Here is a 54838-nt window from a genome sequence, read left to right as displayed (position 1 = left end):
TTGTGCAGCTCTGGCGTCTGCCTCAGCCTTCTTTTAGCGGCTTCGTTCAGCTTCCGCTTAGCGGCTGCTTCACGCTCACGCGCAGTGGCCTGTTCCGCTTCAATGCGTGCTTCTCAACCGCCTGACGCTGTAGCTCTTTCTTCGTGGTACGTTTGCGTCGCTTCTGCCTTTGCCTCAGCGGCGTCGCGGTCGAACTTTTCACAAGGAGAGGGTGACCGTAGACGGCTTCAATCTGTTTTTTCAGAGACTCTTCAGCGGCGCGTTGCTCAGCCTCGATACGCCGGCGCTCTTCTTCTGCTGCCTTTCAGTTGCGATGCGTTTCTTGCTCGGCTTTCCCATTCAGTCAGTGGGCGGCGGACTTTCATCGCGAAGGGCATCACAGCTCATCGACGAATCGCTTAATTTCTCCCTCAGCAGGCTTCACCCGCTTCTTTCAGCCGCTTCAGATACTGCGTCCCGGCTTTTCAATCGCTGTCTTGCTAAGCGATATCACCTGAGCCGCTAATGAAGCCACCCGGGCGCGGCTCCTTGCAGTGCTGGAGGTCTGGCACCCTATAACCCGCTGGCGAATCTGTCCGCAGTAGGCATCAAGGTCGTTTATAAAGATACAGCGCCGGAGTTTGTCTGTAGGTTTAATCTCAGCACTGCTAAGTCAGTGGTCTCACTTATCGTTCACTCCTGAAATTTTAGGTATGAGCCAGGCCCGGACATTCCTGTCGGGCCAATAGGTGTGTTCCCCAGTTATCTCGGCACCGAAGCAAGCTAGTAAGAATGCACCCCCAAAGCCGCTGTGTCTGAGTAGGCGGTTTCACAGTGCTCACTAATCCCAATAGTCATCTCTTCCATGAGCTGCCACCAGCATCCGCATAGTTTTCGAATGGCTCTGGTCATACCTTCACGCTGCGATCTTTCGGGCGTTGCCCCGGCGTTTCCGGCAGAACGCTTTCCACGCTCGCTTGGTTTGAAATGCACGTTGCCAGCCATACCGCTTGGTCAGATTTCTCCAGCCCTGTTGGGCTAACTGCATCTGCGTTTTTGCCATCCTTCTTCCGTCAGTGGTTACAGTCCCGGGCGCGGAGCATTGCGTCGGCCATTTTGTATGCGAGCATTCGGCGTAGTAATCGAAATCACCAGGCTTCGGCAACCGTCCCATTAAGAGACCCAATTACTGGGCATCAGTTTTATGTGAAGTAATCTCGCAGCGTCATGCCTGGCTCGTTATCGTTCCAGCGCCCATCCTGTGTCTCATGCTGCTCACACGGAAATGCTGCTCCACCTGTTTCTTTACTCACTTCTAACCTCTCCTGCTATAAACCTCAGCCCCATCAACACACCCGTCAACCAGCCAGCCGAAAATGTAATTACCAGTGCTTAATATGGAGCCTCTTAATAAAAAGGCCTAAGCGACCTTTATTCACATAAACCGCATCTGATGAGTAAACTTCAGTATCAATGCTTGCTTTAACGAGGTCATAAACCTTCCTCCTCGCCCCACGTTTTGTTCATTCCACAACTTCATATCAACTGAAGGGGCACCTATGTTGCCCTGTGTTCCATAGAATGCCGACCAGTCAAGGTTTGAACTGTCGCTTTTCCATAGAGCTGCACTGAACGCCCAAGAGGCAATGAATATTGGCGCATCCATGATTGGCTGAAAGTTCCTACGCTCATCCAGCGAACCCAGCTAATTAACAAGCCTGACCTTTTGCCCCAGTCCTGTGCTTATCTATATGCCAGGGTACCTGGCTGCTGTTTGGGCGATCTCTTCTTGTTGCATAGCACGCAGTTCATGCAGCTGACGCGCAGCACCTTCCAGATAAAGCGGGTTAGCTTATGCCGAAGTATTTACAGCGCGGAATACGTCTGGAGGCAGTCCATTTGTGGATTGGAAGGAAGTTGTACAGAAAGCTGCTATCGCGGCGGTCCGCTCAAATCTGGATATGAAGCCCGCTTGCTTGATCTTAGTCACCTCGCACCCTCGACCACTGCATGACAACCCTCTCCTTCATCTAGCAAAGGATTGATGGCCTGATCGAAAGCTGCATTAATCTTTTTAATTCGTCCTCGTGCAAAACCGATCACGAAGCATCGGGAATGTGCCAGGCAGAAGGGCTGCGTCAAGGAAACTATTAACGGCTTGGTTTCAGGACTGAAAGAGCGGCACTCAAACGGTGTATCGAAATCAACACCCCAAGGTTATGTGATTTCGCCAGGCATCAGCGAACTTCGTATCGGAAGCCGTAAGGAAGGCATTATCACGCCACGATAAGACCTCATGCGTATAGCCTGTCTTTAGGCTGTTTGTTTGTGGCTGATGCGCGGCGCTTTGCAAAGCCTTGCTCGGTATAGACACGCTTCACCATCTGAACGGGTCGGCACCCCATTTGCAGGTGAATATTTTTAGCGTACCTCAATAGTGTATTCATGCTCGTTATCTGTGTCCGCCATGACATTTCTGGGCTTTATCGCCAAACAGGTGATGGGCAACGGCCAGCGTTGCAGTTGAATCCTCTTGCCGCCAGAGTAATTAACGACAATGACGTAGTCTCAAGGGATGCGGAATTTTTGACGTAGTCCGCGGTACGCAGTCCTCAATCTCTTTAATCATCGCAGAAATATCGGTAGGACTGATTAGCATTGAGCAGTCATCAGCTTCCTCCTGATTCGCGTATATCTCCGCCAGCCATCATCAGGTTGCCATCGTTATCAGTGAGAGCCTTGTGCGCTAACTCCCATGTGACGCCATATGCCTCAATCAGCAGTTAACCTTTTCATAAAATTCTAGCGCCGTTATCTCGCCGTTATTGATGTCTTTTGAGTTGCGATAGCCGCCTTAAAAATGGTTATCTCTGGTAAGCACCGTGATGTGCTCATGCTCATCACGCAGAGTAGGGAGGTGACAGCCTTCTCGATGCGGGGTTATAGGGTAAAAAAAAACCCGCACTCTGGCGGTGCTTTATGACCATTTCTCCGGGGGTCTCAAGTTGATGCGCGTGGTTTACCGCACATGATAAATGGCATCATCCTTCTTCTTTCAGCAGGAAGAACGATCACGTAACGCTTCGCCTTTAATGCGCTATTTATGCGGAGAAGCTCCAAGTTAAAGTTGTTTCAACGGCTTGTTCACTGGTGATTCTTCTTTCATTTAATCGCATCTATGCTTTTTTAGCCCGGGTCATTTTCCTGCGGGCTTTCGCATTGCTGTTTTTTTGCGCTCTCACCGCAATATCCATATTTTATCTCGCCAGCCATATCAACCTCAAACAGGGGATAGATTTGCCTTTCATTTTCTGGCGACCCACAGCCATAAAACCATATTCCGACTCCGGCTTCGAGTTGACATACCGATTTAGCATGGTGAAACGTACTTCTCCGCCCCGCCAGAATCTGCTTGTGATACTCGGTGTCGGTATCAACAGCCTTGCTCACCATCTACCGGCTTGCGTTTGCACCCGCAGCACAACGTGCGGCTAGGCGTAGGGCGATGCAATGCTTCCGAACTGTTACTGACGTCACTCTGAAGGTGAGCACGGCGCTCACGGCGACGACCAGCTGATGAACCTGCAAATGCTGTTCTGCGTGTCATAAATACCTCCTGAATGAATTTTGGTGATTGGATGACCGGTGCTGATCTCCGGCATTTGCAGAAACCCCATCCGGCGTGTGTGGACACCTTCAGGAGTTCAGCACATCAGCCTGTGCATCCATCCAATCCCAAAACTCACGCTTTGGTATAAATTGGCTTTTCAGCCACGTAGGTGATCCGTCACCGTTGTAAAAGAGCGTGCTATCCGTTTCGTTGTTCGCCAGCGTCCTGCTGATGGGATAAATATACAGATAAAACTGTATTATCGTCAACAGATAAAACTGTAAAAGTTAAAAATAATCTGTACGTGTCTGTTGTCATTACAAATTTAATTTGATTTAGGCGAAAAAAACCGCCTTTCGGCGGTTTCTGGGGGAAGGGTTTTATCTCTTGCGGCGATAGATTCGATGCTCGACCATGGTGCCGATTATTTGATATGACGCTCTGCACTGTTCATTGTGGGGTAATCATTGTTAAGAGGGATTAATTCAAAATGCTGAGTCCCCTCTGAGTCACAAAAGTAGGGCGGTACTTTTTGAATGTCGCTTCATGCTCTCCGTTTTTTGCCACAACAAACTCGCCTGGCACCGGTTCAATCTCTGGATCGACAATAATCACATCACCTTCTTTGAAATCAGGCTCCATAGAATCGCCTGAAATTCGCAAAGCAAAGGTGTATTAGCACCAATCCATGTCAGTCATGACGTATTCAAAGCTGCCATCAAAGGCTTCTATAGGGCTTTTTGTGCGCAAGTGCGCCAGCCTGGACATAGCTGATCAATGGAATCCTCCTTGTATTGACCTCGCTGACTGGAAGGATAACACCACCATTCATAAGCCATGCAGGGTCGCAATTTAAGGCCTCGGCAATGCCAACGATATTACGAGGCTTGAGAGTTTTACCATCTTCAATACTAGCCCAAGACTGTTGTTTGATGCCCGCTTTTTCTGCTGCTTCTGATTGTGTTAGTCGCAGCTCACTTCTTCGTTTTTTACTCGATCTGCAAGGCTCATAAGTTCCTCTCCATTTGTCCTTAATGCTCACAGGCAAACCTGTATTTGACAAACAGAAGTAACTGTTAGAGAATACAGATAAAACTGTGGAGGTGAATGAATGAACACGTTTTCTGAACGCCTCAAACAGAAGCGCCTGGAGTTGAATATGACCCAGACGCAATTAGCTGAAATGGTTGGCATGAAACAGCAATCCATTCAGTCGATTGAAGCTGGCACTACCAAGCGAACCCGCTATCTGTTTGAACTGGCAACCGCGCTTCAGTGAACCTACATGGTTAATGTACGGAAGCAAGCCAAACCAAGCCGCTTAAGGCTTACCGCTCTTCAAAAACGGACATGAAGTCCTACGTCACTGAAAAGTGAAATTCAAACGAAACAACAAAACGTTCGTGGCAATAGCTGCGGCTTTGTCACGTCTAAGCACTTAACCAACAAAAGGAATTTTAAAAATGTTCGATGCAAACTACAGCAAACCAACGGAAAGAGAACTGAACCGAACTGAGAGTGAATTGCTGATGCTTCTCGCTCAGATGAGCAACAGAAAGTTCGCAGAGCTGGCTGATGTTCACGAAAGCAAAATCAGTCGTACTGACTGGCGCTTTATCGCAAAGGTTATCTGTATCGCAGGGATGGCTGCTGAAGTGAGTCCATTAGGAAGGGCGTTGCAGGATTTGTACAAAGCGATTGGATATAAAAAAGTCCCAACTGCGCTAACAGTTGAGACTTCTCAAATAACTTTAGAATTCTAAGCAAATTCTTAGGAGTGATTATGCCAGGAACATTACACCTTGTAAACGATTCACCTTATAGCTTCATAAGAGATGAAATCCTCCGACTTGAGACTAAGCACTCAATTCCAATTGAGGTGGGAGGCCAGTACCAAAGTCAATTAATTCAAAAGGATGGGTTTACATATTGTCGAACCCTTACATGCCGGGCCTACTGAAGGTTGGGATGACAACCATATCGCCAGAAGTCAGAGCCAAGGAGTTGTCCTCCGGTACTGGCGTCCCGGCGAAATTTAATGTTGAGGCATCTTATTTTTCCGATGACCCGCGTGGCGATGAAGCTCGAATCCATACCGATTTAGCAAAATACCGCGTTAATAACGGGCGGGAGTTCTTTCAGTGCTCAGTTGCTACGGCTAATGAGGTGTGTCGCGCCTATTGCTTATGTGAGTCGCGATCTTCACTGGAAGAGCTGGCAAATGAATACGTTGCGATATGCGTTGATAAGCCAATAAAAGTCGAACTGCATCAATGGTTTGAAGAGTTCAATATTCCTTCCATAGGATGCAAGGCAAACGTTGCCAGGATTATTTTTGAGCTTGGCTGCATGAGACTGGATGAAATTAACAATGATGGAATATCCCTGTTAATCGAGGATGGTCAGTTGTGCGGAGTCATGACAGAAGCTCATCAAAACTTCCTGGCATACCTAGAGGAATGCCACGACAGAGATAAAGCTACGGGCATCTATGGCCCACTAGAACCGGTGGGCTTCTAAATGAATAACATTCAAAGAATAGATTTTGTAAATAAAACCGTTCTACCAGACAAGTCAGGAGGTCACATGGCCGACCTGTCCAATGGGTACACCAAGGTCGCCAATGAGATTCAGAAGCTCAAACCGCGCCTGAGATTATCAGGCCGCGAGTGGCAATGTTTTGAAGCGGTGATATGGCTCACCTACGGATGGAATAAAAAACAGGACAGGGTGACGAATACAGTGATTGCTGAGCTTACAGGCTTGAGTGACACGCACGTATCGGACGCTATCAAATCACTGGCAGAGAGAAAAATCATCTTCAGTCAGAAGCAGGGAATGATGAAATTAGTAGGTGTAAATACTGAGATTTCAGCCTGGATTTTGAATAAACCGGAATCGGGAAGAGAATTCCCGAAAACGGGAAAATCCTTCCCGAAAGCGGGTAAAAGCTTCCCGGAAACGGTAGACACCCAATACAAGAACAAGAACAGTAATAAAAACACTACGTCTGAGAATTCTAACGAATCCTCAGACTCGCCTCTTAAGAAGCTTCCTTTAATTCGTTCTGATGCAGCAATTCAGTCACCCAAGGGCGATAAGTGGGGAACGGCTGATGATCTGAAGGCAGCCGAATGGATATTCAGCAAAATACAAATCGTCGCACCAACTGCACAGCAACCTAACTGGCCCTCCTGGTCAAACGATATTCGCCTGATGCGCAATGCACTGGAAGTAACCCATCACGACATCTGCGAATTATTCAAGTGGGCCAACGCCGATCACTTCTGGCAAACCAATATCATGAGCCCTGCAAAGCTTCGCGAGAAGTGGGACACCCTCAAGGCTCAGATGAATCAACCTGGTCGCAAGCAATTACCAGCTCAGGCGCAGCAGCCAGCTATGCACTGGAATGACCGCAAGGCATGGGAGAACGAATTCTTATGAGAAATCTTGTAGCAGCAATTCAGAATCGTGATGCCGGTGCACTGGCTCGCATAGCAGGTGATGGCCCTCAGCCGGTTGATCGCGGCGTGCATGAAGACGTTGAACGACTGGTTGACGCGCTGTTCTCAAACCTCAAGCAGGTGTTCCCTGCATCGGTGAGTACTGCATGGCGCAATCCAAACGACGAAGCAGCCGCAAAGCGTCAGTGGATTGCAGCATTCGCTGAGAACGGCATCCACAATAAGCAGCAACTGTCGGCAGGCATGAAGTTGGCTCGTGCAAGTGGGTCACCATTCCTTCCATCACCGGGGCAGTTCATCGAATGGTGCAAAGAGGGTGAGCATCGCTCGGCTGGCCTGCCAAGCGATGAGCAGCTTTACGAAATGTTCCGCCTGTACTGCCGAGACCGGGGAATTTACGACAGCAGCGAAGAATACCCATGGGAAAGCCCGGCCTGTTTCCACATGGTTACGGCGGTCTACAACCAGATGCGGTCTTTCAACCTGTCAGATGCTGAGTGCCGCAAGCGCCTGGCTGATGAGCAGCGGAAGATGTCGCGCCGCATTGAGTCTGGCGAAATCATTCCGCCACCGCGCAAGCAGATACCGCACCTTCACATCCCGCTTAGTAACGACAAAGGCCTAGACCGTATCGCCGAAATCCGCCGCAAGCATGGGTTGAGGAATTAATCATGAGTGAAAGTATTCGCAGTCGATTCGAGCGTCTTTACCGCAGTATTCATGGCAATAAATTCAGCCTGGTTCGCACACACCTAGGCTATCAGGATGCCGTTGTAGACCGGGCATTCTTCTTCTGGCTTGAGGGCAGGAGAGCGCAGCATGACTCAGGTAACACAGCTAATCATCAAGCCATCAGGAAGCCAGCAAACGCGAAATCTTGTGCTGGCAATCATCGACATCGCCAAGAAGCGAGAAGCGTCAGCGGAAACAATGCGCCACATTCAGGCGCTTGCAGCCGAGGCTATTGCCATGATGGACGACTCACGCCAGCAGTCGGGCAAAGGAACTAAGCGGAGGGGGTTTTGAGATGCCAGTTGTCAAATGGATTCTTTGGCGTCGATGGCAGTTCAGGCGCTGGGTGGCAGGAAGTAAGCCAGAACTCCTAATAATTAACCTTTTGAAAACAAACTTCGGTAGCTGCAAAACCTATCCATTTATCTATCGCGATATGCTTCGCCTCATAGCAAAAGCGCAAACAAGGAGTCGTCAATGAACAAGCTAACCGCTGATAAGTGTCATGAGCTTTTCGTCGAATTTGCTACTCACCGATATGGTGAAGAGTGGATGAAAAAAGATGAAGAAATCGAAGGTAATTATGCTGTTGAGTGTGTGAATGATGAATGGGATGCGTGGCAAGAAGCGTGGCGTCTTCGTGGGCTGCTGGAGCAGGAGCAGCCCACCAATCAGAACGGAGAGCAGTGATATGGATTGGCATACTGCATTAAAAGGCTCAATAGCCTTTGTTTTGGGCGTCCCGGCAATGTTCGCCATTATGTCATTTGTAGTCTGGCAGAACGGATTCAAGATGCTGGGCTGGAAATACATAGCCAGGTTAACGCTGGTTATGGCTACCTTCCCGTGGATATTCGAAGCAATCGACGCATATAAGGCGACCAACTGATGACAAACAACGATGAGCTGGAAAGGCGAAAGTTTGAAGCGTGGCTTAACGAAAATATTCGCGAACATTTAGAAATCCTTCATCTGCCAGCACTTGAACGCAGAAGGATTGAACAAGTTGGTTGGCGAGCATGGAAAGCATCACGCGAGTCCATCGAAATCGAACTTCCTGAATATGCAGATGCTGAAGATAAAGCAGAAATGCTTGAGATGTGTCGGCAGTCTGTGCATTACGCAGGCTTAAAAGTTAAAGGTGAATCATGAGCAACGTCGTTCAGTTCAAGCCTAAGCATCAGCCCCTCAAAGACTCACACTCAGCAATACTGACAGCCCTCAAGATGCTACGTGAAGGCGGACACAGTACGCAGAGCATTGACCTGTTATTGAGTGCTGCCGCTGACAACATTCATGACTATGTGGAGACGAAAGAAGGGAGGTAACAGTGGAGACGAAACGTTATCTACTGAGAAGCAGCGACATCCGACGAAACTGCATTGAAGCCATCCAGAAACTACCCGCCAATCCAGAAAAGCCTCTACAAGTAACCATCCAGGAAGACACCCGCAGCCTTGCGCAGAACCGCATGCTTTGGGCTTGCCTGCATGACGTATCAAGTCAGGTGGTCTGGTACGGGAAGAAACTCGACTCCGAGAGCTGGAAACACATCTTCAGCGCCAGCCTCAAAGGGCAAGAGACGGTGCCGGGAATCGACGGTGGCTTTGTGGTGCTGGGGCAGTCAACCAGCAAAATGCGCGTCAGTGAGATGAGAGATTTAATCACATTAATCCATGCCTTCGGTGCAGAGCATAACGTCAGATTCAGCGATGAATCGGCACTGGCTGCTGAGTGGGCAGGAAGATTTGGGAGAGCAGCATGAGAAATACATGGAGCCGCGAGCATCTCGACATTCTGGCTCGCGATTACGCAAACGCATCAACAGAGCTGCTGGCAATCATGTTCGACAAGCCACGGCAACAGGTAACGAACAAGGCCCGCGAGATGGGACTGAAGAAATCACCTGAGTTTTTGGAAGTAGTCCGGGCAGCAACCGGCGCGATGAGGTGGAGAAATCATGCGAGAGTCCACTAATTACGCCAGGCGAAAATCACTCTGGCAGGCATACGAGAATCACGCCATCTACAACGTCAAATCACCCCGCAAGAAACGCAAGCCAATCCCCGCAGCAAGTCAGGTGTCTACATTCGATTATGTAGGCAGCTTATTGCAGGCTAAATGGAATCGACTGAGGACGGCCCGATGAAAATAATCTGGAATGCGTTGTTGCACCTGTCTGCCTACGCTGCGCAAAAGCTTTACGGAGAGCGGGTAGCACAAGTGGATGTCTGGCTTGAAAGTGGCAAGCAACTAATGCTGATGGACCGTGATGAATCAGAGAAGTTAGTTCGCGTTTCTCGGCAGTTGCGGGATGAGTGGACAGAGCAGGAAAAGGAAGATTTACGCCTGGCTATTCATAGGATTCGCGAGCACGAAAAGGAGCAACCCAATGCGTGAACGCTGCTGCCGCTGCCACACTATCCTGACAAGCGAAGACAAGTATCACTACGGCGCTAACTGCGAATCCTGCGAGGTTGATTACCGCTATGAAGAAGCCGAAAGAAACCAGCTCATTAAATCAGCCCACTGGCGCTGGCGTGCATTCTGCTTTGCCGTGCGCTACCTGTGGTGTGGTGCTGGAGCGACAAGAGAATTGCTCATGCGATCTTTGCGACGAGTGCGCGGCGTATTACGAAATGACAGACCCGCACGCAAACATGTGGAGTGATGACGATGAATGACGCCGACTGGATAGCAGTCTTTGTAATCAGCATTGTCATTGCAGGAATTATGCGAAGGAGGAAGTGATGCGCAAGGTAAGGCGACGGTGCAAAAACCCGGACTGCCGCGAATGGTTCAATCCAGCCTTTCAGAATCAAACGTGGTGCTCACCAGAATGCGGAAATGTAATTGCACTAGCCAAAAGAGAGAAAGACCGACAGAAAGCGATACAGGAAGCAGAGCGACGAAGAAAGAACGAAGCACAGCAGGAAAGACGAAGCACCAAAATCCGCAAGTTAGCAGTACAACCTCTCAGTTACTTCCATAAACAAGCCCAGTCAGCCTTCAATGAGTTCATCCGCACCCGTGATATGGGTAACAGCTGCATCAGCTGTGGACGCAATACTGGCGCCAAGATGAATGCGGGGCACTACCGGACGGTTGGAGCAAGCAAAGAAACCCGTTACGACGAATCCAACTGCCACCTCCAGTGTGAGCATTGCAATTCGTATCTCTCGGGAAACATCGGCGAATACAAACCCCGACTCATCGAGAAGATTGGTCAGGAAGCTTTCGATCGCCTGATGGGTCCACATGAGCTGAAAAAGTGGACGCGGGAAGAGTTGCAGGAGCTGGCAGCACATTACCGGCAGAAAACCAGAGAGCTAAACAAACAACGTCAGGAGGCTGCATGACAGTAGATTTCACTATTCATTTGCTAGCGGCGATAGGCCTTTTTGCCTCGGTTCTGTTCGGTTTCGTATGGATGTGCATGGCAACGAGGGTTTTCTGGATTTATTCCAACTGGTGCCTTCGAAAAGCATTAAAGGCGAGAAGGCTTGCTAGAAAAATTAGCAGAGAAATTAAATGACCTGGCTAACCAAATTAATCGATCGCTTCAAACCATTCCACCTTGTTATCCAGCCCACGCACGTTCAGTCATGGGATGCAAATCCGAAGCGGAGGAAGAAATGAGTTTAGAAGCAACAGCAAAATATCATTACGCGAAGACACAGAATTTTAGCGGCATGGCCCCGCAGACTTCTCCAGATGCACTTACAGGCACTGACTATATCGCAGCAATGGGAATGACCATGTCTCGCGCCGTCATGGGCTATTGCGCTTTCATGGGAAAGATTGGGATAAGTGAGAACGACGCCGCCCGCGCCGTCTCGCTCTTAACTGAATATGCATTACAAACCTGCGATAAGGTTGCAGCCTTACGCAAACTCGATACAGATATTAAGCCAGCGGTTATGCAAACGCTCGCAACTTATGCCTACATGGATTACTGCCGGAGTGCTGCCAGCAAGAAGCCATGTGATTGCTGCCATGCCACTGGGTTTATTGACGCTGACGTATTCACCACTAAGTCAACAATGGTTCGCCTTCCAGAATGGGCGCGAGATGCAACGCCAACGAAAACTATGGAGAGGCAGCGGGAGGTGAAGGAGGTTGTCAGAGTCCTGTGCCCGGAATGCAAAGGAAAATGCGTTGTCTCGACGGCCTGTCGTGACTGTAACGGCCGAGGCAGGGCTGTCTTGCGCAAAGAAACGCAGAATCAGGGAGTGCCTGTCATGGGTGATTGCAAGCAGTGTGGAGGTAGAGGATTTGAGCGCATCCCATCCACCGAAGCCTACCGTGCCATTACCAGCATGACAGACGTGATTAGCCTGGCTACATGGGAAAAGAGCGGAAAGGCATTCTACGAACAACTGATCGGCAAGCTGGAGATTGAGGAGTCGTGGGCAAACGCCGCCCTAAATAAAGTCACTGCATAGCACAATAGGAAATAGCTCATTAATTTATCGTGGGCTATTTACTTTTCCGGAAGTCAGGGATATGATTCCCAACAGTTGAAGTTGCGCGCTGTTGTTTAACGCGCTAAAAACTCAGTTGCATAAATGTGGATGCCAAATGGCCTCGTAGCCTTACCAGCTGGCGAGGCTTTTTTAATGGCTTCACCTCAAGAATTCTCAAATTAAGGCAATTTTGCGATTGCCAGCGATAACAAATTCAAAGGTCAGCTACAGAACTGGATTGTATAAACAAAAATGTTCATCTTCCTGTTGACGATATAAACAAAAATGTTTATATTTATTTCAACTTAAACAGACAGGAGGAGAAGTGAAGCAAAGCGAGTTCAGACGTTGGCTTGCTGGTCAGGGAGCGGAGTTTAAAGATGGAACAAACCATCTGAAAATCTTCCTCAACGGCAGGCAAACAATAATGCCGAGGCATCCGGGGAAAGAAATACCGGAGCCGCTGAGAAAAGCGATTCTCAAGCAACTCGGATTGAAATGAAAACCAGCCCTTCGGGGCTGTTACTCGCAGAGGTTCACTTAATCATTTATGCGATATCCAGTAACGTTCGACTGTGATGAAACGGGGTGTGCAGTATTTTTTCCTGACATCCCTGAAGCGATGACCGGTGGCGATACCAGAGAGGAAGCGTTAGCACTGGCGCAGGATGCTCTGGTAACGGCGTTTGATTTCTACTTTGAAGATCGCCGGGAAGTGCCGCCGCCATCATCGGAGGGTGAGGCATTTATTGAAGTGCCTGCCAGTGTGGCCGCTAAGTTACTTTTGCTTAATGCTGTAGTTCAGGCAGGAGTTACTAACGCCGAACTGGCGCGAATGATTGAAACGCGACCACAGGAAGTAACACGCATTCTCGATCTGCACCACTCAACTAAAATCGACACGATTCAAAAGGCGCTTTCTGCGCTGGGTAAGCGGCTTGAAATAGTCGCCGCCTGATAAAATTCAGCACTCAATTTCAAAGGCTCACTTCGGTGGGCCTTTTCTGTTTAGCGACCTCCCGAATCCAAATCGTTTATCCCCTGGCTGTGTAGGGGAGGATCGCTCTTTTCTTCTGGCTACAGACAGCACCGACCGTAATCACGGAGGTGTGTATGAGTATCGATATGAGCAAACTGGCATCAGGCGCGGCATACGGCGCATCTGCCGGGACAATTGCTAATGGTCTGTTGACCAGGCTAAGTCCCGATGAATGGAGTGCTGTAGGCGTGCTGGCCGGTATTCTGGTCGCGCTATTCACGCTCGGCATCAACTGGTATTACAAACGAAAAGCTACTCTGGCACAGATTAAGGCTCTACAACGCTGGCCTACCACGCCCGACCTCACCGAGGAATAACCATGGCAATGTCAAACTCACTGCGCAACAAACTGATTGCTGCGGCAGGCGGCGGAGCCATGCTTATCGCTACGATATTCCTTGGTGGAAAGGATGGGGTAGAGGGAAGGATATACGAGCCTTACAAAGATGTGGCAGGAGTCTGGACTGTCTGTGATGGGCATACTGGCACCGATATTGTGAAGGGCAAGACATATACCGACCGCGAATGTGATCGCCTGATGTGGAACGACCTGCAGCCCGTGAAAAAAGCGGTAGATGGAATGGTAAAAGTTCCTCTGGGCGAATATCAGCGGGCGGCACTCTACAGCTTCACATATAACGTTGGCACGTCTGCGTTCTCAAAATCAACGCTCCTGAAAAAGCTTAACGCTGGTGATGTGGATGGTGCCTGTGAAGAGTTGCGTCGCTGGATTTACGCAGGCGGCCAGAAATGGCGCGGACTGATGAACCGTCGAGATATGGAACGCACCATGTGCCTGGCGGAGAGTGTTGATGATCTGGCTGGCAAATAACTGGCGTGTTCTGCTGTGGTTCCTGCTTTGCCTCGGCATTGCGGCGTTTGCTTCGGTAGCTAACTACTACCACAGCAAATACGAATCAGCATCCAGCCTGGCGGAAACGCGACAGGAAACAATCAATGATATGCAGCGCCGCCAGCAAAGCGTTGCCGCGCTCGATGCCAAATATACACAGGAGCTAGCTGATGCTAAAGCCACTATCGACCAGCTGCATGATGATGTTGCTACTGGCAAGCGTCGGTTGCAGCTCAACGCAACCTGCACGAAGCAACCCACCGGCCCCTCCGGCATGGATGATGCAGCCAGCGCCCGACTTACTGACGCCGCTCAACGGGATTATTTCACCCTCTCAGAGCGAATCGAAACAGCCGGAAAGCAAATAGCCGGTTTGCAGCAGTACATCATTGAGCAATGCCTGAAATAAAAATATTACTTGACGGCACTTTGCAAATTACAAAGTCCGTTTAATACGCCTCGCATTCGCGGGGCTTTTTATGTCCGCAGTAAAGCGCGCCATGCCCGGCGCATTCAAATAACACAGAGCCTTCTGGAAACAAGCCTCGGAGAAACGCCGTTATAGGTGGTGACCTTCTCTGTGGGCGTCGTTTCTGGGCAACGAGGCTTGCTTCCAAAAGGAATACATGATGAGCAATATCATTCCGATGAGTTTTGACGATCACCAGTTCCCGTTTACAGCTAATGGCTGGCTTAATGCTACCGATGCAGCAAAACATCATAATAAGCGTGCCCTGGACTGGCTCAGGCTGGATTCAACGAAAGATTACGCAAGAGAAATTGGCGAAGAGCTTGAGATATCAGCGACTAATGATAAAGGTGAGATTTCTCACCTTTTAGTAGATGTCCGTTCTGGTCGAAAAGGTGGTACCTGGATTCATCCTGAGCTGATCATTGAATTTGCCCGCTGGCTTTCCCCGAAATTTGCGCGTGCATGTGATCGTCACATCAAGAATTTACTTCTGAGCAAAAACTTCCAGCTTACAGAAGAACAGATTGTTGGCCTGATGGTTTATCAGCAGCCCACGTCATGGGAGAAACGATTCAAAGAGCCTTTCTATCAGTCACTGGCGAAGATGTCCGGTCTCCCATACTTCGGTCACGTTGGTGGATGTCCTGCGCTGTTCGGGCAAATAACCGCCCGGTGGGTATATGGAGTGGCATTGCCGGACTTTGTTTATCAGTCAGCAAAAGAGGCTGCAGGCGAAAGCGGTGAGAAAATTCACCAGCACCTTAAACCTGATGCGATGACTAAGGTTGAGCTGCAGTTGATAGCAGTAACGAATATCGCTAACTGCAGCATCGACACGAAGGATTTCGAGGCCTGTTGCATGTCCGCATTTCCGGTTAAAGGGCAGATGAAGCTGCTTTATGCTGCGGCGTAACCAACTTCACTCACATCTGAGTGATGTAACCGAGAGCCTCTTTCACAACGGCTCTCTCTTCACTCTGAACTCAATTACCTTCAGCCTTGCATATTGCGAGGCTATTTAGGCCCTCAGCGGGCTTTTAAATCACAACGGCCACACGGATTGCTTCTCATAAGGAAGCGATGTTTACCCTCCATACTCTTAAGGATGATAAATGAAAAAGTTAATCTTAATGTTGGCCTGTGCGTTTTCTGTTTCTGCCATGGCGGAGACTTATACGACCTATAAACCCATTCCGGAAATTACCACCGGATACGCTAACAGTGTTGTGCAATACAACCCTGGTGAAGGCGCATCTGGTATCGGTGTTGTGACTGAGAACATTCTGGGCGCGCCAGATGATCCCAACACAGGCTCTAATGCTCCCTTCAAGTTCCTGTCTTTAGGTAAGGGCGGGAATGTGATTGTTGAAATGGGCGTTGCCCTTCAGGCTGACGGCACTTCAGCCAAAGAGCTTTATGTGTTTGAGTCCCGCACATATGAGACCTTCGACGTCTATATTTCAAATGACCAGACTTCCTGGACGAAACTGGCAGTTTCCGGTTCGGCTATTCAGGATGGAGCAGGTTCATGGGTTGGCTTCAATCTGGATGGGCAGGTTCCGGTAGGTCAGTCTTACCGCTATGTACGCATTGTCGATACTGGAAATCAAGGCAGTGCCTTAGCAGGAACCTATGGTTCTGACATTGATGCGGTCATTTCTACTGCGGCTTTGCCTTCCCAGGCCAGCTATAAATACATCGATACCGATTCCCGCAATGGGAAGGTCTATGACCTTTATCAAAATGTAGGAACGGGCGCTATCGGCGTGAAAATCATCGATAAGGACAACAAGGTTACCTACATCCCGTTCTCCACGGACGGTAGCCTTGATGCTGTAGCATTATCCCTGCAGGGCGATTTCAATTGTGACGACGAGAAGGACATCAACGTGCTTGCCACACGTAAAGCTGACAGCGTCCAACTGAACATCATCAAGCAGCAAGATGGCACAGCTATCAAAACTATCGACAACAGCGTGACCAAATAATCATCACAAGGCGCATTTACGAGTGCGCCTGATGATGAAATCAAAAAACACCCTCTGAAGATGGAAATCCGGAATCTTCAGAGGGGATGCAAGGCATCATTCGGTACCTATTGAAAGTTACCAGAATGCACAGCTTAGTATTTTGATTGAGAGCAAGGGATAACGGTTAGCCACGCTGTGAAGCGTTGCGAAGCTAAAGGGGAAATTCTGAAAAGACCCCGGCGCTTTTATAAGTGACCTTTTATGCGGCAGTGGTTAATCTGAAAATTCCAAAAGAGGAGAAAAAAATGTTTGACTATACAGGTTTCAAAAAAGATCCGAGTAATAATGGCTGGGTGAAGGGTTGGATCGTTTTTGATAATGACAGAACTGCTTTTGAGACAATTTTCAAAACAGAAGAAGAAGCTAGAAAAAAAACTGAAGAACTTGGCAAGCCTTACGCCTATTCTTATGGTTCGCATAGAGCCAATTCTGATGATTACATTCTTGACGACTACCAAGCGTAAAAAGCCCAAAATGCAACATGCCGCCTCCGGGCGGTTTTTTATTGCCATTACAAAGCTCATCAATCGGTGGGCAACGATTAGGAGCGGTAAAAACACTGCAAGGCCCATTCATGGATCGTTATGTGCAATGGCTCATGAAATACCGCGTCAGTACTTTTAATGAAATGAATCATAGATTCAATGCTGCTATCCGTTTCAATGAAAGCAACAGATACAGGGTCGTCATCATCTGCCAAAATGTGTTCAAGCATGACCATTTGTTTGCCTTGGTAAATGACGTCTGAAATTGTCAGTTCATATGATCCGCTTAAGTCGCACCTAATTTTAAAGTTACCTTTAACCTCAATTGTCAAAGGGTAAAAATAAAGCGAATCATCTTTATCCAGACGCCGTTCCCAGTCGTAGCTATTACTCATAACCAATATGACTTCTTTTTCTGAAGAGAATTTAAATGGCACTCACCGACAAACAAGAAATGTTCTGTCGCGAGTACCTCATCGATTTGAACGCCACGCAAGCGGCTATTCGGGCGGGGTACAGCGAAAAGACAGCTAATCGCACCGCATCCGAAAACCTGTCAAAACCTGACATTCAAAACAGAATTGCCGATTTAAAATCACAACGCAATGAGCAAGTTAACATTGATGCGAGCTACGTACTGCGCCGATTGGTTGAGATAGACCAAATGGATGTGCTTGATATCGTTCGAGACGACTTATCACTTAAGCCTGTTACTGATTGGCCTGCATCGTGGCGGCGATACATTTCCGGGTTCGATCTAGCAGAGATGTTCGAATACACCGGCGAAGATGGCGGAAAAGAACTGGCTGGCATACTCAAGAAGATTAAGTGGCCGGATAAGGTAAAAAACCTTGAGCTGCTTGGTAAGCACATCAGCGTCATGGCGTTCAAAGAGCAGGCTGCACACGAGCACACTGGCAAGAACGGCGGCCCAATTGAAGTGGCAACGCTGACCAAAGACGAATACAAAGCTGCGCGACGGGAGATGCTGGAGGATGACGACTGCTGAGCAGAAGAACTATGCGCGTCGATTAGAGTGTGAAGAGGATGGGCTGTATTACGCTCGTTACTTCTTCAAGCAGCGCACCGGCGGCAAGATGATTGTCGCGCCACACCACAAAGTTATTCAGCAAACGCTTGATCGCGTAATCGACGGCGAAATAAACCGTCTGATAATCAACGTTCCGCCTGGCTACACCAAAACCGAGCTGGCTACCATCAACATGATGGGCAGGGGGCTGGCACTAAATAACCGCTCCCGCTTCATGCATCTGTCGTACTCGCACAACCTGGCGCTGCTCAACTCATCTACCGCACGCGGCATGATTAAGTCGAAGGCTTACCAAAGCATGTGGCCGATGGAGCTACGCGATGATGCTGATAGCAAGGCTATGTGGTGGAATGAGTTTGGCGGCGGTGTGTACGCATCATCCGCTGCTGGTCAGGTTACGGGATTTCGTGCCGGGCATATGGAGTCAGGCTGGCAGGGCGCGCTGATTATTGATGATCCGGTCAAGCCGGACGACGCCTACAGCGAAACCGTTCGTGACGGTGTGAACAACCGCTTTAACGAAACTATCAAATCACGACTGGCGATTGAAACAACGCCGATGATAGTGATTATGCAGCGTATCCACTACCACGACCTGAGCGGCTATTTGCTGCGGGGTGGCAGTGGTGAGAAGTGGCACCATCTGAATCTTCCTGTCCTGATTGATAACAGCCAAGGTTACTCTGAGCAGTACCCGGACAACACCCACGCTATGCCGATTGATCACGGCCTGCCTGATGGCTGGTTGTGGCCTTTCAAGCACAACGAATCGCACCGGGTATCACTGTTCTCTCATCGCCGCACTGCTGAAGCGCAGTACATGCAAAACCCTCGCAGGTTTAACGCTGAGGGTGCGCTTTGGACTGAGGATATGATTGCCGCTGCACGATCACTCAATATCAGCGAGACGCTTTCGAGAACGGTTATCGCAATCGACCCGCAGGCAACTAACAGTGCAGAAAGCGATGAAACAGGCATTGTGGCCGCAAGTGCGTATGGTATGGGTGAACGCAAGCAATACTCAGCTGATGGTGATTACAGTGGAAAATACTCTCCCAATGGCTGGGCAACACGCGCCATGGACGCTTACCAGCAGCATGATGCCGATGCCATAGTGATTGAAACCAACCAGGGCGGCGACATGGCCGAAGAAACGCTGCGCAATGCAGGCTTCCGTGACCGCATCATTCGCGTACATGCCAGCAAGGGTAAGTTTGCCCGCGCCGAACCAATATCGGCCCTCTACGCTCAGGGCCGTGTCGCGCATCGCGGCAATCTCTATCAACTGGAAAATCAGCAGATGGAATACGTTCCAACCACTGCAAAGAAATCGCCTGACCGTCTTGATGCGCTTGTCTGGGCGATGACCGAATTAAGCGGTCAGACACCTGGCGCAATCTTCTTCTAAGGAGCTCATCAGTGAGTGAACAAAGCAACGAGGTATCATTCCTCGTTAATGCCCTTGCTGATGCAATAGGGCGGCAGCGCATGCTGTACGCTGGTCAGCCGGGCAATACCAAGCGAACGAAGCTTTGGGATGAGTTTGGTTATCCAAACGACCTTGAGTTTGATCGCTATTACCGTGCCTATGAGCGCAACGCAGTTGGCTATGCCGCCGTGCATAAGCTGCTTGATTCCTGCTGGGTTGATAATCCCGTCATCATTGATGGTGATGAAGACAGGGAGGCAACCGAAACAACCGAATGGGAAAAACGCGTCACCAAATTGCTGAAGCGTCACTGGCCCAAAATCAAAGACGCCGACCGCCGCAACCTGATTGGGCGCTATTCCGCAATCCTGATTCAGTTCAGGGATAGCAGAGACTGGAGCCAGCCGGTTGATCGCACAGTAGTAAGCGGTCTCGCGGATAAGGCAATCGTGAAGCTTATCCCCGCATGGGAATCCCAGGTTAAGCCTGGCAACTTTGATACCGACACACTATCCGAAACCTACGGACAGCCAGTGTCCTACAACTTCAACGAGCAGCCTGTTGGGGATGATGGCACATACGGGCCGGTTCGTGGTGTTACGGTGCATCCTGATCGCGTAATCATCCTGTGTGAAGGCTCGGAAGACGAAAACATGCTGGCTGGCGTGCCTTATCTGCGCGCCGGTTACAATAAGCTTCTCGACCTTGAGAAAGTGTCAGGTGGTAGCGCAGAGGGCTTCCTGAAGAATGCGAGCCGCCAGTTAGGCATTGCCTTCGACAAAGATACCGATATGGCAACACTTAAGGCACAGGCCGTCGCAGCCGGATTTAAAGACCTCGGTGACGCGCTGAACGATAAGATTGCCCGAATGAACCGTGGAACGGATGCAGCACTGGTTATGCAGGCTGGTTCGCCGTCAGTGCTTTCAGTTGCCGCTGCCGACCCGCAGCCAACGTGGGAAGTGACTGCTAATGAGTTCGCAGCCTCGATTCAGTGTCCGTTCACCATTCTGTTCGGCCAGCAAACCGGTCGCCTCGCTTCTGATGAGGACAAAACAGACTGGGCGAAGCGTTGTAACGGGCGTCGCTGGGGATTCATGACTTCGGTGATTAAATCGCTTCTGGAACGATTCTGGACGCTTGGCGTTATTGACGAGCCAGCATCTGGCGAGGTGTCTCTCGCTTGGGCCGATTTACTCGCACCAAGCGAGAAAGAGAAGATCGCTAACATGCAGGCACTGGCAACTGTTGCGAAGGACACGCAGTCAGCCTTTGGCACCCCGGCGGTTACAGAAAATGAAATCCGTGCAGCAGGTGAGCTGGAGCCAATTCCAGAAGCTGAGCCGCCAGAAGTGCCACCCGGAGACCCATTAAGTGACGACCCAGAAGCTAATCCGGACTCCGGTAATACCGCGCAATAAAGCTGACCCAACGCAATCATCCCGACCTGTTAACCGGATGTTCCGCGACATAGAAAACCGCTACTACCAGATTAAGGTGGCTTTAAAGCAGCTATTCGATGCGCGCCTAACCGGGCAGGAAAAGGTTAGTAACCAGAAAACGCATGCCGTCCACGGCAATGTGATTTATCAGGTGAATGCCGGAACTTATATCTATGACATGACGGCATCACAGCTTGCTGACCTGCTACAGCGCGTACAAATCATCCTTGATGATTACCTGCTGGAAGGTGGAAGCAATAACCTGTGGGCGCTGAGCTATGTTTCTGATGAGTATGAGCGAGGCACACAGCAGGCATTCACAAACCTGTCGGTGCAGTCGCCCATCTATGAGCAGCAGACCACGCTGGCGCAGTTGCTTGGCAGTCCGGCGTACCAGAATCAAATCGCAGCAGCTTACGTTTCTACCTACAGCGACTGGCTTCTGGAGTCCGACCGGGCACGTGGTGACCTGGCTAATGTGATTTCCGATGCGATAGGCCGGGGAATTAATCCGCGAGAAACCGCGCGTATCGTCAGTCAGCGCCTTGATGTTTCGATGGCGCGGGCCAAGAACATGGCGCAGACCGAGCAGGTTGGCGCACTGCGAAAGGCCCAATTGCAGGAAGTGGACTGGTCAAGAGAAAGGCTGGGGCTTAACACTGCCGTTCTGTGGCTGTCTGCTCTCAAGCCAACGACGAGATCGTGGCATGCAGCGAGGCATGGAAAGACTTACACCACAGAAGAGGTGGAGGCGTTCTATGCAGTCAACGGTAACCGCTATCACTGCTATTGCGCAAACATCCCAGTGATTCTGGATGAGGATGGAAAGGTAATTAATCCGGGGTTGGTAGATAAGCTAACCAAAGAGCGCCAGCAATGGTCAGGCATCGAACAGAAGAGAGGTCGCACATAGCGGCCTTTTTTATTGCACGAAACTAAGCAATGAGGAACAGCCGTGAAACTTTCGAGTATTCATGTAAAAAGCCTCGCCATCAACGCTGCCAACATCTCAACCGAAACCATTGACGGTGACGAGCATATCGTTATCCGCGGCGTCGTGCCGGTCGTGGATGACGTTGTTATGAATGGCGGCCTGTATCCGGCGGCAGAAATTAACAAAGCATTTCAGACGCTCGAAGGCAATCAAATGCCGTTCGGTCATCCGAAAATCGGCGGCGAGTTCGTCAGCGCCAACAACCCTCGCGCGGTAAATAAGTTTCACATCGGCGCATGGGCGGAAAATGTCCGCAAAGACGGCGATCGCGTCGTCATGGACATGAAGATCAACAAGCGTTACGCATCGGCCACCGATAACGGCAAGCGTGTTCTTGAGCGCATCGAAGAAATGCAGGGCAACGCCGAAACCGATCCAATCCACGTTTCTACCGGGCTGTTGTTAAGCCGCGAGCAGAACAAGGGTAAGTCAAAAGGGAAGAACTATTCATGGGTGGCGCGCAACATGCGCTTTGACCATGTGGCGATTCTGCTTGATGAGCCTGGCGCGGCCACTCCTGACGATGGCGTCGGCATCTTCGTGAACGCAGATAACTCCACTGAAGAAGTCGAAACCGAAACAGTAGACCTGACCTCAGCATCCAACTGCACGCAGGAAGGTCTGATCAACAAAACGAAGTTCTTCTTCACCAACGCCTCCAATTTCTCCTTTGACGACATTCAGCGAGCCATTTGCACAAAGCTGCGCGACGGCAAGGGAAGCGATTACTACGCCTGGCCGGAAACGGTATGGCCGGAAAAGTTCATCTATCGCGAAGGCGAAAAGATGTTCCAGCAGAAGTACCTGATCGGCGATGACGGCACCGCTGAATTCGTCGGCGAACCACAAGAAGTCGTGCGCAAACCTACTGAGTACGAAATTAAAACCAACGGAGAAAGTAATCCGATGAAAGAAATGATTATCAATGCGCTGCAAGCCGCTGGTAAGCCGACCGAAGGCAAAACCGAAGCAGAATTGCTCGATGCGTATAACCAGATGACTGCCGAGAAGGCGGGAACCAAAAACGAAACGCCTGAAGAGAAGGCCGCTCGCGAGAAGAAAGAGGCTGACGACAAGAAAGCCAAAGAAACCGCCACCAACTCTGAAGAAATGCCAGCCTGGGCAAAACTGCTCACCGATCAGGTTTCTGCGCTGAACACTCAGTTCAATGCCAATTCTGACAAAGAAAAGGGCGAGAAGCGCGCTGCTGTAAAAGCGAAATTCGGTCTTGAAGAAGCAGCCGTTAACGCACTGGAAGGTGCAGCACTGGATGGCCTTTACGCGCAGTGCCAGACCTCTACCGGCCTGAATGGTTCTTTCCGCCAGGCTAACTCAAACCAATCTTTCAGCGAAATGCCGGAGTAAGAAATGGCTAAAGACGGAAAACACGTAATTCACGCCGGTGGTGTGTATCCCAATCCACTACTCAACCGTGAAGGCGGCGCTGCAGCCGTGACTGCACCCGGCACAATCGGCTTTTTCAGCGCAACTGACAAATTCACCGCATCGGTTGATGGTGCTGAATCATCAATCCTGTATGTAGCGAACAAAGACTACCTGCGATGCCTGAGCGTGGATGACAACATTGCCGCTAACGAGTTGGTGGTTGGCATTCATCCTTTGTCTGGCATGTTCCTGAACGTGCGCGCCGCTGCTGGTACTTACACCAAAGGGCAGCCCGTTACCGTGGCTGACGGACAAATCACGGCAGTAGCAGATGGCGCTGCTGTTTTTGCTTATGTCGAAGAAGATGTTGCTGTCACTGCGGTGGCGGGTGATCTGATTCGCGTTGTGTTCAAGTAAGGAGCACCTGAATGTTTGTATTTTCCCGTTCTATTGGCGAGCGAACCGGCAACCTAGAAGTCAACCAGTGGCAGTTCAATAACCTGCAGCGTGAGCGTGATGCTTCCGCGCAATCAATGGCTGACTTCCTTGCCCGCACACGCTTTGGTGAGCATGGCTCACTGGATGCAGTTAATGCTGTGGATGATATCCGCCGCCTTTACCGCGCATACGACACCACTGTTACGCAGCAGTTTGAGCCGAACACCGAGTTCACCCTGCTGAATGACCTGATGCCATTGTCCCGCTCAGTGCGCCTGGAGCAGTCTCGTTATGACTATGCGCGTACCGGTGGTCGTGGCTGGGCGCATACTTCAATGTCCGGCCAGATTGGCGCGGCACTGGATGCCAAGTCCTACACCTTCGACGGCACGATGGTTCCGATCCATGATTCGGGCTTCAAGTTCGAATGGCGTGATCCGATTTTCAACAGCCCTTCAGCATTGGCAGTCTCAGGCTGATGCGCAGCGCGGATCTGTTGATGATGTGCGACGTCAGTATGTGAACTACATCTTCAACGGCTTCAAAGACAAAGCCGGTAACTGGGCTGTGTTCGACGGCCTGACCTGGAAAGGCCTGCGTGATGATGAGCGCGTGATGCAGATCGATTTGGGCTCAACCGGCCTGAATATTGATTTCAGTTCTGCCTCTGTTTCATCTGCTGACATCCGCAACGGCGCTATCGCGCTGCGTGACCAGATGCGCCGCATTAACAACCAGTATGCAGATCAGACCTGGTACGTATCAGGGGACATCATCTCTAACCTTGAACGCTTCTTCTCTGATAACTACCAGAGCGGCACCATCCTGGCTGAATTGCTGAAACTCACCGGCATCTCCGCAATTAAAGAAGACAGCCAGCTAACCGGTAACGAAATTGTCATCGTTCCGCTGACCGCGCAGGTTATCGCACCAATCGTTGGTCAGGCTGTTGGCACCGTTGCAGAGCCGCGTCCGCACTACAACAGCGATTACATCTGGCGCACATGGGGTGCAATGGGCCTGATGGTCAAGCAGGACATCAACAGCAAATACTCTGTTATCCACGCCTCAAGCTAAGGAGCAATTATGGCACTGGTAGAAATCACGTCAGGTAGTCTGCATGCCGGTGCCAACCTCCGTAAGCTGGAGGTTGGTGAGATTGTTGAAATTGACGATGCGACCGCAAAACGATGGGTCGATACCGGCAAGGCGAAAGAAACCGACAAGAAGAAGGGCACCAAGCTGACCTCCTTTGAGGTGGCAACGCCGTCATCAGGTGACACGTCGGCACTGCAGGAAAAACTCGATGATGCGAACGCGCAGATTAAGACACTGAAAGATGCCGCTGAAACGAAAGAAAAAGAGCACGCAACTGCTCTGGAATCTGAAACCAAGCGTGCTGATGCTGCCGAAGCGAAGGTTGCTGAGTTAACAAAGGCCGAAACAGCTAAGGATAAGTAACTATGGCAGCCCAAATCACGCTGGATGACGTTAAGCCCCTGATGGCTGAATTGGGCTTCACGGTTCCTGATGCTGTCCTTCAGTTGCTCATCGAACAGGTTAACCTCGCGTCTGCCTGCATGGACGGGGTGGGCTACTCCGAAAGCCTGCAAAAGCTGATGCTCATCTATGCAGCTGCGCGACTGGCCGCCCTGTCCGGTGCCCGCAAAATCTCCTCTCAGTCTGCTCCGTCTGGCGCGTCACGGTCATTCACCTACGACAGTGCCGGTACCGACTATCTGTACAAGCAGTTGCTGGCGTGGGACCCGAATGGTTGCCTGAGTGGATTACCTTTGTCAGGTGTTTCGGTCGGATTCTTTGATGTGGTCGGAGGGTGTTGATGGAATGGGTTAGTTCATCTCATCAGCTGCCCAGGCCATTCGAGCGTGTATGGGTGAAGACTTCAAACGGGCGGCAGACAACCGGCTATGTGAACAGCAGCGGTGAGTGGGTGATTAACTGCCCGCGCATTGCTGCTGAGAAGCCCACTGTAATCAGCTGGAGGAAATGACATGTCATCTTTAGCCAGTTGGTCATACACGGCTCAGGCGACCATCTGGAAGCCTTTGGGGCTGGATGAGTACGGCGACTCTCTTGGCTGGTCTGAACCACTGGTGATTTCCTGCGACTATCAGGGTGGGCTGAGCAAGCGGTTAGGGGCGATAGGCGGCGAGAAGGTGGTAAAGAACACCATATGGACGGAGTACGCACTGGCAGATACTGGTGATTACATCTTGATTGGTGCTTCGAGCAATCCTGACCCGATAGCAGCGGGCGCTGATGAGGTGATGCAGGCAATTCGCTATGCAGACACCTTTGAGCGTTTGACTGATGATTATGCAATTCTGACCGGGAGCTAATATGGGAGTAAAAGTCCGCGGCATCCGTCAGGCTCAGCAGAACCTCAATGCACTGATTGGCGACATTCAGGGCAGGAAGGCTGTCAGGGCTATTCAGAGCGCATTAATCATTGGCTCATCACAGGCTGCGCTGTACACACCTATCGATACATCCACGCTCATCAACAGCCAGTATCGAGAGCTCGACATCAAAGGTGCGAGGTTAACCGGACGGGTTGGCTACTCGGCTAATTATGCGGTTTATGTTCACGATCCGAATGTGCCGCAGACATTCCGCCGGGCGACAGCCCAGAAGGAGTTTTTGACCAAAGGTTTCGAGGATACTCGCGACCTCATCGACCGAACCATTAAAAAGGAGATGAGCTTGTGAATCCTCCGATGCATCAGCGCGTTAAAAATCTTCTTATCGGTGCCGGGCTGACTTCCGGATACACGGTTCAGTCCCTAATTTGGACTGATACAGGTGACCTGAAGCAGCGGTTCATCGTGTTCAGGCCTAACGGCGGCTCTCCGGTCGACAGAGATATCGGCTCTGACCATTACGTGCTTGTTGACCTGATCACCGGCAAGTCCGCAGGCGACTACGCAAAGTCAGAGTCTGACGTGCAGACCATCATCGACTACGTGCAGCAAAACCCTATCAGCGACCCCTGCGTCGGCCAAATCACCAATATGGGTGGCATACCATCACCAATCCCCACGGCAGAGGGGCGTATGGTCTGGCGCCTGCAATTTGCCTGTTCTTACGGCGAAAGTTAATCAAAAGAGGAATTACCCATGGCAGCAAATTGCCCAACGGACAACACAAAGTTGTTTGGCCGCGCCATTGTGCTCGAAGTAGCTAATGGTTGCGCCGATGCAGTACCGCAGGAGTCAGAGTGGAAGGCTCTGGCTGCAGGCACCAGTAAAGGCTTCGACTTCTCGCCCAATAGCGTGACGTCAGATGCCGATGACACAAAAGGCTACGTAGAGAACATCGTTACCAATGCTGACTTCACTATCTCATTTGAAGGTGAGGTGCGCCGTAACGATAAGCTCGACCAATATGGTGTTGGTCGCCTGATTAAGTATTTCAACACTGAGATTCAGGCAGCACGCCAGCCTACTCTCTGGGTTCGCATGGAGTTCGGCCCGGTCACTTTCATCGGCTACATGCTGATCAACGCATTGAGCTCTGATGGCGGCACTAACGACATCATCACTTTCTCCACCGAGTTTAAGGTGGCGGCAGCCGATACCATCCAGGTGGTCGATACAGATGACAGCGTTCCTGCCACAGGCGTTACCGTGACTCCAGCGACTACCTCGGTCGTAGTTGGTGCAACTCGCCAGCTCACCGGCACAGTGTTGCCAGCTGATGCAACTGACGGGTCCGGCACATGGACAACCTCAGATGCAACGAAAGCAACCGTCAGCAGCACCGGCCTGGTTACTGGTGTGGGCGCCGGCACAGCGACGATCACCTTCAAGTCGAACGACGGCAATTTCACAGGTACCACAACTGTAACGGTTACTGCTTCGTAACCATTCCAAATGGGCTGAAGAAGTCAGCCCATTGATAATGTTTATGGAGATCATATGACGCCGTATAAAGAGATTGGTGAGTGCCTTATCACGGCTGGTGAAGATGAATACTTCTTCCGCCCGTCCTTTTCAGCAATGAGCCGAATCGGGGAGCCGCAGGAGATTGTTCAGACCTTTGCCGATCTGCACCACGATGAGCTTACACCACTAATAGAGCGAGCCAATGGCGCATATGGACACGTTCCAGCCTGGTTAATCGAGCACATTCGCAACTGCAATTACGGCAAGAGGGCGGTTATGGCTGCCATGACTGTGATGCAGGCATGCTGTGAAGATGATTTGTCCAATCTTATCGGTGATTTCCGTCCGGCCAGAACCAAAGGCAGGCCATTTAAGCGACGCATGGGCCTGATGGGTGACTTTGAGCTGCTGTTAATCGCTCGGTCACTCATAACACATGGCATCATCGGTAAAGCAAAGGTTCGCCAGTTACAGCGCCATGAAAGCGGCAAGGTGACGACAGAGTTTAATGCCTTCGATTACATTAACGCCGCCAGAAACCACTTTGGCGTCAGTCGTGATGAGGCAGCACAGTTAAGTATGACTGAATTTCAAATGCTGCTTGCGGCGAAATATCCTGACCAGAAAGGCTTCACGAAAGAAGAGTATGACGCGGTGGCTGATGACTACCTGGCTAAAAAGGCGAAGAGGCTGGCAAAGGCTAGCTAGCTTGGCCTGGTCTTAACTTGCTTCCCTTTGCATAAGATTGCCTTTAGGATAATTCCTACTTTTACTTGTGGGGATATGGATGTGAAGAAAATTATTACTGCTTCGATTGTGGCTGTTTTATTGACTGGCTGCGCTTCTTCAGGAAACAGAACACTTGAAAATGAAAACCAAATAACTATTCAATCAAAAATACAGAAAGGCGTGACCAATAAATCTCAGGTTCAATCTAACTTTGGTGATCCGATGGGTGTTACGTTTACTGATGGTGGCAATGAAGTTTGGACATACTCTCTCGCTAACGTAAAACTCAATGGAACAACATTTATTCCATTCTATGGATTGTTCCATAACGGTTCAAAAGCCCACGTTAAGCAGTTGGTTATACTTTTCAAAAATGACATTGTAGAAAAATACACATTGTCAGAGTCCAACACTGAAACAAAATCAGGATGGGCAGACTAAAACCCTAAAATTCAATAAACCTCGCCCCGGCGGGGTTTTTTTATGCCTGGAGAACATTAATGGCAGGTCAGGAGAACGTTGGAAGCATTGTTTATGATGTCGAGATAGACACGGCGCAGATGCTGACTGCGAACCAAAAAGCTTCTCAGGCATTAAGCAGCATGGGGAAGGCGGCAGACAGTGCCAGTAAGTCCTTCTCATCACTCGACACTCAATTAACCAGCACTGCCCGCTCTGTCAATGAAGCTTCCAATGCATCGGGGAAATTCCGAAGCAGCTTTCAGCAGGCTGGTTATCAAATCCAGGATTTCATCGTTCAGGTTCAGGGTGGACAGTCTGCACTGGTTGCATTTAGCCAGCAAGGGTCTCAATTGGCTGGCGCATTTGGTCCCGGCGGAGCGGTTTTAGGTGCTGTTATATCTTTAAGCACTGTGCTGGCAGGGATTTTAATGACTTCCCTCAATGGTGCGGGAAGTCAGATGGATAATCTGCGCTCCGCCGCGGAAGATCTGAATAAAATAGTTGTAATAAACAGCCAGGGTGTTGCTGCTTTATCTAACGACTATGCCAGGCTGGCAGCGTCTAACGCTGCTTTAGCTACTCAACTTCGTGATGCAGCAGTGGCGAAATACGCCGCAGAAATTGAAAATGCCAGAAAAGAGATAAGCAATATAGCATCTGAGCAAACATCCTGGTGGAGAAGCTTAAGCGGTGGTGTAGCAAGCGTAAATGCTGCGGGCAATGCTTTAGAAGCACTTGGCATATCTACAAATAATTTTAGTGAGGCAATTAGCCAGGCTGAATCACGCGGCTTATCGTTTCGCTCAAGCACTCAAACATTGCTATCAACTGTCGACATGATGGCTAGCAAGTTTGATATTTCCGAGCAGTCGGCATTTATGCTGGTTAAGCAGCTAAATGACCTATCTAAAAACCCCACGCCAGAGAATGTGACCAGTATATCTCAGGCATTGGCAGGTATGACCAGTTCAACAGATTCCGGTCGAGTTGCTCTGGCTAACTTCCGCGACGAAATAACAAAAGCTGGAGCATCTGTAGCTGAGGCACAACAGCGCATCAAAGACATGGAGGCATCCCTTAACAGCCTCCAGACGGCTGCTCAGCAATCAAATTTTGAAGGAATAAGTAAGCAGCTTAATCAGCAGCTAATCGCTTACAAGCAAGGGAAGCAGGCTGCAATTGAATACAGCATTAGCCAGCAAGACCTGACAGAAGATCAAAAAGCCCAAGCCATCGCCTTGAGTCGCCAAGTTGCTGCTGCAGAAGAAGCCGACAAGCAACAGAAAATAGCAGAGCAACAGTCAAAAGATCAGCTGCCGCTTTTGATGTGGTTGCTCAGAAAATTGAAAGCCTGCGGGAAAAGTCAGAGCTATCGGCATCTTCCACTGGTCAACTTTCCCGAGAGCAAGCAATTCTCCAGGCTCAGCAATCTCTAGGAAAGTCTGCAACGCAAGAGCAAATCCAACTCGCGGGCGAGTATGCCGCTAAGGCATATGACAATGCCGCAGCCATCAAGGCGCAAACAGAAGCCGAAAAACAAAAGCAACAGGCGCAGAGAAATTACCAAGCGGTAGAAAGCGCGGCCTCTCCGTTATCTCAGCTTGATAACACCTATCAAAAGCAGATGGCTGATTTAGATGCCTATGTAGCTCAATACCCGACAAAAATAGCTCAGGCAGAAGCGGTGAGATCAGCTATTGAGGAGCAGTATCGAACAAACCGAGTTAATGCTATGTGGCAGGAGTGGTCACAACAAAATGCGGCTACAGAAGCTGCAGCGGCTGCCTTTACTGCCTTTGGAAATAATGCTTCAAATGCCCTAACAGGAATAATAACCGGCAGTATGAGTGCAAGTGAGGCTCTACAATCAATTTCCTCCACGGTGCTAAACAGCTTAGTTAACGCTTTCGTTCAGATGGGCGTTGAATGGGTGAAGTCAGCCGTTACAGGCGCTGCTGCTCAAACTACCGCAATTGCCACCACTACCGCAGCCTCAGTTGCTGGTACAGCAACTACTACAGCTGCCAGCACGACAGCGGCAGGAACAACACTTGCTGCATGGACTCCGGCCGCACTCGTTGCATCAGTCGGTTCATTTGGTGGGGCCGCAGCGGTAGGTCTTGCGGCATTACTTGGCGTAATGGCCCTGTCTGGCTCTATTGCTGGTAAGCGTAAGAACGGTGGCTCAGTCTCTGCCGGATCAACCTATCAGGTTGGTGAAGGCGGCATGCCTGAAATCTACCAGGCCAGCAATGGTCGGCAGTACATGATACCGGGCGATAACGGGTCTGTTATCAGCAATAAAGACCTGACATCTGGCTCTTCTGCCGGAGGTGTCGTTATCAACATCCAGAACTACACATCATCAACTGTCGATGCGCAGGCCAGCAACGATGGTAGCGGCATTACGGTTGACGTGATTGTTGCTGACATCAATCAGGGTGGCCCTATCAGCCAGGCAATCACAAATAATCACCAGGCACCACGTAAGGCGCGAGAATAATCATGGCAATTAATTATCCTGACTGGTTACCTCTGGCTCAGAAGGCGAACAAGAACGCCACAACCGACACGGGATTCAGGAGTGACCAGCCTACAGTTGGCGCGCCTATTTTCCAGCGCCTGACAGACGATCTGAAAACGACATTCTCACTGACCTGGCTATTCAGGAGTCGGGCTGAGCACCGCGCTTTCATGCAGTGGCTGAGAAGCCCTAACTACCTTGATAACTGCAATCAGTGGTTCATCATGGGGATTTCAACCGGTGCAGGCGACACCGGGGTAGAGCCACAAGAACTGCATTTCACTGAATATCCAACCTGGAACCAGTCAGGTAATACCTACACATGGACAGGCAATGTCGTTTGTCGTCAGCTGAAAAACTCAGACGACGGTTATGACGATGTGATTGTTGAACTGCCGCCACCGTGGGCTGGCTGGCTGGATATTGTGGTAACTGAAACGTTGCCTAAGGTGCCGTAATGCCAACCTTCCGCGAATATAAAAGCCAGCGTCCGGCGCGAATTTTGTACGAGACGATTACCTTCTCCAATGAGACATTCGGCACTATCAGGCTTGTAGCTGACCAGATATTCCCCAAGACGTTGGGCGGTAATGTTTATACCCCTTGCCGGATGACGATTGTTGAAAGCCAGCAGAGCAGCACGCCAGTTATCACATCTACGGTCAAGTTTGGACGAATGGCGCAGGATTTTAAGCAGCAGTTAAAGCTGTGGAAGGCATACGGCAGGATCACGCCGATACAGGCACTTTGCCAGTATTTTGATGCTGCCGATATGAATACACCGGTCAAGAACTGGACGCTTTATGTCAGCGATGTCAGCCTGGATGCGACAGATGTTAACGTTACGGTCACGCTGAAAAACCCCCTAAACAGCAATGTCGGCATCCTTTACACGCCTGAAGAATTCCCGGGGTTACAGAATGCTTAAATCTGAATTTATCAGCAAAGTTTCCGGCATACCCTGGAAGAACAGAGCATGCACCTTTGAAGCGGCGGACTGCTGGGGTTTGGTTGTGCTGTTCTATCGCTACGTTCTCGGCAAGGAAATCCATCACTCAGCAGGCTATGAATCAGGTGAGGATTTTATTACATGCTTCAAAGACGAGGTGGTTTTTTGGCGGCTGACACCAACGTTCAGTGATGGCTGCATATTCATTGCCTATTACGGCAGCCAGCAGGCTCATGTCGGCCTGATTGTGAATGGCATGGCACTGCACAGCCGGGGCGAAAGCGGGCACGTCCGCGCTGATCCAGTTCGCATGATTCAGAAACTTTATACCAAAGTGGAATTTTATACTTATGCCGATGATAGAGATTCAGCGCGTGCCGGGATTGCCGAAGGAGCGAGTTAAAGCACCTGACAGCATTCCTTTCGTTGACTGGTTAAGCACTCAGACGCTGCATGAAGATGTGCGCATCCACATCAACGGCAAAGAGCTTTCGGATGATGATGAAATCGGCTTCACCCTGAAATCAGACGATCGAATCACCATCTTTGACCAGCCGAAAGGCGGCAGCTTTGTTAAGGGTAGCGCCCTGGTTCTCGGTGCGTTCACGTACAAATCTGACATCAAGATGTTCAGTAAGCTGACATCAAAGCTTTTCTCCCAGCAAAGCGCGACCGGCGTTACGAGCAAGACCTCTTCAAACAACAGCATCAAAGGGCAGACCAATCTTGCGCGTAATGGTGAGGCTAAACCAGACAACTTTGGTCAGGTGAGGTCATTCCCTGATTTGATTCAGGAGTCTCTGTTTGAATACACAGACAACCTGAAGTATTTGACAGAATTCATGGATTTCGGCCTGGGTGAATACACCATAAGCTCAGTTCGCTATTCAGAATCAAATCTGGGCTCTATGGCAGGGGCGTCGTACAAGGTTTTTTCTCCCGGCGAAGTCATCCCTGAGATTATTGAAGGCTACCAGTTCGATGATGTCGATGGTCAGGAAGTGCCTGGCAAAAACGAATCGGAAGACTTTCCAATCGAGACGGCAACGGCTGAAACTGTTGTAAGTGGACTTTACGCAGGCGGTCAGATTGCAATGAAGATACTCAAGCAGAGTGACTTCGATTACTTCGTCGACCTTGCAATGCCACATGCGGTTACCTTCACCATCAATGTCACCTATAACGATACCAGCGGTCCGGTAACGCAGGATGTTGTTCTTTCTGGAAACCTGATTGATGCATCCGAGAGTGACAACGGATCAATTGAAGCTCCCGAAAGTTATTACACCTTCGTCATCAGTAACATAGAAGGCTCTGGCGCATCATATGTGTTCAGCGGCACCATCAATAACACCACGTTTGTTTTAAATGACAATCAGGCTTTGGTGGCGGGTCCGTACTTCTCGCCCGTGGATTCAGATTATCTGTGGATTCACACGCAGTCCGGGCTTGGTGGTAACAGCGAAACAAACTGGCAGGTCACCATCTGGAAGGTGGATGACAATAACGACCAGATTGCAGGCACGACCGAGACATTCACTTACCGGCAGACTACGCCTCACGATTATACGTCAGAGACGTTTTACCGGACTGACAAACTGACGCCTATTGGCGGTTATGGGCGATACGCGATCAGCTTCCAGCGAACAGATAACAGTAGTGATGCCAGCACTCTGAAAGTCGAAGCTATCCACTCAGTGAATATCCGTAACAATGTCACTTATCCTAATGACACTCTGGTTCGTGTAACCACCAGGCAGACAGAAAACGCAACCAGCTCTCGCGAGAGAAAATACAACGCGCTAATCACACGGCATGTAATCAGCTACTCGCTCGATACACAGACGGTCGACTACACCCTGCGCGCATCGAGGAAGTTTGCAGACATAGCGGTCCACAACTGGCTGTTGACCGGCAATCAGGCAGAAAGCTCTATCGACATTTATGGCTTGTATCAGATTCAGTCCCGACTTGATGCCATTGACGAGCGTCTGGGGTATTTCGATTACACCTTTGATGATGAGGATGTGTCGCTCGGTCAGCGAATGGAGTCGATTTGTGATGCAGCTGGCGTGACGGTTTACTGGGATGATGGTGTGTTGTCGTTCACCCTGGATGCTAAGCGTGATCAGCCAGTGACAGTGTTTAACCGGGCTAATACCAAAGAAGACGGGTATTCCCTGACCTACGATATGACGCTGCCGGGCGGTTATGACGGGGTAGAGATTCAGTATCGCAACCCGCTCACCAATAAACAGGATTACGTCAGATACCGGATTACTGATGGTCAAATCGTGTTGGGCGCGCCAACCAAGGCGAAGAAGTTCGAGATGCTCTACATTCGCAACGAGTATCAGGCCGACCAGCGCGCACAGAAAGAATGCCGCAGGCTTATTTACTCTCGTATGACGATGGGCATTACCGCCCTGGCTGATGGTGAATGGGTGAACGTAGGGGACATGGTTCAGGTTCCTGACACGTATGACACTAACCAGCAGGCGGGATACATCGTTTCACGCTCAGGTAATAACTTCGAAACCAGCGAAAGAATCACTTTCTCCGGCGAAATGTTTGTTGTGGTCACTGATGCCAGCGGCAACACAACGGGTCGATATGCTGCTACATCGAGAGGCGATACTTCATTCGGCTTCACTGCTGCACTCCCCAACATCTCCCTCAATCTGTATGACGGTTACAGCGTTCAGTCGCCGTCGAGATACATGATCGCAACCGAGGAAGAGCTTGATGCTACTCAGTGGGTAATCAGCGAGAAAAAGCCAAACGGAGACGGCACCACAGCACTTACGCTTGAAGAATACAGCGATCAGATTTACGTCTGACGACTCAATAATCCACCACAAGCCAGCCTAACCGCTGGCTTTTTTTATGGAAAAATTATGGCTACAACACCTTCACAAGTGCCGGTTCCGAGTGAGAAACCGCAAGACCTTCGTTTTAATGCGGGTAAGCTAGATGAATTCATCACTTCAATGGGCTGGACTTATACAGACCGTTTCGGGAAAAAGCATTACACCATTGAAGGCTTGCGACACTATGCAGAGCAGGTTATTTCGACATTTGGGTATATCACCCTCGACAGTTTCGAAGATGGCGCAACGTTGACTCTCCCAAACCAGGTTTTACGCTGGAAGAGTAACGGTGAATATTATCGCTGGGATGGCGACTACCCGGTTGGTGGTAAAGTTGTTGACGCCGGATCGACGCCTGAATCATCAGGAGGTATCAGCCTTGGCGCGTGGCTATCTGTAGGTGATGCAACATTGCGGGGAACCTTATCAGTGATGATGACCTACTTGGCGATGCTATTTTAACTGTTAAACAACCCTTTGAAGGATCTGCAACGCGCACGCAGCACGATAAAAATGCTGAATTTGTAACATTGAAAGATGCGGGTGCAATTGGTGATGGCGCAACTGATGACACTGCTGCCTTTAGCCTTTACGAAACATGGATTTCAAACCAGATTGTTGATCTCCATGGAGAGACTTATTCAGTCTCATCCATTCCTACCGGAAACAAATACACGAATGGGTATTTTATCGTAAGTGGTGCCACGTATGCTGCCTGGTATAAACCAGCAAGACAGTGGAGTGAAATATTCTGTATTGGCGAAGGTGCACTGGCAAACTTTGGCCCATCATCAAAATCTAGTCAGTCTCTGATAGTCATGGGAACCAATGCGGCAAAATCTGCATCACCTGACGCCCAAGGCGGTGTCATTTTAGGTGATGGAGCCCATGAATTTTCTCCTTTCATACCCTACCAAACTATTGCCATCGGCAAAGGAAGCTTAGCCCGAGTTCAGCCAGCATCATCTGCCCTTTCAACAACGAACGGCAACAGAAATATTGGAATAGGGGCTTATACCGGTCTTTATACCACTACCGGCTATCAGAACGTTTTCATCGGCCGCAATACAGGGTCGGGAATTACCACTGGTTATCAGAACACGCTCATGGGTACCGGAGCTATATCTGGCGAGGCTCCTGTTGGACTTTCCGGGGAAGTGGTAAACATCAAAGACATGGTGACATACCGGGCCGTTGGTATTGGTTATAATGCAGGTAAGGTTGCTTTCAATGCCTCTGATTCAGTATTTATCGGAGCTAGGGCAGGTCAGGCTGTTAAAGCCGGGACGCTGAACGTTTTCATTGGTGCTGGTGCCGGGATTAATATCGGAACAGATACCGCGATGAACGGAAACCTTTATAAGGTAACTCAATCCCTTACTGGTGGATCGTATGTTCAGAATGGAAATAATGTCACCGTAACCTCCCCATCGGCGCACGGAGCATCGGTTGGTGATACGATTATTCTCGCCTTCACCAGCGGGATTATTGCTACTGATTACACGACAGACATCGTTTATGTAACTGTAACCAGCGTTCCTTCGGCAACAACGCTTACTTTCACCTCTCCTGTTTCGTTGACCGCAAATGGTTCTGTAACGATTGGTTCTGTTATAGGTCAGACGGCGGGAGCGGCTAACGGTAATAACACTTTCGTTGGATACGCAGCAGGCGCATCATTGATTAAAGCCGGTGGAGCAACAATCATTGGGTATCGTGCTGCCGAAAGCTTAACGGAGTGTAACTTCGGCACTTTCTTAGGTCGTTATGCTGGAGCTGTTACATTTGATGGTGCAGCCAATACCGCATACAACAATAATGTTACAGCCATTGGTAATAATTCTTTGCTTACCGCAAATAATCAGGTTCAGTTAGGTAATGCTGATACCACCGTTTATTACTATCAAATGGCCCAGCGTTCTGATGAGCGAGATAAAGCAGATATTCAAGATACTCAGCTTGGTCTTAACTTAATTCGCAAGTTGCGCTTCGTGGACTATAAATGGGACATGCGCGAAGATTATGTTGAAATTAAAGAAAGTGATAGCGGGGAGTTTGAAGTAGTTACATCAGAAAAGGACGGAAGCAAAAAAAGGAAACGATGGCATCACGGTGTTATCGCTCAGGCTACCAAGGCGGTGCTTGACGAAATCGGTGTGGACTCCGGTATACATCAAGACCATACGAAATGCGATGGTGCTGATGTGCAGACGGTTTCCTATAACGAGCTAATTGCCCCGATTGGTCGAGCAGTGCAGGAAGTTGATAGTGAGGTTGCTGAGCTGAAAATTAAGTTATCTGAAGCTTTAGAGCGTATCGTTGCGTTAGAAGGTAAAGCGGGGTAACCCCCGCTTTTTTAAAGACTGAAATGCGCTTTGATAGCTTTTTTTACATGCTCAGGGTCAATTGACCACTCGCTTTTATGGCGACCGTTCGGGTCTAAGTCGTTTTCTATGCTTTGACCAAACACGTAACCCAACTGTCCTTCCTCGCGACAAATAAATGCATCCGCAAGAACAAACCAGTTCACAGTTGCCAGAATAAGAACCTTTGCATCGTCTCCAGAATAAATAGCGTTATGCATCGCCGAACCACCGGTCCCTGCTATCATTTTCGCGTCACGGAATAACTTAATCTGGTCTTCCATTGGCAGTTCCTGAGGATGGATTATCGTAAAACCAAACCCTTCAAATATCGCTTCGATGGCTTTTTCATTCTCTAAACCACGCCCCGGGGCGCGTGACCGGGATACATAGATTCTTCTCGCATCAACCTGCTTCGATAGGTTAGCAAGCGATTTGATTCTCTCAAAAATATCTCTACCAGTAGGATCTACATATCTCCGCCTCTGAATCATCACCGACGGCACATACACAGTTTTAGCTTTAATCGGTCCATCAATGTGAACTACTTGATCAGAGCCTATTCCCACCGAAGCCAACATTTTAAGATATGCCGAGTTCATTTTGACAGAAGTTGCTACTTTGAGATTCTTGATACCGATAAGATGAAAAGCCCAAAGGTCAGGCAGAACTTCGATAAGAAAATGACCAAAAATATCGGGGTGTTCAGTATCCACATAGTAAAGTGGATCAGCTATTTCCCTGCATTCTAATTTATGGTCTTCTCGGCGAGGAACAAAAAAGTCATCTCCTTTATGTTTTATTCCGCCGTGATAGTTAAATCTTCTCCTGCGAAAGCTTGCGCTATGCATAGTATAATCGTGATTGAGAACGATACGTCTCGGAATGAGTATCTTATTTTCAAACTTTGTTACTTTCTTATCGTTATATTTTACTATCGCAGGCATTTCTGCATCGGCCTCGGGAAACCTCTCTCGACAATATAACTTCGGGATTATAAATTCATGATTTTCCGCAGCAGGTGCAGTGATACATATTGTACCTTTGTCCTGATCTTCCAAAAATTTCCATGGAGGGCTCAAAGACATACCAATCTCCATTTCTGAACGCTACTCCAATCAACATCTCTGGCTCTACAGGATTTAATCTGATCGCTATTTTTATAGATTACTTCTACAGGTTCATTATCTTCTAATTTTATAACATCACCCTCTTCAAGAATTTCCCAGTCATACTGTTCTTCAAGGATTGCATTATCCATTCAAGTCTTCCTTTTGCTTATTTGTATTCCCAAAAATGGAAATAAATACGTTTATGTCGCTTAGTAAAATTGGCAGCCTGCTATCAATAACTTCATCACTCCAATCCCACCACGTTATTTTTAGAAGGGCCTTTATTTGTTCATCAGCATGGCGATAACGGATGATTTTAGCCGGAGTGCCACCGACAATCGCATATGGAGGAACATCTTTATTGACAACGCTATTAGCAGCAATAATAGCTCCGCTGCCTATTTTAACGCCTGACATGATTACTGCTCGATATCCAATCCAAACATCATTACCGATCTCAACATCACCATTTGTAATATGATCTTCTATTCTTTCAGTTCTAATGCCAGGCCAATACTTGCGTAATGCTTTAAATGGATATGTTGTCGCTGTATTCGTGCGGTGATTTCCAAGAATAATAACTACTTCACCAGCTATAGAGCAGAACTTACCAATTGATAACTTTGCCATTGCTGGCTCAAGTACTTTCGGAACCCCATAGGTATGATCGCCAATATCCCAATGGTACTTGTTAGCCTGTAGGGCAAGGTGCAAGCGCGTAAGCGCGGCTGGGCGATCCCTTGAATCCCAATCATATTCGATCTGTTCAAGCTTGTGACGGATATTGCCTTTTCCATTGAGCAGGAATGTGCCAACCATTAACAGCTTGCCATCTGACATTGAAATTTCATCAAAAGTGGTGCTAATCACGCCATCCTCGCGCAGAAATGAAACATGCCCATTAATTAGCAACCATTTGGATTCATTTGGGTGTATATACCCATAAATGCTTCCGTCCAAGTTTAATTTTATTGGCTCAACGGGATGGCTTCCATCTTCGCGCGATAGGCGAAAATAGAAAGACGCCAATTCTTTCAAAGAAGGCAGAACAGATGCCGCGATTTTAGGCAAGTTAGACATGATTGGCTGTTAAGAATTATCTTAGTAGTGTTAGCAAAAGTAACATCATAAGGCATAGATGTGAATGTCATTTAAGAAAATAGGGGGATTTTGTGCCTTTAAGCTCTGAAGAGCCGATGCGGTCAGCAATGCTTTATTTCCTCCTAAAGTCAATTCAAAGAGTGTAGGTAATTGAATAATATTCAATAATTCACAAAAGGGTAACATTGAATTCCCTTCCCCTTCACCGGCATTGCTGATTAGTTTGTTTCTGCCGCTTGCATAAATATACTTACAAATACTACTGTATGTAAAAACAGTATTTATCAGCGGAGGATATATGGCACGCAGAAGCGACATTGGATTTGCTTTTAAGCAGGCAATCGCCAAAGACAGCAGGGGTCGGCAGGTTCTCACCACTGGTGGATTCCAGGCTGAACTGGAGAAGGTCAACTACATATGGACGCTTAAGGAGTGTAACCGCTGGATAACGCGCAATCAGCCGGGATTCCTGGAGCTTGTCACCGACAACCCGGATAATCGCACGTGGGCTCTCCGTAACATGGGCTATGTGAGGTAGACATGGGCTTTGTATCGCCAGCACAGGATTATGTTGAGCATCGTCTCGACCTCAACGATTTGCTTATTCAAAATCCCACCAACACGTTCCGCGTCGATACACCCGATGGCTTCGTTCTGGTCGACTCAGTAGCCCGGATTAAGCCGGGCGATATGATTGCCTATCAGCACCTCGGCTATCCCATGATGGGGAAGATGTACACGCAGGCAATTATCACGCCGGATGGCGAAGCAATAGAAGGCGAGGCGCTGGAAGATGTGATTGTGCTGGGAAAGGTGACGTGCGAAGTGCTGTTCATGCACGATGATACGAGGCCGTTTTAGCTGGGACATATTTGGGACACGCAAGGGTTAGCTGCTAGCGTGGGGCATGTATGGGGCAAAAAATTACCGCAAAACGATGTTACTACCTGCTTCGTAGTGAGTCGCTTTGCGGTAAGCATCTGCTTTAACCGTACTTAAATCCAACTTCCTGCAACTTCCTTTTTCTACTAAGCCTCATCGAAAGCGAGCAGTAGTGGAAATACGTTTGCATTACGCTGCTGACGTCATTATCAAAATTACCAAATGATTTCATCAGCCAGGCAATAGCGGCGTTGCGAGCCGAGTGCGCATATTCAGACTGTGCGACGTGGCGATCATAGTTAATGTCAGGCTGCTGGCTGAGCTGTCGCACCATTTCCAGCATGCGCTGGCGCGGTGCGGTCAGGCGCGTTTCCAGCAGGTCACAAATCACCAGTGCACCGGCATTAATGAACGGGTTACGCGGCTTGCCATGTTCCAGTTCCAACTGAACCAGAGAGTTAAAAGGCTGACCGGAAGGCTCTTTGCCAACGCGCAGCCAAATTTCCTGCTCTTCATAGCGGGTTAGGGCTACGGTGAGTGAAAGTGCTTTTGAGATCGACTGAACAGAGAAACGGGTATCCGCGTCGCCTGCCTGGTAAAGCGCGCCATCAGGCGTACAAACCGCAATGGCTAAATAATCGGGCGAGACCTCTGCCAGAGCGGGTATATAACTGGCTACGCTTCCCTTTTTAGTCAATGGACGAACCTGCTCAAGAATTTCTGTAAGCAAGGCATTACTCAGTTCAGACACGCACGCTTCTCCCTCATTGTTAATGGGGCAAAATGATGAGCGTAGCTATTCAAGATAGCAATCCCGGTAAGGGTAAATTTTCGATTAAATTCATCACGGTGAGACACCATAATGTTAAACAATATTCTGACTAACTTTCCACGCGCCGCACTCAGTGCAGAGCAGGAAACATTTGAGGATCTGCTCCGTCATCCTGATCTGCGCATTGAACGCATTATTTCCAGCGGACAAGCCAGTCCGCCAGACTTCTGGTACTGCCAGCCGCAGGCTGAATGGGTGATGGTGGTGCAGGGCGCAGCAGGTTTACAACTGGAGAATGAGCCGCAGGAACGGGTGTTGCGTGCCGGGGACTTCCTCAATATTCCGGCAGCGTGTCGTCATCGGGTCAACTGGACCAGCCCGGAAGAAGCCACCGTTTGGCTGGCGGTGCATTATGCCTTTCCTGTTGAGGAGCAGGGTTAATTTCACCTGTTCAGTAAAATCCCGAGACGATTAAGGCTGGGGATCGGAGGCGAAATGCGGTAACCTCTGGATTTCTTTTGCTTTGTCAGACGCGATTACGCGAAATTATTGAGGTTTGGCATGTTTTCTCACTCTGCTTCTGCTGAGCCAGGCGCCGCTGTTCGGGCTGGTCGTCTGCAACTTCTTCAACGCCTGATTCACCGTGACAAAACACCGGTTGCGATTTTGTTTCTTGCTGCGCTGGTCGGCATTCTCACAGGCCTGGTGGCAGTTGCCTTTGATAAAGCCGTTAACTGGGTGATTGATCAGCGCCTGAGCGGATTAGCAAATCTCGGCGAGCCTGGGCTTCTCTATGGCGTATGCGCTTTCTTCGCCTCTGCATTTTTAGCCGCGATTGGCTACTTTTTAGTGCGCCGCTTTGCGCCTGAAGCAGGGGATCGGGGATCCCGGAAATCGAAGGGGCGCTGGAAGAGCTGCGCCCGGTACGCTGGTGGCGCGTGTTACCGGTGAAGTTTTTTGGCGGGTTAGGTGCGCTGGGATCGGGGATGGTGTTAGGGCGGGAAGGCCCAACGGTGCAAATTGGCGGCAATCTGGGACGCATGTGCCTGGATATCTTCCGTATACGTTCGTCCGAATCACGGCATACCATTTTGGCAACCGGCGCAGCAGCCGGGTTATCAGCTGCCTTTAACGCGCCGCTGGCAGGCATTTTGTTCATCATTGAGGAGATGCGGCCCCAGTTCCGCTACAGCTTGATTTCAATCAAGGCCGTGTTCGTCGGGGTGATTATGTCGAGCATTGTGTTTCGCCTGCTAATTGGCAACGAAGCCATTATCAATATTGGCGTGTTAAAAGACGCACCGACGCAAACATTATGGCTTTACCTGGTGCTTGGCATTATCTTTGGCGGCTGTGGTGTCGCGTTTAACCGGTTGATTTTTGCCATGCAGGATCTGTTTCAGAAACTGCATAAAGGGCGCATAACGCGCTGGGTTATTGGCGGAGCCTTGTTAGGGGATTGTGTGGCGTATTGGGCATGGTGGTGCCGCAGGCTGTCAACGGCGGCATTAGTCTGATCCCCGATTTTTCAGCCGGGAACTATACGGCGATGGCGCTGTTTTTACTGTTCGCGCTGCGCGTTGTTATTACACTGGCCTGCTTTGCTTCCGGTGCGCCTGGCGGTATTTTTGCGCCCATGCTTACGCTCGGCACGCTATTTGGCACCTGCTTTGGTCAAATTTGTGCAGTGCTGTTTCCGCACTATCAGCTGGAAGCCGCCACTTTTGCGGTGGCGGGAATGGGGGCACTGTTTGCCGCATCGGTGCGTGCGCCCCTGACCGGAATTGTGCTGGTGCTGGAAATGACCAACAATTATCAACTCATCCTGCCAATGATTATTACCTGCCTTGGCGCAACGCTGGCAGCGCAATTCTTTGGCGGTACGCCGCTTTACTCATCCTTGCTGGCGCGCACGCTGGCAAAAGAGCAAAAGATCGATCCCGATGCGGTGGTGAAAAACTAGATCTGCTTCGCGCTGCCTGCCAGCGGCGCGAGCAACATCTGGATAAAACTCAGCCCCACCAGCACCGTGAACGGCACTGTCCAGTTGCCGCTCTGGTCATGCAAAACACCAAAAAACAGCGGACCGAGCGCCGCTAAACCGTAACCCACACATTGGGCCATGCCGGATAACTGTGACGCCTGACGATGATGTCGGGCGCGCAGATTAAATAGCGACAGGCATAACACCAGTGACGCACCGGCGCCTAATCCAGCCAGCGACAGCCAGATAATGGCCAGTCGTGGCTGAATCAGTAATCCCAGCATGCCGAGGAAAATGGCCGATGAAGCAATGAAAGCAGTTAGCCTGGCGTCACGCACTTTCCTGAGCACTACCATGCAACCTAAGTTGGCAATGATCGCCACAGCCTGATACCAAAACAGCAACCAGCCTGCCTGAGCCTGACTAAAATCATTGGTTTGTGCGTACGGCGTGAACCAGTCAATCAAGGTGTAAAACGCCAGCGATTGCAGCGACATAAAGAGGGCCACTTGCCAGCCAGTCAGGGTTCGCCAGGGATTGCGTGTCGGCACTGGCTGAGCCGTTGGCGCTTTCGCCTGTTGGCGGCGATGTCGCAGCAGCGGTAACCAGGCGATCAGGGCAATAATACCCGGCACCGCCCATACGCCAAGCGATAATCGCCATCCAGCCTCCGACAATTGCGTCAGCGGTACGGCAATGCCCGATGCCAGACTGGCGGTAATCGACATGGTGGCGGCATACAGCCCAATATATTTGGCGGTGTGATCGGTGAAATCGCGTTTTATGAGCGGCGGAAGCAACACATTTGCTGCTGCAATACCTGCACTCAGCATGAGCGTGCCTGACCACAGCGCGGTTTCACTGTTGCTCCAGCGAATTATTGTGCCAAAAGTGATCAGGGCTATTGCACCCCAAAGGCTGCGCTCCAGACCAATGCGATTGCCGAGCCAGGCTGCAACGGGTGCCAGAGCAGCAAATAAAATCAACGGAATAAAATTGAATAAACCCGCTGCGCTGGCGCTGAGGCCAAAGGTGAGGCGGATGTTTTCCAGCACTGGCCCCACCGCGGTAATGGGGGCACGCAGATTGGCGGCGGTTAGCAGCAAAACAAAAAGGAAAAATCCGGAACCAGAAATAAAAGAGGAATTTTTAGAAACGTGTTGAACAGGCGTCATTGTACACATCATCAAGTGCAGTGATCTGCAGGTGGTGCGTTGGTTGACGTTAACGCTTACGCATCAGAAATGATGTCTGCGCGCTACTCTAATGTTTGATTTAAACGGTGTAAAGTTTTGATAACCATTATGAACTCAGAACGGCTGCCCAGCGCAGTCAAAACAGGGACTGAAAAAAGCGTGACGCGGCTATTTTAGTCAAGGCCGGTGCCAGCAATCTGTCACCGGTTGACAGTGTCAGCGACAACGTGTGAAACCGTTAATCAGTGAAATTCCGGCTCAGGAAAATGGCCGCAATCATTTTGACTGCTGGCCGTATTTGGCTGACACGTTTGTTGACGTGTTTCGTCTTTTTGCACCGGTTTTTCCGGTCCCCAGGGAGAGCTACTACAGGCAGTTAAAACGGTGGTAAGCAATAACGGGATGAAAAAACGCATATCCGCTCCTTGACAGGTTTTTAGGCGAGCAAACAAACGTCGATGGTCAGTAAAGCATCCAGCAGACCAGAGGCGTATCGCTTAAGTGTGGTCTGTGAGTTAAAAATGTCAATTAAAACAGGGCAAACATCAGGGCAACCGGAAAGCTCATTGGCCAGGTCGCGCCAACCAAAAATGCACTCAGTAATTTAATACTTAATTTGTCTTTGGCGATAAAGAAGGTAATGAGTGCAGCGATGAAAGCGACAACAGCATAAAAAACCAGCATGTGTTGATAAAGCGTCATTCATTTCTCCGCAGCGTTAATAAGGTTTTCGCCGCGCATAATGCGAAATTTTGTGATCCAGATCAAGTGAAAAGCACCTGTCTGCCTGCCCTTTATTAACCACGCCAGACCATAAATACTGACTGGCTTAGCGCCTGCTTTTTCAGGCGATTTCAGCCTGAAATAGTGACAGCGAACAGCTGAAAAAGCCTGATATCGCTGGGTTAACGTCAGGGCAAACGCCTGGCGAACATTTCACGAAATTGCCGTGAAAAAGCTTTAAGCCGTAACGATAATTTTATCTTTCTTGCTGTGATTTACGGCTTCAGGTGGGAACGTCGAATACGCAATTCTCCCTGTTGCCACGCGTTGTCTGCTGCGGTTTGATGATCTATCAGACGGTTAATTGCCTCTGCCATGAGTTTGTCCAGACGCTGATTGTAGGTCGTAAGTTGCCAGCCCGGCGCAGCAGCCTCATCAATGTCATCGAAGCCCACCACGGCAATTCGTGTTGGTGGTGCGGTTTCACGTTGCGCTTCCAGCGCACCAAGCGCCAGAATGTCATTTTCACAAAACAGGGCGTCAATGCGTTCACTGGCTGGCGTTGCGACAAGGTAATTCTGCATGGCCCGGTAGCCTAACTGACGATCGTAGTGATCGGCGCTCAGAACAGTATCCAATGAAAAACCCTGCGCCTGTAATTCGTCGGCAAAACCTTCTTTGCGCTGGACAAAACCCTCAGCCGAGCTTGGCCCCTGCATATAACCGAAGCGTTGATGCCCCTGTTGCACCAGCAAACGCGCCATGACGCGACCCGCCTGATAACCATTGATCGTGACCACATCAAGATCTTTCCCAACCGTATTACGGCAAACCTGGACCAGCGGAACGTGATGCATATCTTCAGCAATGGCGATCAGCTCTTTGGTCAACGCGGTCGCCAGGAACAGAATGCCGTCAACCTGCAACTGATCGGCCAGAGACATGACTGAACGATAATTTTCACCGGTAATGTTCAGCATTAACGCCATGTAACCTCGTGCCTGGAGCTGGCGCGTCACTTCATCCAGCATCATCATGGAGTGTGGGTTTTTCAATTCGTCCATGACCACGCCGATAATACAGGTACGTTTTTTCGATAAGCTGCGCGCCAGCAAATTAGGCCGATAATCAAGCTCTTTGGCGACGGCTAACACTCTTTCTCGCGCTTTGTCTGAGATCGACGCGCCGGGCGTAAAAGCACGCGACACGGTCCATTTTGATACGCCTGCTTTAGCGGCGACATCGCTGGCGGTCGCTTTGTCGCGTTTACTTATTGCTTTGGTCATCTGCCTGCGTCCGAAGTTTTAATGAATATATTCAGCATTGAACGTGAAACGCTGGCGATAATAAACCGTTGTCATGATTGCCGTTTAACACGTTTTTCTCCTTAACATGCGGCGAGTATGTGTGATTTTTGCACCCGACTGCAAATCATTTTGCAATCGGGTGCAAAAAGAGGTTGTTTTGTGATCGGGTTGGTTTTTTTGATACGTCATCAATTGACTATTTTTTTGCCTGCGCCACATTCCTCTCTGCCTCACCCAGGAAGCGGGTGAACAGCGGTGTCGATGAGGGCAATTTTTGGATTTCTTTGCACCCGGTTGCAAAAGGGGTGTGACAACGCTGGGGCTGTTTTACTGAGCGGCAGGCGTTATCGACATGCGCGTGTCAGAGGCTGCGCAGGCAGTTGTGATGTCGCCATCCCGCGTAGCGGAATGAATTTCAGTTCTTACCCTACAGGATCCGATAATGAACAGAATGTTTCGTTTAATGCTGTTAATGGTGATGGCGTTCGCTGTCAGCGTGCAGGCCAAAACCTACCAGGTAGGGGTTGCGTTAGCCAACTTCGACCTAAATTTCGTCTCGATTTTGCGTACGCAAATGGTTCAGGAACTCAATACGCAAGGACTCAAAGGCCAGTTTTCTGATGCGAAAGGTGATGTCGCGCTGCAGGCGCAGCAGGTGGATGATTTTATCAATCAAGGTGTCGACGCCATTATCCTTAACCCGGTTGATACGCAGGGTGTGCAGTCCATGATCAATGCCGCCCGGCAAGCCAGTATTCCGTTGATTTTTGTTAACCGTAAACCCGAAGTTAAACTCAGCGGTGCCATGGCATACGTCGGCTCGGACTCGGCGTTAAGCGGCAAACTGCAAATGGAAGCACTGGCTAAACGCATGAACTATCGCGGCAACATCGCCATTTTAATGGGCGCACTTTCCAACGAAGAAGCCCGTGAACGCACTCGCGCCGTCGAAGAGATCATCGCTCAGCACAAGGATATGAAGGTTGTCGAGAAACAAACCGCGAAGTGGCAGCGCAATGAAGCCGTCGATGTCGTTTCCGCCTGGTTATTAAACGGTACGCCCATTGACGCCATTGTCGCGAACAATGATGAGATGGCGATTGGTGCCATCATGGCGCTGAATCAGGCGAAGAACAAAGATGTGCTGGTTGCGGGCATTGACGGAACCCCGGATGGGTTGCAATTCATAAAAAATGGCGAGATGGCGGTGACGATTTTTCAGGATGCAAAAGGGCAGGCAACAGGTGCGGTAAAGGTTGCACGTGAGATGCTGGATAAACAAAAAACTGAGGTTTACAACTGGATCCCATACGAGACGGTGACGCAAGAAAACTACACCAAATTTACTCAGCTCAACCAAAAATAAACTTTTTTACCCTACGAATGCACCCGAGTGCAAAATAAGGAGTGATGATGTTAAACGGTGAAAAACAGATCCCGCGTCCTTTACGCTGGGCCATGATTGGCGGCGGTCGCCTGAGTCAGGTGGGTTATAAACATCGTTCCGGCGCGTTACGTGACAATACGGCTTATCAACTGGTGGCGGGTGCGTTTGATACAGATGCTGAACGTGGCCGCGATTTTGGTATCAATCTCGGCTTAGCCCCTGAGCGTTGCTATGACAATTACCAGCAACTTTTAGCTGAAGAAGCAAAGCGTGAAGAGGGTACAGAAGTTGTTACGATAGCAACGCCGAACGGCACCCATTTTGAGATCACGCGGGCCGCACTGAATGCCGGTCTTCATGTGATATGCGAAAAGCCGCTGTTTTTCACCACAGCTGAAGCGCAGGAAATCAAAAGCCTGGCTGAATCGAAGGGGCTGATTGTTGGCGTAACCTATGGTTTTTCGGGCCATCCCTTACTCATGCAAATGCGCGCCATGATTGCCAAAGGCGAGATTGGCGATGTGCGCATGGTTGAATTGCAATATACCCACGGATTCAATGCAAACGACAGTGTCGACAAGTTCAGCGAGGCTCAAAAATGGCGGGTTGATCCAAACATTGCCGGCCCTAGTTTTGTTCTTGGCGATATCTCAACGCATACCTTTTATATCTCACAGCTTGTGCTGCCAGATCTCCCCATTAAAAGCCTGCTCTGCGATCGGCAAAGCTTCATTCCGTCTCGCGCACCGCTGGAAGATAACGCCATGGTGTTGATGCACTACGAAAGCGGTGCGGTGGGGCGCATGTGGGCATCGGCGATCAATGCCGGATCGATGGACAGCCAGAGTATTCGGGTTATCGGTTCCCGCGCCAGCCTCGAATGGAGCGACGCCACTCCCGGTGAGTTGAAATATGAAGTGCAGGGCCAGCCCAACCAGACGATGCATCACGGTATGCCTTACCTCGACGAAAGTGCGCTGGCAGATGAACGGCTTGGCGCATTACATACCGAGGGCCTGGCTGAGTCCTGGGCCAATATCTATCTCAAATTTGCCATTGCAATAAGTGCCCGCCAGCGCGGTGACAGTGAAACGCTAAATTCCCTGATCTATCCCGATATTAATGCCGGGCTGGAAGGGGTGCGTTGGATTGAAAACTGTGTGCGTTCTGCTAATAGCGGCGCAAGCTGGGTTAACTACGAGTAAGGAAACGCCATGAAGCTCTCTTTTGTACAGACAGTTTAGGTCACCTGCCGTTTGAACAGATGTTAGATAAACTCCTCGAATCCGGCGTGACGGGGGTAGAAATGACAACCGGAGGCTGGTCATCCGCGCCGCATGTGCCAACGGCTGCGCTGCTGGAAAGCGCCAGCAAACGGCAGCAGTTTTTGCAGGCGATTGAAAGCCGCGGCATGTCGATTGCAGCACTTAACGTATCAGGCAATCCCCTTGATCCGGGTGAGCTGGGTCAACGGCATAAGCAGGATACGGAAGATACCCTCATGCTGGCGGGTCAGCTTGGCGTAAAGAAAATTGTTATGATGAGCGGATTGCCACCTGCCAGCCCGCACGACACCATCCCCAACTGGATTACGTCTACCGTAAGCTGGCCACCCACGCTTAAAAACTGCCTCGATTATCAATGGAATGAAGTCGCCATTCCTTACTGGCACGCTTTGGTTGAACGCGCCCGCAGCCAGGGCGTGGAAAAGTTTGCGCTGGAAAACTTCAGCTCAATGCTGGTGTGGAATCCCGAAACGCTTTTTCGTCTGCGTAATGCGGTAGGGCCGATGGTGGGATTAAACCTTGATCCGAGCCATTTGATCTGGATGGGCGGCGATCCCATAGCGGCTGCCCGTGCGCTGGGGCCTGCCATTCATCATGTTCACGGTAAGGATGTGCGGCTGGAGCGCGGGCTGGTGGATATTAATGGCCTGCTGGAAACCAAACCGATTGAGGATGTGGCTAACCGGACCTGGAATTATGTTGCGGTGGGATGCGGTCAGGATCTGCAATGGTGGAAAGCGTTTTTCTCCGTGGTGCGCATGATGGGCTATAACGACTGGGTATCACTGGAGATGGAAGATCTGACCATGTCGGTCGACGCGGGCGTGTCGTCATCCATTGCGGCATTACAACAAACGATCAGTCAGTAAATTAACAGTGCGCCTGCGGGCGCGCTGTTAAGCAGCGGTAAGGGCTTTCACTTTCTTTTTTACAAGCCTGCGTGGAGCTGTGCATGTCCCGCCTCGTCAGGCGGGACAGCTAACATCAAGCCTGCGGCTCAAGCTCGGTTTTGATCCAGCCTGGCTCACGTTTATCAAACGCTTCATAAGCATCAATCACATTGCTCATCGGCTCTACGTTAGTCAGCACTTTCACCGGATCGATCACGCCACTGCGTGTTAATTCCAGCAGATGCGGAATAAGGGTGTGGTGATTACAGTTACCCATCTTCATGGTCAGGTTCTTATTCATTGCCTGACCAATAGGGAAGGTCTCCGCAGCAGGGGATAAACACCAATAATGCTCAGGCGGCCCGCTTTTTTCAGGCTTGAAATTGCCCACTCCAGCGCCTGAGTTGGCGCATCACCCGGCACCCAGTTGCCGTTCTGTGGGTTGGTTTCCGGTGCCACCTGCTGCACTTCCTGTTCGAATTTATCCGCTTTTTGCTCAGCTTCTTCACTGGCAGGACCATGATGCGCATGCTGGCTGTCAACGCCGACTGCATCAATAGCGCAGTCCGCACCGGTGCCACCGGTTAACTTTTTGATGGCAGACACCGGATCTTCTTGCTCAAAGTTAACCGTAAATGCCCCCGGCGACGTGCCATAGACAGGCGATCTTCGTGACAATCAACCGCGATAACCCGCGCAGCACCCATCAACAGCGCGCTGGCAACAGTAAACTGCCCCACCGGTCCGCAACCGAAAACCACAACGATATCGCCGCGACTGATCTCTGCTAATTCCGCGCCAAACCATGCGGTAGGAAAAATATCACTGATCAAAATTGCCTGCTCATCGCTGACGCCATCGGGAATTTTAACCAGAGTATTGGCGGCATAAGGAATACGCGCTTTTTCTGCCTGGAGACCATTTACAGGGCCGGTAGCTTGTGGTCCGCCAAAGAAACAGGTGCCCGCTTCCGGGCCGTTAGGGTTGGCATTATCACATTGTGCAGTATGCCCGGCACGGCAAGGCGGACAGACACCGCAGGAAATGGTAGAGCAGACGACAACGCGATCGCCGGGACTAAAATTACGGACTTCATCACCCAGGCTTTCAATGATCCCGACACCTTCATGGCCTAAAATAGTGCCAGGCTGCATTGGATTAAACGTGCCACGGACAAAATGTAAATCAGTACCGCAGATAGCCGAGGCAGTTAATTTAATCACTGCATCGGTGGGTTGTTCAATTTTGGGATCGGGAACATTATCTAATCGAATATCGCCTACAGCGTGCCAGACCAGTGCTCGCATATTTCCTCCGGTAAGTTTAAATTGCGTGATGATATAAATTTTCTAAACACGACTCAGTATAGAACTGAACTGAAATGTTATTTTCAGCCAAGGGAAAAATCTGAATGCCCGGCCTTTTGTTCACGATAAATTAATTGTTAATAAATATAAACATAGTGAATTTGAAACGTCTTAAATATTATCTCATTGAAAGTAAACATAAAAATAAGATGCTATTAAGCGTGGCGCAATGAGAGTTACTGGCGGGTCTGTTTTATACACTAAATAAGCGCAGCGGGGAGAATTGCAGATTGGTTAATAACCGCTATCCTCAAAGACATAACTTTACAATAAATAAATCTCAGCAGGACGCTGAATGCAATGTCGTAAACGAGGCGGAATATGAGTGAGCAAACCTGCACCATTATTTATAATGGCGAAGCGTTAAGTGGAGCCGCGAACCAACCTTTAATAGACTTTCTTGATAACCACGGAAAAAAACTTCCCCACGTTTGCTACCATCCGGCGTTACCTCCGCTGGAAACCTGCGATGTCTGTTGGGTTGAAGTGGACGGCAAACCGGTACGCGGCTGTACGTTAACGACTCAGGAGGGATTAAATGTTAACAGCCAGAGCGCAACGTCACGTGCGGCACAACAAGAGGGTATGGATCGTGTTTTAAATCGTCATGAACTCTATTGTACAGTTTGTGAACATAACACGGGTGACTGCACACTACACAATGCTGTGGCTGACATGCATATCCCTATTCAGTATTACCCTTACGAACGTAAGCCCAGCGAGAAAGATCACTCTAATCCGTTTTATACCTACGATCCTGACCAGTGCATTTTATGTGGTCGCTGCGTTGAAGCCTGTCAAAACGTTGAAGTAAACGAAACACTGTCGATTGATTACACCGCAGAGCATCCGCGCGTGTTATGGGATGGCGGCACGCAAATTGCCGGTTCCAGTTGCGTGAGCTGCGGCCACTGCGTCACGGTATGTCCCTGTAATGCACTGCTGGAAAAAACCATGCAGCCCGATGCCGGACCGTTTACCGCCATGCCGGAAAAAGTAAAACGCCCAATGATCGATTTTGTCAAAGCGTTGGAAAACAGCATCAGTATGGAGCCGATTACGGCGATTTCGGTTATTGATACCGCGTTACGCAAGGCAGAAATCAAAAAAACCAAAACCGTTTGCACCTATTGCGGCGTGGGGTGCAGCTTCGAAATCTGGACCCGAGACCGGCATATTTTGAAAGTGCAGCCTGTGGCAGAAGCGCCTGCAAATGGCATTTCAACCTGTATCAAAGGCAAGTTTGGCTGGGATTTTGTAAACAGTCCAAAACGACTGACAACCCCGCTGATCCGTGAGAACGGACGATTTCGTCCTGCCAGTTGGGAAGAAGCGTTGGATCGGGTTGCCCTGGGATTACGCACCGTTGCCAGCCAATATGGTGGCGATGCGATTGGCTTTATCGGTTCAAGCAAAGCCAGCAATGAAGAAGCTTATCTGACGCAAAAAATTGCCCGACTGATCTTCGGCACCAATAACGTCGATAACTCCTCACGCTATTGCCAAAACCCGGCCACTCAGGGCTTGTTCCGTACCGTAGGATACGGCGGTGACGCAGGCACCATTAAGGATCTTCAGAAAGCTGAGCTGATTGTCATTGTTGGCAGTAATCTGTCAGAAAACCATCCTGTTATTGCCTCACACATCAAGCAGAGCCATAAACACCACGGCCAAAAGCTGCTGGTAGTGGATCCGCGACGCCATGAGATGGCGGAGCGCGCCGACTGTTACTTACGTGTTAAGCCGGGCACGGATATGGTCTGGGCCTCGGCAATGGCTCGCTATATGTTTGATCACGGCTATGCCGATGAAAAATTTCTGGCTGAACGGGTGATTCAGGTCGAGGCGTATCGCGCCTCGCTGGCCCCTTTCACCCTTGAATTCGCCAGCGAAATAACCGGCCTGAGCGTTGAAGAACTCACGGTTGCCGCTGAAATGATCGGTAAGGCAGGCAGCGTTTGTCTGTTATGGGCTATGGGTATCACCCAACACAGCCACGGCGCGGATACCAGTACGGCGCTCTCTAACTTATTGCTGGTCACTGGCAACTACGGGCGTCCTGGGACTGGCGGCTACCCGATGCGCGGTCATAACAACGTGCAGGGTGCCAGCGATTTTGGCTGCCTCAGTAACATTTATCCGGGCTATGGCAAAGTGACCGATCACGCGGAACGGGCAAAATGGGCGAAAGCCTGGGGCGTTGATCCCGAGGCGCTGTCCGATAAGGTTGGCTCGGATAATTTCCAGATGGTTGAGCATGCATATGAAAAAAGATCCGCGCCATGTACATCATCGGAGAAGAGACGGCTTTTTCAGATGCCGATTCCACCAAAGTGCATGAAGCCTTTTCCGGGCTGGATTTTATGGTGGTGCAGGATATCTTCATGAGCCGCACGGCTGAATTTGCCGATGTGGTATTGCCCGGCTGCCCAAACGTGGAAAAAGAGGGCACCTACGTGAATACCGAGCGGCGTATTCAGCATTTTTCACCAGCGATGCCGCCGCTGGGTGACAGTCGCCCGGACTGGAAAATTTTAATGGATCTGGCCGCGCGGCTTGGGCATCCGTGGCGCTATCCTAATCCCGGCGCCATTATGGCTGAAGTGGCCAGCGTCGCTGAAATCTTTGCTGGCGTCAGCTATGAAATGCTGGTGGGCTGGCAATCGCAGATATGGCCGGTTAATGCCGATGGCAGCAGCACACCGCTGTTATATACCGAAAAATTTCACTTTCCTGACGGCAAAGCCCGCCTCTGCCCGCTGGAATGGAAGCCGCCAGCGGAACAGGAGGACAGTGAATACGATCTGTTACTCAACAATGGCCGCATGCTGGAACATTTTCAGTCAACCAATCAAACCGGGCAGGGCGGGCGCATCTATTCACTCTCACCCAACTGGTTTGTTGAGATTTCACCGCAGTTGGCTATTGAGCGCCAGTTAACAGAAGGCGACTGGGTGGCGATTACTTCGCGCCGTGGCGAGCTTGAGGTGCCGGTAGTGATTACGCAGCGGGTGCAGGGCAATGTCTTATGGATCCCTATTCATCATGGCAAACCCGGTGTGAATGGCCTGACTGGCGATCACCACGATCCTGACGTGAACACTCCGGCTTATAAAGAGATCGCGGTAAAGCTGCGCAAGCTCGAGCGTCCACGCC

Annotated in this window: 65 protein-coding genes and 5 pseudogenes (1 of these 70 running past the window's edge); 55 read left to right on the top strand and 15 right to left on the bottom strand. The window is 49.9% G+C overall.

The genetic code is table 11. The features are described from left to right. Positions 1-211 precede the first annotated feature (211 nt). Entirely contained in the window at positions 212-505 is a 294-nt protein-coding gene (locus O3W44_RS01630; RefSeq protein WP_269291717.1) for a hypothetical protein, read from the top strand. A 2907-nt stretch (positions 506-3412) separates the two neighbouring features. On the opposite strand, the gene O3W44_RS01625 is transcribed toward O3W44_RS01630, so the two are convergent. The 3 genes from O3W44_RS01625 to O3W44_RS01615 form a co-directional block, all read right to left on the bottom strand. After that, positions 3413-3586, bottom strand: coding sequence for a transcriptional antitermination N peptide (locus O3W44_RS01625; RefSeq protein ID WP_442954586.1), 174 nt, complete (start codon positions 3584-3586; stop codon positions 3413-3415). A 483-nt stretch (positions 3587-4069) separates the two neighbouring features. Next, positions 4070-4231: a S24 family peptidase gene (locus O3W44_RS01620; RefSeq protein ID WP_269291716.1), complete on the bottom strand. Its 162-nt coding sequence runs from the start codon at positions 4229-4231 to the stop codon at positions 4070-4072. A 76-nt stretch (positions 4232-4307) separates the two neighbouring features. Next, positions 4308-4631, bottom strand: coding sequence for a helix-turn-helix domain-containing protein (locus tag O3W44_RS01615; protein WP_269291715.1), 324 nt, complete (start codon positions 4629-4631; stop codon positions 4308-4310). Positions 4632-4700: 69 nt separating this feature from the next. On the opposite strand from O3W44_RS01615, the pseudogene O3W44_RS01610 reads away from it, so the two are divergent. The 24 genes and pseudogenes from O3W44_RS01610 (at position 4701) to O3W44_RS01495 (ending at position 17112) form a co-directional block, all read left to right on the top strand. Then, positions 4701-4914, top strand: a pseudogene (locus O3W44_RS01610) (helix-turn-helix domain-containing protein). A gap of 138 nt (positions 4915-5052) precedes the next feature. Continuing rightward, the gene (locus O3W44_RS01605; protein ID WP_269291487.1) at positions 5053-5352 is read left to right on the top strand and encodes a CII family transcriptional regulator; all 300 of its coding nucleotides are present in this window, start codon (positions 5053-5055) and stop codon (positions 5350-5352) included. A gap of 139 nt (positions 5353-5491) precedes the next feature. Next, entirely contained in the window at positions 5492-6109 is a 618-nt protein-coding gene (locus O3W44_RS01600) for a GIY-YIG nuclease family protein (protein ID WP_331283428.1), read from the top strand. Continuing rightward, complete coding sequence (locus O3W44_RS01595) at positions 6110-7036, top strand: replication protein (RefSeq protein ID WP_442954573.1); 927 nt, start codon at positions 6110-6112, stop codon at positions 7034-7036. It begins immediately after the preceding gene. Beyond that, positions 7033-7725: a replication protein P gene (locus tag O3W44_RS01590; protein ID WP_269291483.1), complete on the top strand. Its 693-nt coding sequence runs from the start codon at positions 7033-7035 to the stop codon at positions 7723-7725. Before O3W44_RS01595 ends, O3W44_RS01590 begins: the two co-directional genes overlap by 4 nt. Before the next feature lie 150 nt (positions 7726-7875). Further along, on the top strand, positions 7876-8082 hold the full coding sequence (locus O3W44_RS01585) for a hypothetical protein (RefSeq protein WP_269291481.1): 207 nt from the start codon (positions 7876-7878) through the stop codon (positions 8080-8082). 183 nt (positions 8083-8265) lie between these two features. After that, positions 8266-8478, top strand: coding sequence for a hypothetical protein (locus tag O3W44_RS01580; RefSeq protein ID WP_269291479.1), 213 nt, complete (start codon positions 8266-8268; stop codon positions 8476-8478). Position 8479: 1 nt separating this feature from the next. Then, entirely contained in the window at positions 8480-8677 is a 198-nt protein-coding gene (locus O3W44_RS01575) for a hypothetical protein (RefSeq protein WP_269291478.1), read from the top strand. Next, complete coding sequence (locus O3W44_RS01570; protein ID WP_269291477.1) at positions 8677-8940, top strand: hypothetical protein; 264 nt, start codon at positions 8677-8679, stop codon at positions 8938-8940. Before O3W44_RS01575 ends, O3W44_RS01570 begins: the two co-directional genes overlap by 1 nt. Positions 8941-9118: 178 nt before the next feature. Beyond that, complete coding sequence (locus tag O3W44_RS01565; RefSeq protein WP_269291476.1) at positions 9119-9553, top strand: recombination protein NinB; 435 nt, start codon at positions 9119-9121, stop codon at positions 9551-9553. After that, positions 9550-9765 (top strand): hypothetical protein, encoded by a 216-nt coding sequence (locus tag O3W44_RS01560; protein WP_269291475.1) that lies wholly within the window; start codon positions 9550-9552, stop codon positions 9763-9765. The genes O3W44_RS01565 and O3W44_RS01560 overlap by 4 nt, the downstream gene beginning before the upstream one ends. Then, positions 9749-9937 carry a NinE family protein gene (locus O3W44_RS01555; RefSeq protein WP_269291474.1) on the top strand — a complete coding sequence of 63 codons (189 nt, stop codon included), beginning with the start codon at positions 9749-9751 and terminating at the stop codon, positions 9935-9937. Before O3W44_RS01560 ends, O3W44_RS01555 begins: the two co-directional genes overlap by 17 nt. Further along, positions 9934-10188 (top strand): hypothetical protein, encoded by a 255-nt coding sequence (locus tag O3W44_RS01550; protein WP_269291473.1) that lies wholly within the window; start codon positions 9934-9936, stop codon positions 10186-10188. Before O3W44_RS01555 ends, O3W44_RS01550 begins: the two co-directional genes overlap by 4 nt. Further along, positions 10181-10459 (top strand): hypothetical protein, encoded by a 279-nt coding sequence (locus O3W44_RS01545; protein ID WP_269291472.1) that lies wholly within the window; start codon positions 10181-10183, stop codon positions 10457-10459. The genes O3W44_RS01550 and O3W44_RS01545 overlap by 8 nt, the downstream gene beginning before the upstream one ends. 79 nt (positions 10460-10538) lie before the next feature. After that, positions 10539-11147 carry a recombination protein NinG gene (locus O3W44_RS01540; protein ID WP_442954572.1) on the top strand — a complete coding sequence of 203 codons (609 nt, stop codon included), beginning with the start codon at positions 10539-10541 and terminating at the stop codon, positions 11145-11147. Between the two features lie 276 nt (positions 11148-11423). Next, the gene (locus O3W44_RS01535) at positions 11424-12233 is read left to right on the top strand and encodes an antitermination protein Q (RefSeq protein ID WP_269291718.1); all 810 of its coding nucleotides are present in this window, start codon (positions 11424-11426) and stop codon (positions 12231-12233) included. 346 nt (positions 12234-12579) lie between these two features. Further along, the gene (locus O3W44_RS01530) at positions 12580-12756 is read left to right on the top strand and encodes a type II toxin-antitoxin system HicA family toxin (protein ID WP_269291469.1); all 177 of its coding nucleotides are present in this window, start codon (positions 12580-12582) and stop codon (positions 12754-12756) included. Positions 12757-12804: 48 nt separating this feature from the next. Further along, positions 12805-13212, top strand: a complete 408-nt coding sequence (locus tag O3W44_RS01525) for a type II toxin-antitoxin system HicB family antitoxin (RefSeq protein ID WP_269291714.1) — start codon at positions 12805-12807, stop codon at positions 13210-13212. 155 nt (positions 13213-13367) lie between these two features. Then, on the top strand, positions 13368-13610 hold the full coding sequence (locus O3W44_RS01520; RefSeq protein WP_269291467.1) for a phage holin: 243 nt from the start codon (positions 13368-13370) through the stop codon (positions 13608-13610). Positions 13611-13612: 2 nt separating this feature from the next. After that, complete coding sequence (locus O3W44_RS01515) at positions 13613-14125, top strand: lysozyme (RefSeq protein WP_269291465.1); 513 nt, start codon at positions 13613-13615, stop codon at positions 14123-14125. Next, a complete protein-coding gene (locus O3W44_RS01510; protein WP_269291464.1) occupies positions 14106-14555 on the top strand; it encodes a lysis protein in 450 nt (149 codons plus the stop codon). Before O3W44_RS01515 ends, O3W44_RS01510 begins: the two co-directional genes overlap by 20 nt. A 220-nt stretch (positions 14556-14775) precedes the next feature. After that, a complete protein-coding gene (locus O3W44_RS01505) occupies positions 14776-15531 on the top strand; it encodes a KilA-N domain-containing protein (protein WP_331283427.1) in 756 nt (251 codons plus the stop codon). Between the two features lie 199 nt (positions 15532-15730). After that, a complete protein-coding gene (locus tag O3W44_RS01500; RefSeq protein ID WP_269291713.1) occupies positions 15731-16606 on the top strand; it encodes a cell envelope biogenesis protein OmpA in 876 nt (291 codons plus the stop codon). A 233-nt stretch (positions 16607-16839) separates the two neighbouring features. After that, on the top strand, positions 16840-17112 hold the full coding sequence (locus tag O3W44_RS01495) for a hypothetical protein (RefSeq protein WP_269291712.1): 273 nt from the start codon (positions 16840-16842) through the stop codon (positions 17110-17112). A 77-nt stretch (positions 17113-17189) separates the two neighbouring features. Here the strand turns inward: O3W44_RS01495 and O3W44_RS01490 are convergent, their stop codons facing one another. Then, positions 17190-17528, bottom strand: a complete 339-nt coding sequence (locus O3W44_RS01490; RefSeq protein ID WP_269291458.1) for a hypothetical protein — start codon at positions 17526-17528, stop codon at positions 17190-17192. A 35-nt stretch (positions 17529-17563) separates the two neighbouring features. Here O3W44_RS01490 and O3W44_RS01485 point away from each other — a divergent pair, with 35 nt between their 5' ends. The 23 genes and pseudogenes from O3W44_RS01485 (at position 17564) to O3W44_RS01375 (ending at position 37657) form a co-directional block, all read left to right on the top strand. After that, the gene (locus tag O3W44_RS01485) at positions 17564-18142 is read left to right on the top strand and encodes a terminase small subunit (protein WP_269291456.1); all 579 of its coding nucleotides are present in this window, start codon (positions 17564-17566) and stop codon (positions 18140-18142) included. Continuing rightward, positions 18129-19592, top strand: a complete 1464-nt coding sequence (locus tag O3W44_RS01480) for a phage terminase large subunit family protein (protein WP_269291711.1) — start codon at positions 18129-18131, stop codon at positions 19590-19592. The genes O3W44_RS01485 and O3W44_RS01480 overlap by 14 nt, the downstream gene beginning before the upstream one ends. A gap of 11 nt (positions 19593-19603) precedes the next feature. Beyond that, complete coding sequence (locus O3W44_RS01475) at positions 19604-21034, top strand: DUF1073 domain-containing protein (protein WP_269291710.1); 1431 nt, start codon at positions 19604-19606, stop codon at positions 21032-21034. Between the two features lie 37 nt (positions 21035-21071). Beyond that, positions 21072-21968, top strand: coding sequence for a phage minor head protein (locus tag O3W44_RS01470; protein ID WP_269291736.1), 897 nt, complete (start codon positions 21072-21074; stop codon positions 21966-21968). Positions 21969-22010: 42 nt separating this feature from the next. Further along, positions 22011-23414 carry a DUF2213 domain-containing protein gene (locus O3W44_RS01465; RefSeq protein WP_269291709.1) on the top strand — a complete coding sequence of 468 codons (1404 nt, stop codon included), beginning with the start codon at positions 22011-22013 and terminating at the stop codon, positions 23412-23414. Positions 23415-23417: 3 nt separating this feature from the next. After that, positions 23418-23852 (top strand): hypothetical protein, encoded by a 435-nt coding sequence (locus O3W44_RS01460; RefSeq protein WP_269291707.1) that lies wholly within the window; start codon positions 23418-23420, stop codon positions 23850-23852. 11 nt (positions 23853-23863) lie between these two features. Then, positions 23864-24950 (top strand): annotated as a pseudogene (locus O3W44_RS01455) (major capsid protein). A 9-nt stretch (positions 24951-24959) separates the two neighbouring features. Next, positions 24960-25334, top strand: a complete 375-nt coding sequence (locus O3W44_RS01450) for a hypothetical protein (protein WP_269291706.1) — start codon at positions 24960-24962, stop codon at positions 25332-25334. A 2-nt stretch (positions 25335-25336) separates the two neighbouring features. Next, the gene (locus O3W44_RS01445; protein WP_269291705.1) at positions 25337-25714 is read left to right on the top strand and encodes a DUF7370 family protein; all 378 of its coding nucleotides are present in this window, start codon (positions 25337-25339) and stop codon (positions 25712-25714) included. A gap of 171 nt (positions 25715-25885) precedes the next feature. Continuing rightward, entirely contained in the window at positions 25886-26233 is a 348-nt protein-coding gene (locus O3W44_RS01440) for a hypothetical protein (protein WP_269291704.1), read from the top strand. A 1-nt stretch (position 26234) separates the two neighbouring features. Beyond that, positions 26235-26603, top strand: coding sequence for an HK97 gp10 family phage protein (locus O3W44_RS01435; protein ID WP_201499355.1), 369 nt, complete (start codon positions 26235-26237; stop codon positions 26601-26603). Beyond that, complete coding sequence (locus tag O3W44_RS01430) at positions 26600-26992, top strand: phage tail termination protein (RefSeq protein ID WP_269291703.1); 393 nt, start codon at positions 26600-26602, stop codon at positions 26990-26992. Before O3W44_RS01435 ends, O3W44_RS01430 begins: the two co-directional genes overlap by 4 nt. Positions 26993-27010: 18 nt before the next feature. Further along, positions 27011-27757, top strand: a complete 747-nt coding sequence (locus tag O3W44_RS01425; protein ID WP_269291702.1) for an Ig-like domain-containing protein — start codon at positions 27011-27013, stop codon at positions 27755-27757. A 54-nt stretch (positions 27758-27811) separates the two neighbouring features. Continuing rightward, on the top strand, positions 27812-28486 hold the full coding sequence (locus tag O3W44_RS01420; protein WP_269291701.1) for a DUF6246 family protein: 675 nt from the start codon (positions 27812-27814) through the stop codon (positions 28484-28486). Positions 28487-28567: 81 nt separating this feature from the next. Then, positions 28568-28948 carry a hypothetical protein gene (locus O3W44_RS01415; protein ID WP_442954585.1) on the top strand — a complete coding sequence of 127 codons (381 nt, stop codon included), beginning with the start codon at positions 28568-28570 and terminating at the stop codon, positions 28946-28948. A gap of 59 nt (positions 28949-29007) precedes the next feature. Beyond that, complete coding sequence (locus O3W44_RS01410) at positions 29008-30405, top strand: hypothetical protein (RefSeq protein ID WP_269291699.1); 1398 nt, start codon at positions 29008-29010, stop codon at positions 30403-30405. Then, positions 30297-31472, top strand: a complete 1176-nt coding sequence (locus tag O3W44_RS01405; protein ID WP_269291698.1) for a hypothetical protein — start codon at positions 30297-30299, stop codon at positions 31470-31472. The genes O3W44_RS01410 and O3W44_RS01405 overlap by 109 nt, the downstream gene beginning before the upstream one ends. After that, complete coding sequence (locus tag O3W44_RS01400; RefSeq protein WP_269291735.1) at positions 31472-31951, top strand: hypothetical protein; 480 nt, start codon at positions 31472-31474, stop codon at positions 31949-31951. The genes O3W44_RS01405 and O3W44_RS01400 overlap by 1 nt, the downstream gene beginning before the upstream one ends. After that, positions 31951-32421, top strand: a complete 471-nt coding sequence (locus tag O3W44_RS01395; RefSeq protein ID WP_269291697.1) for a hypothetical protein — start codon at positions 31951-31953, stop codon at positions 32419-32421. Before O3W44_RS01400 ends, O3W44_RS01395 begins: the two co-directional genes overlap by 1 nt. Further along, a complete protein-coding gene (locus tag O3W44_RS01390; RefSeq protein WP_269291696.1) occupies positions 32414-32845 on the top strand; it encodes an NlpC/P60 family protein in 432 nt (143 codons plus the stop codon). The genes O3W44_RS01395 and O3W44_RS01390 overlap by 8 nt, the downstream gene beginning before the upstream one ends. Then, positions 32793-35282, top strand: a complete 2490-nt coding sequence (locus tag O3W44_RS01385; protein ID WP_269291695.1) for a host specificity factor TipJ family phage tail protein — start codon at positions 32793-32795, stop codon at positions 35280-35282. Before O3W44_RS01390 ends, O3W44_RS01385 begins: the two co-directional genes overlap by 53 nt. Positions 35283-35339: 57 nt before the next feature. Next, a complete protein-coding gene (locus O3W44_RS01380) occupies positions 35340-35774 on the top strand; it encodes a hypothetical protein (RefSeq protein WP_331283426.1) in 435 nt (144 codons plus the stop codon). 68 nt (positions 35775-35842) lie between these two features. Then, positions 35843-37657: a tail fiber domain-containing protein gene (locus O3W44_RS01375; RefSeq protein WP_269291694.1), complete on the top strand. Its 1815-nt coding sequence runs from the start codon at positions 35843-35845 to the stop codon at positions 37655-37657. An 11-nt stretch (positions 37658-37668) separates the two neighbouring features. Here the strand turns inward: O3W44_RS01375 and O3W44_RS01370 are convergent, their stop codons facing one another. From O3W44_RS01370 to O3W44_RS01355, 4 genes are read right to left on the bottom strand one after another with little or no spacing between them, the layout of a single operon-like run. Next, positions 37669-38763 carry a glycosyltransferase family 61 protein gene (locus O3W44_RS01370; RefSeq protein WP_269291693.1) on the bottom strand — a complete coding sequence of 365 codons (1095 nt, stop codon included), beginning with the start codon at positions 38761-38763 and terminating at the stop codon, positions 37669-37671. Further along, a complete protein-coding gene (locus O3W44_RS01365; RefSeq protein ID WP_269291692.1) occupies positions 38754-38936 on the bottom strand; it encodes a hypothetical protein in 183 nt (60 codons plus the stop codon). The genes O3W44_RS01370 and O3W44_RS01365 overlap by 10 nt, the downstream gene beginning before the upstream one ends. Continuing rightward, positions 38929-39867 (bottom strand): CatB-related O-acetyltransferase, encoded by a 939-nt coding sequence (locus O3W44_RS01360; protein ID WP_269291691.1) that lies wholly within the window; start codon positions 39865-39867, stop codon positions 38929-38931. Before O3W44_RS01360 ends, O3W44_RS01365 begins: the two co-directional genes overlap by 8 nt. Before the next feature lie 45 nt (positions 39868-39912). After that, positions 39913-40266, bottom strand: coding sequence for a hypothetical protein (locus tag O3W44_RS01355; RefSeq protein WP_269291690.1), 354 nt, complete (start codon positions 40264-40266; stop codon positions 39913-39915). Positions 40267-40428: 162 nt separating this feature from the next. Between O3W44_RS01355 and O3W44_RS01350 the strand changes: the two genes are divergently transcribed. Next, positions 40429-40749, top strand: coding sequence for a phage repressor protein (locus O3W44_RS01350; protein WP_269291689.1), 321 nt, complete (start codon positions 40429-40431; stop codon positions 40747-40749). 175 nt (positions 40750-40924) lie between these two features. On the opposite strand, the pseudogene O3W44_RS01345 reads toward O3W44_RS01350, so the two are convergent. Continuing rightward, positions 40925-41521, bottom strand: a pseudogene (locus O3W44_RS01345) (glutaminase); the annotation flags it as partial. Between the two features lie 111 nt (positions 41522-41632). Here O3W44_RS01345 and O3W44_RS01340 point away from each other — a divergent pair. Together O3W44_RS01340 and clcA are read left to right on the top strand one after the other, a co-directional pair. Further along, on the top strand, positions 41633-41983 hold the full coding sequence (locus O3W44_RS01340) for a cupin domain-containing protein (RefSeq protein ID WP_269291688.1): 351 nt from the start codon (positions 41633-41635) through the stop codon (positions 41981-41983). Positions 41984-42103: 120 nt separating this feature from the next. Beyond that, positions 42104-43505: pseudogene (clcA, locus tag O3W44_RS01335) on the top strand (H(+)/Cl(-) exchange transporter ClcA). On the opposite strand, the gene O3W44_RS01330 reads toward clcA, so the two are convergent. The 3 genes from O3W44_RS01330 to O3W44_RS01320 form a co-directional block, all read right to left on the bottom strand. Next, positions 43502-44701, bottom strand: coding sequence for a CynX/NimT family MFS transporter (locus O3W44_RS01330; protein ID WP_269291687.1), 1200 nt, complete (start codon positions 44699-44701; stop codon positions 43502-43504). The pseudogene clcA and the gene O3W44_RS01330 sit on opposite strands and share 4 nt — an antisense overlap. Positions 44702-45250: 549 nt before the next feature. Then, positions 45251-45424 (bottom strand): GhoT/OrtT family toxin, encoded by a 174-nt coding sequence (locus O3W44_RS01325; protein WP_269291686.1) that lies wholly within the window; start codon positions 45422-45424, stop codon positions 45251-45253. A 296-nt stretch (positions 45425-45720) separates the two neighbouring features. Next, the gene (locus O3W44_RS01320; RefSeq protein ID WP_269291685.1) at positions 45721-46731 is read right to left on the bottom strand and encodes a LacI family DNA-binding transcriptional regulator; all 1011 of its coding nucleotides are present in this window, start codon (positions 46729-46731) and stop codon (positions 45721-45723) included. A gap of 463 nt (positions 46732-47194) precedes the next feature. Here O3W44_RS01320 and O3W44_RS01315 point away from each other — a divergent pair, with 463 nt between their 5' ends. From O3W44_RS01315 to O3W44_RS01305, 3 genes are read left to right on the top strand one after another with little or no spacing between them, the layout of a single operon-like run. After that, positions 47195-48118 (top strand): substrate-binding domain-containing protein, encoded by a 924-nt coding sequence (locus O3W44_RS01315; RefSeq protein WP_269291684.1) that lies wholly within the window; start codon positions 47195-47197, stop codon positions 48116-48118. 47 nt (positions 48119-48165) lie between these two features. Beyond that, on the top strand, positions 48166-49344 hold the full coding sequence (locus O3W44_RS01310; RefSeq protein ID WP_269291734.1) for a Gfo/Idh/MocA family protein: 1179 nt from the start codon (positions 48166-48168) through the stop codon (positions 49342-49344). Between the two features lie 59 nt (positions 49345-49403). After that, positions 49404-50294, top strand: a complete 891-nt coding sequence (locus O3W44_RS01305) for a sugar phosphate isomerase/epimerase family protein (RefSeq protein ID WP_269291683.1) — start codon at positions 49404-49406, stop codon at positions 50292-50294. A 115-nt stretch (positions 50295-50409) separates the two neighbouring features. On the opposite strand, the gene O3W44_RS01300 is transcribed toward O3W44_RS01305, so the two are convergent. From O3W44_RS01300 to O3W44_RS01290, 3 genes are read right to left on the bottom strand one after another with little or no spacing between them, the layout of a single operon-like run. Further along, complete coding sequence (locus O3W44_RS01300) at positions 50410-50616, bottom strand: hypothetical protein (protein WP_269291682.1); 207 nt, start codon at positions 50614-50616, stop codon at positions 50410-50412. Beyond that, on the bottom strand, positions 50613-50921 hold the full coding sequence (locus tag O3W44_RS01295; protein ID WP_269291681.1) for a hypothetical protein: 309 nt from the start codon (positions 50919-50921) through the stop codon (positions 50613-50615). The genes O3W44_RS01300 and O3W44_RS01295 overlap by 4 nt, the downstream gene beginning before the upstream one ends. Next, on the bottom strand, positions 50900-51622 hold the full coding sequence (locus O3W44_RS01290) for an alcohol dehydrogenase catalytic domain-containing protein (RefSeq protein ID WP_269291680.1): 723 nt from the start codon (positions 51620-51622) through the stop codon (positions 50900-50902). The genes O3W44_RS01295 and O3W44_RS01290 overlap by 22 nt, the downstream gene beginning before the upstream one ends. A 381-nt stretch (positions 51623-52003) precedes the next feature. Here O3W44_RS01290 and fdhF point away from each other — a divergent pair. Then, positions 52004-54838: pseudogene (gene fdhF, locus O3W44_RS01285) on the top strand (formate dehydrogenase subunit alpha) (it continues 137 nt past the right edge of the window).

Source organism: Pantoea sp. LMR881 (assembly GCF_027157825.1).
In the GTDB taxonomy this organism is placed as follows: domain Bacteria; phylum Pseudomonadota; class Gammaproteobacteria; order Enterobacterales; family Enterobacteriaceae; genus Pantoea; species Pantoea haifensis.
Note: the sequence above shows the minus strand (reverse complement) of the source record. Positions and strands in the feature narration are given on the sequence as shown.

What these genes read in the sequence shown, in the direction of transcription:
- O3W44_RS01435 (WP_201499355.1), top strand. Translation starts at nt 26,235, where the DNA reads ATGGGAGTAAAAGTCCGCGGCATCCGTCAGGCTCAGCAGAACCTCAAT.
- O3W44_RS01350 (WP_269291689.1), top strand. Translation starts at nt 40,429, where the DNA reads ATGGGCTTTGTATCGCCAGCACAGGATTATGTTGAGCATCGTCTCGAC.
- O3W44_RS01305 (WP_269291683.1), top strand. Translation starts at nt 49,404, where the DNA reads ATGTTAGATAAACTCCTCGAATCCGGCGTGACGGGGGTAGAAATGACA.
- O3W44_RS01480 (WP_269291711.1), top strand. Translation starts at nt 18,129, where the DNA reads ATGACGACTGCTGAGCAGAAGAACTATGCGCGTCGATTAGAGTGTGAA.
- O3W44_RS01385 (WP_269291695.1), top strand. Translation starts at nt 32,793, where the DNA reads ATGCCGATGATAGAGATTCAGCGCGTGCCGGGATTGCCGAAGGAGCGA.
- O3W44_RS01520 (WP_269291467.1), top strand. Translation starts at nt 13,368, where the DNA reads ATGAGTATCGATATGAGCAAACTGGCATCAGGCGCGGCATACGGCGCA.
- O3W44_RS01390 (WP_269291696.1), top strand. Translation starts at nt 32,414, where the DNA reads ATGCTTAAATCTGAATTTATCAGCAAAGTTTCCGGCATACCCTGGAAG.
- O3W44_RS01560 (WP_269291475.1), top strand. Translation starts at nt 9,550, where the DNA reads ATGAGAAATACATGGAGCCGCGAGCATCTCGACATTCTGGCTCGCGAT.
- O3W44_RS01425 (WP_269291702.1), top strand. Translation starts at nt 27,011, where the DNA reads ATGGCAGCAAATTGCCCAACGGACAACACAAAGTTGTTTGGCCGCGCC.
- O3W44_RS01310 (WP_269291734.1), top strand. Translation starts at nt 48,166, where the DNA reads ATGTTAAACGGTGAAAAACAGATCCCGCGTCCTTTACGCTGGGCCATG.
- O3W44_RS01540 (WP_442954572.1), top strand. Translation starts at nt 10,539, where the DNA reads ATGCGCAAGGTAAGGCGACGGTGCAAAAACCCGGACTGCCGCGAATGG.
- O3W44_RS01485 (WP_269291456.1), top strand. Translation starts at nt 17,564, where the DNA reads ATGGCACTCACCGACAAACAAGAAATGTTCTGTCGCGAGTACCTCATC.
- O3W44_RS01370 (WP_269291693.1), bottom strand. Translation starts at nt 38,763, where the DNA reads ATGTCTTTGAGCCCTCCATGGAAATTTTTGGAAGATCAGGACAAAGGT.
- O3W44_RS01550 (WP_269291473.1), top strand. Translation starts at nt 9,934, where the DNA reads ATGAAAATAATCTGGAATGCGTTGTTGCACCTGTCTGCCTACGCTGCG.
- O3W44_RS01555 (WP_269291474.1), top strand. Translation starts at nt 9,749, where the DNA reads ATGCGAGAGTCCACTAATTACGCCAGGCGAAAATCACTCTGGCAGGCA.
- O3W44_RS01440 (WP_269291704.1), top strand. Translation starts at nt 25,886, where the DNA reads ATGTCATCTTTAGCCAGTTGGTCATACACGGCTCAGGCGACCATCTGG.
- O3W44_RS01605 (WP_269291487.1), top strand. Translation starts at nt 5,053, where the DNA reads ATGTTCGATGCAAACTACAGCAAACCAACGGAAAGAGAACTGAACCGA.
- O3W44_RS01315 (WP_269291684.1), top strand. Translation starts at nt 47,195, where the DNA reads ATGAACAGAATGTTTCGTTTAATGCTGTTAATGGTGATGGCGTTCGCT.
- O3W44_RS01420 (WP_269291701.1), top strand. Translation starts at nt 27,812, where the DNA reads ATGACGCCGTATAAAGAGATTGGTGAGTGCCTTATCACGGCTGGTGAA.
- O3W44_RS01360 (WP_269291691.1), bottom strand. Translation starts at nt 39,867, where the DNA reads ATGTCTAACTTGCCTAAAATCGCGGCATCTGTTCTGCCTTCTTTGAAA.
- O3W44_RS01450 (WP_269291706.1), top strand. Translation starts at nt 24,960, where the DNA reads ATGGCACTGGTAGAAATCACGTCAGGTAGTCTGCATGCCGGTGCCAAC.
- O3W44_RS01570 (WP_269291477.1), top strand. Translation starts at nt 8,677, where the DNA reads ATGACAAACAACGATGAGCTGGAAAGGCGAAAGTTTGAAGCGTGGCTT.
- O3W44_RS01585 (WP_269291481.1), top strand. Translation starts at nt 7,876, where the DNA reads ATGACTCAGGTAACACAGCTAATCATCAAGCCATCAGGAAGCCAGCAA.
- O3W44_RS01625 (WP_442954586.1), bottom strand. Translation starts at nt 3,586, where the DNA reads ATGACACGCAGAACAGCATTTGCAGGTTCATCAGCTGGTCGTCGCCGT.
- O3W44_RS01330 (WP_269291687.1), bottom strand. Translation starts at nt 44,701, where the DNA reads ATGACGCCTGTTCAACACGTTTCTAAAAATTCCTCTTTTATTTCTGGT.
- O3W44_RS01595 (WP_442954573.1), top strand. Translation starts at nt 6,110, where the DNA reads ATGAATAACATTCAAAGAATAGATTTTGTAAATAAAACCGTTCTACCA.
- O3W44_RS01460 (WP_269291707.1), top strand. Translation starts at nt 23,418, where the DNA reads ATGGCTAAAGACGGAAAACACGTAATTCACGCCGGTGGTGTGTATCCC.
- O3W44_RS01580 (WP_269291479.1), top strand. Translation starts at nt 8,266, where the DNA reads ATGAACAAGCTAACCGCTGATAAGTGTCATGAGCTTTTCGTCGAATTT.
- O3W44_RS01300 (WP_269291682.1), bottom strand. Translation starts at nt 50,616, where the DNA reads ATGAATAAGAACCTGACCATGAAGATGGGTAACTGTAATCACCACACC.
- O3W44_RS01470 (WP_269291736.1), top strand. Translation starts at nt 21,072, where the DNA reads ATGTTCCGCGACATAGAAAACCGCTACTACCAGATTAAGGTGGCTTTA.
- O3W44_RS01545 (WP_269291472.1), top strand. Translation starts at nt 10,181, where the DNA reads ATGCGTGAACGCTGCTGCCGCTGCCACACTATCCTGACAAGCGAAGAC.
- O3W44_RS01290 (WP_269291680.1), bottom strand. Translation starts at nt 51,622, where the DNA reads ATGCGAGCACTGGTCTGGCACGCTGTAGGCGATATTCGATTAGATAAT.
- O3W44_RS01395 (WP_269291697.1), top strand. Translation starts at nt 31,951, where the DNA reads ATGCCAACCTTCCGCGAATATAAAAGCCAGCGTCCGGCGCGAATTTTG.
- O3W44_RS01575 (WP_269291478.1), top strand. Translation starts at nt 8,480, where the DNA reads ATGGATTGGCATACTGCATTAAAAGGCTCAATAGCCTTTGTTTTGGGC.
- O3W44_RS01320 (WP_269291685.1), bottom strand. Translation starts at nt 46,731, where the DNA reads ATGACCAAAGCAATAAGTAAACGCGACAAAGCGACCGCCAGCGATGTC.
- O3W44_RS01340 (WP_269291688.1), top strand. Translation starts at nt 41,633, where the DNA reads ATGTTAAACAATATTCTGACTAACTTTCCACGCGCCGCACTCAGTGCA.
- O3W44_RS01500 (WP_269291713.1), top strand. Translation starts at nt 15,731, where the DNA reads ATGAAAAAGTTAATCTTAATGTTGGCCTGTGCGTTTTCTGTTTCTGCC.
- O3W44_RS01590 (WP_269291483.1), top strand. Translation starts at nt 7,033, where the DNA reads ATGAGAAATCTTGTAGCAGCAATTCAGAATCGTGATGCCGGTGCACTG.
- O3W44_RS01505 (WP_331283427.1), top strand. Translation starts at nt 14,776, where the DNA reads ATGAGCAATATCATTCCGATGAGTTTTGACGATCACCAGTTCCCGTTT.
- O3W44_RS01515 (WP_269291465.1), top strand. Translation starts at nt 13,613, where the DNA reads ATGGCAATGTCAAACTCACTGCGCAACAAACTGATTGCTGCGGCAGGC.
- O3W44_RS01490 (WP_269291458.1), bottom strand. Translation starts at nt 17,528, where the DNA reads ATGAGTAATAGCTACGACTGGGAACGGCGTCTGGATAAAGATGATTCG.
- O3W44_RS01365 (WP_269291692.1), bottom strand. Translation starts at nt 38,936, where the DNA reads ATGGATAATGCAATCCTTGAAGAACAGTATGACTGGGAAATTCTTGAA.
- O3W44_RS01445 (WP_269291705.1), top strand. Translation starts at nt 25,337, where the DNA reads ATGGCAGCCCAAATCACGCTGGATGACGTTAAGCCCCTGATGGCTGAA.
- O3W44_RS01510 (WP_269291464.1), top strand. Translation starts at nt 14,106, where the DNA reads ATGATCTGGCTGGCAAATAACTGGCGTGTTCTGCTGTGGTTCCTGCTT.
- O3W44_RS01410 (WP_269291699.1), top strand. Translation starts at nt 29,008, where the DNA reads ATGGCAGGTCAGGAGAACGTTGGAAGCATTGTTTATGATGTCGAGATA.
- O3W44_RS01620 (WP_269291716.1), bottom strand. Translation starts at nt 4,231, where the DNA reads ATGGAGCCTGATTTCAAAGAAGGTGATGTGATTATTGTCGATCCAGAG.
- O3W44_RS01380 (WP_331283426.1), top strand. Translation starts at nt 35,340, where the DNA reads ATGGCTACAACACCTTCACAAGTGCCGGTTCCGAGTGAGAAACCGCAA.
- O3W44_RS01535 (WP_269291718.1), top strand. Translation starts at nt 11,424, where the DNA reads ATGAGTTTAGAAGCAACAGCAAAATATCATTACGCGAAGACACAGAAT.
- O3W44_RS01325 (WP_269291686.1), bottom strand. Translation starts at nt 45,424, where the DNA reads ATGACGCTTTATCAACACATGCTGGTTTTTTATGCTGTTGTCGCTTTC.
- O3W44_RS01525 (WP_269291714.1), top strand. Translation starts at nt 12,805, where the DNA reads ATGCGATATCCAGTAACGTTCGACTGTGATGAAACGGGGTGTGCAGTA.